Origin of the sequence: Iodobacter sp. BJB302, from assembly GCF_002735645.1 — a bacterium.
Classification (GTDB): domain Bacteria; phylum Pseudomonadota; class Gammaproteobacteria; order Burkholderiales; family Chitinibacteraceae; genus Iodobacter.
On sequence record NZ_PDZG01000027.1, the window covers coordinates 1 to 55,714 of the forward strand.

General features: G+C 49.2%; 46 protein-coding genes and 2 tRNA genes. 27 read left to right on the plus strand and 21 right to left on the minus strand.

The window, feature by feature from the left end:
• Nucleotides 1-331: 331 nt before the first annotated feature.
• The 4 genes from CSQ88_RS10340 to CSQ88_RS10355 form a co-directional block, all read right to left on the minus strand.
• Entirely contained in the window at nucleotides 332-2,626 is a 2,295-nt protein-coding gene (locus tag CSQ88_RS10340) for an ATP-binding protein (protein ID WP_180273625.1), read from the minus strand.
• Nucleotides 2,627-2,839: 213 nt separating this feature from the next.
• Entirely contained in the window at nucleotides 2,840-3,544 is a 705-nt protein-coding gene (locus CSQ88_RS10345) for an ABC transporter substrate-binding protein (RefSeq protein WP_099398071.1), read from the minus strand.
• 70 nt (nucleotides 3,545-3,614) lie between these two features.
• Nucleotides 3,615-4,391: an ABC transporter substrate-binding protein gene (locus tag CSQ88_RS10350; protein WP_099398029.1), complete on the minus strand. Its 777-nt coding sequence runs from the start codon at nucleotides 4,389-4,391 to the stop codon at nucleotides 3,615-3,617.
• Nucleotides 4,392-4,626: 235 nt separating this feature from the next.
• Nucleotides 4,627-5,565: an NADP-dependent oxidoreductase gene (locus tag CSQ88_RS10355; protein WP_099398030.1), complete on the minus strand. Its 939-nt coding sequence runs from the start codon at nucleotides 5,563-5,565 to the stop codon at nucleotides 4,627-4,629.
• A 122-nt stretch (nucleotides 5,566-5,687) separates the two neighbouring features.
• Here CSQ88_RS10355 and CSQ88_RS10360 point away from each other — a divergent pair, with 122 nt between their 5' ends.
• The gene (locus CSQ88_RS10360) at nucleotides 5,688-6,611 is read left to right on the plus strand and encodes a LysR family transcriptional regulator (RefSeq protein WP_099398031.1); all 924 of its coding nucleotides are present in this window, start codon (nucleotides 5,688-5,690) and stop codon (nucleotides 6,609-6,611) included.
• A 176-nt stretch (nucleotides 6,612-6,787) separates the two neighbouring features.
• On the opposite strand, the gene CSQ88_RS10365 is transcribed toward CSQ88_RS10360, so the two are convergent.
• Nucleotides 6,788-7,894, minus strand: coding sequence for an HD-GYP domain-containing protein (locus tag CSQ88_RS10365; protein ID WP_099398032.1), 1,107 nt, complete (start codon nucleotides 7,892-7,894; stop codon nucleotides 6,788-6,790).
• Between the two features lie 307 nt (nucleotides 7,895-8,201).
• Here CSQ88_RS10365 and CSQ88_RS10370 point away from each other — a divergent pair, with 307 nt between their 5' ends.
• Nucleotides 8,202-8,951: a pseudouridine synthase gene (locus CSQ88_RS10370; protein WP_233702851.1), complete on the plus strand. Its 750-nt coding sequence runs from the start codon at nucleotides 8,202-8,204 to the stop codon at nucleotides 8,949-8,951.
• A gap of 268 nt (nucleotides 8,952-9,219) precedes the next feature.
• The gene (locus CSQ88_RS10375; RefSeq protein WP_099398033.1) at nucleotides 9,220-9,756 is read left to right on the plus strand and encodes a TIGR00645 family protein; all 537 of its coding nucleotides are present in this window, start codon (nucleotides 9,220-9,222) and stop codon (nucleotides 9,754-9,756) included.
• Nucleotides 9,757-9,906: 150 nt separating this feature from the next.
• On the opposite strand, the gene recC is transcribed toward CSQ88_RS10375, so the two are convergent.
• Nucleotides 9,907-13,233: an exodeoxyribonuclease V subunit gamma gene (gene recC, locus CSQ88_RS10380; RefSeq protein WP_099398034.1), complete on the minus strand. Its 3,327-nt coding sequence runs from the start codon at nucleotides 13,231-13,233 to the stop codon at nucleotides 9,907-9,909.
• 216 nt (nucleotides 13,234-13,449) lie between these two features.
• On the opposite strand from recC, the gene CSQ88_RS10385 reads away from it, so the two are divergent.
• Genes CSQ88_RS10385 through CSQ88_RS10395 form a run of 3 tightly spaced genes read left to right on the plus strand, consistent with a single transcriptional unit; the run spans nucleotide 13,450 to nucleotide 16,394 of the window.
• Nucleotides 13,450-14,787: an AAA family ATPase gene (locus tag CSQ88_RS10385; protein ID WP_099398073.1), complete on the plus strand. Its 1,338-nt coding sequence runs from the start codon at nucleotides 13,450-13,452 to the stop codon at nucleotides 14,785-14,787.
• Entirely contained in the window at nucleotides 14,771-15,406 is a 636-nt protein-coding gene (locus CSQ88_RS10390) for a TIGR02646 family protein (protein WP_099398035.1), read from the plus strand. The genes CSQ88_RS10385 and CSQ88_RS10390 overlap by 17 nt, the downstream gene beginning before the upstream one ends.
• Complete coding sequence (locus tag CSQ88_RS10395; RefSeq protein WP_099398036.1) at nucleotides 15,399-16,394, plus strand: type II secretion system F family protein; 996 nt, start codon at nucleotides 15,399-15,401, stop codon at nucleotides 16,392-16,394. The genes CSQ88_RS10390 and CSQ88_RS10395 overlap by 8 nt, the downstream gene beginning before the upstream one ends.
• Nucleotides 16,395-16,534: 140 nt before the next feature.
• Here CSQ88_RS10395 and CSQ88_RS10400 read toward each other — a convergent pair whose 3' ends face one another.
• The gene (locus CSQ88_RS10400; RefSeq protein ID WP_099398037.1) at nucleotides 16,535-17,971 is read right to left on the minus strand and encodes a PLP-dependent aminotransferase family protein; all 1,437 of its coding nucleotides are present in this window, start codon (nucleotides 17,969-17,971) and stop codon (nucleotides 16,535-16,537) included.
• 94 nt (nucleotides 17,972-18,065) lie between these two features.
• Here CSQ88_RS10400 and CSQ88_RS10405 point away from each other — a divergent pair, with 94 nt between their 5' ends.
• From CSQ88_RS10405 to CSQ88_RS10420, 4 genes are all read left to right on the plus strand, one after another.
• Nucleotides 18,066-18,767: a pyridoxamine 5'-phosphate oxidase family protein gene (locus CSQ88_RS10405; RefSeq protein WP_099398038.1), complete on the plus strand. Its 702-nt coding sequence runs from the start codon at nucleotides 18,066-18,068 to the stop codon at nucleotides 18,765-18,767.
• A gap of 184 nt (nucleotides 18,768-18,951) precedes the next feature.
• Nucleotides 18,952-19,044: transfer RNA gene (locus tag CSQ88_RS10410), tRNA-Ser, on the plus strand.
• 297 nt (nucleotides 19,045-19,341) lie between these two features.
• Nucleotides 19,342-21,135 (plus strand): putative nucleotidyltransferase substrate binding domain-containing protein, encoded by a 1,794-nt coding sequence (locus tag CSQ88_RS10415; RefSeq protein ID WP_099398039.1) that lies wholly within the window; start codon nucleotides 19,342-19,344, stop codon nucleotides 21,133-21,135.
• An 8-nt stretch (nucleotides 21,136-21,143) separates the two neighbouring features.
• Nucleotides 21,144-21,755: a 3'-5' exonuclease gene (locus tag CSQ88_RS10420; RefSeq protein ID WP_257212554.1), complete on the plus strand. Its 612-nt coding sequence runs from the start codon at nucleotides 21,144-21,146 to the stop codon at nucleotides 21,753-21,755.
• Here the strand turns inward: CSQ88_RS10420 and CSQ88_RS10425 are convergent.
• Nucleotides 21,752-22,426: a methyltransferase gene (locus CSQ88_RS10425; protein WP_099398041.1), complete on the minus strand. Its 675-nt coding sequence runs from the start codon at nucleotides 22,424-22,426 to the stop codon at nucleotides 21,752-21,754. The two genes, CSQ88_RS10420 and CSQ88_RS10425, sit on opposite strands and share 4 nt — an antisense overlap.
• A 396-nt stretch (nucleotides 22,427-22,822) precedes the next feature.
• Here CSQ88_RS10425 and CSQ88_RS10430 point away from each other — a divergent pair, with 396 nt between their 5' ends.
• Nucleotides 22,823-24,850 (plus strand): methyl-accepting chemotaxis protein, encoded by a 2,028-nt coding sequence (locus tag CSQ88_RS10430; protein WP_099398042.1) that lies wholly within the window; start codon nucleotides 22,823-22,825, stop codon nucleotides 24,848-24,850.
• A gap of 184 nt (nucleotides 24,851-25,034) precedes the next feature.
• Nucleotides 25,035-25,640 (plus strand): peroxiredoxin, encoded by a 606-nt coding sequence (locus CSQ88_RS10435; protein WP_099398043.1) that lies wholly within the window; start codon nucleotides 25,035-25,037, stop codon nucleotides 25,638-25,640.
• A gap of 78 nt (nucleotides 25,641-25,718) precedes the next feature.
• Here the strand turns inward: CSQ88_RS10435 and CSQ88_RS10440 are convergent, their stop codons facing one another.
• From CSQ88_RS10440 to CSQ88_RS10450, 3 genes are all read right to left on the minus strand, one after another.
• Nucleotides 25,719-26,849, minus strand: coding sequence for a methyl-accepting chemotaxis protein (locus CSQ88_RS10440; RefSeq protein ID WP_257212555.1), 1,131 nt, complete (start codon nucleotides 26,847-26,849; stop codon nucleotides 25,719-25,721).
• Between the two features lie 316 nt (nucleotides 26,850-27,165).
• On the minus strand, nucleotides 27,166-28,203 hold the full coding sequence (locus CSQ88_RS10445) for an NADP(H)-dependent aldo-keto reductase (RefSeq protein ID WP_099398045.1): 1,038 nt from the start codon (nucleotides 28,201-28,203) through the stop codon (nucleotides 27,166-27,168).
• Nucleotides 28,204-28,344: 141 nt separating this feature from the next.
• Complete coding sequence (locus CSQ88_RS10450; protein WP_099398046.1) at nucleotides 28,345-29,259, minus strand: TraB/GumN family protein; 915 nt, start codon at nucleotides 29,257-29,259, stop codon at nucleotides 28,345-28,347.
• A 278-nt stretch (nucleotides 29,260-29,537) separates the two neighbouring features.
• On the opposite strand from CSQ88_RS10450, the gene CSQ88_RS10455 reads away from it, so the two are divergent.
• Together CSQ88_RS10455 and CSQ88_RS10460 are read left to right on the plus strand one after the other, a co-directional pair.
• A complete protein-coding gene (locus tag CSQ88_RS10455) occupies nucleotides 29,538-30,056 on the plus strand; it encodes a DinB family protein (protein WP_099398074.1) in 519 nt (172 codons plus the stop codon).
• Nucleotides 30,057-30,183: 127 nt separating this feature from the next.
• Entirely contained in the window at nucleotides 30,184-30,672 is a 489-nt protein-coding gene (locus tag CSQ88_RS10460; RefSeq protein WP_099398047.1) for an SAM-dependent methyltransferase, read from the plus strand.
• 58 nt (nucleotides 30,673-30,730) lie between these two features.
• Here the strand turns inward: CSQ88_RS10460 and CSQ88_RS10465 are convergent, their stop codons facing one another.
• A complete protein-coding gene (locus CSQ88_RS10465; RefSeq protein ID WP_099398048.1) occupies nucleotides 30,731-31,288 on the minus strand; it encodes a hypothetical protein in 558 nt (185 codons plus the stop codon).
• A 198-nt stretch (nucleotides 31,289-31,486) separates the two neighbouring features.
• On the opposite strand from CSQ88_RS10465, the gene CSQ88_RS10470 reads away from it, so the two are divergent.
• Complete coding sequence (locus tag CSQ88_RS10470; RefSeq protein ID WP_099398049.1) at nucleotides 31,487-31,981, plus strand: DUF1203 domain-containing protein; 495 nt, start codon at nucleotides 31,487-31,489, stop codon at nucleotides 31,979-31,981.
• Nucleotides 31,982-32,120: 139 nt separating this feature from the next.
• On the opposite strand, the gene CSQ88_RS10475 is transcribed toward CSQ88_RS10470, so the two are convergent.
• Nucleotides 32,121-33,752, minus strand: coding sequence for a methyl-accepting chemotaxis protein (locus tag CSQ88_RS10475; RefSeq protein ID WP_180273626.1), 1,632 nt, complete (start codon nucleotides 33,750-33,752; stop codon nucleotides 32,121-32,123).
• A gap of 221 nt (nucleotides 33,753-33,973) precedes the next feature.
• Between CSQ88_RS10475 and putA the strand changes: the two genes are divergently transcribed.
• The 8 genes from putA to CSQ88_RS10520 all read left to right on the plus strand — a co-directional run bounded on the left by putA (nucleotide 33,974) and on the right by CSQ88_RS10520 (nucleotide 41,668).
• A complete protein-coding gene (putA, locus tag CSQ88_RS10480) occupies nucleotides 33,974-37,858 on the plus strand; it encodes a trifunctional transcriptional regulator/proline dehydrogenase/L-glutamate gamma-semialdehyde dehydrogenase (protein ID WP_099398051.1) in 3,885 nt (1,294 codons plus the stop codon).
• Between the two features lie 422 nt (nucleotides 37,859-38,280).
• A complete protein-coding gene (locus tag CSQ88_RS10490) occupies nucleotides 38,281-38,916 on the plus strand; it encodes a YceH family protein (protein ID WP_099398053.1) in 636 nt (211 codons plus the stop codon).
• Between the two features lie 218 nt (nucleotides 38,917-39,134).
• Nucleotides 39,135-39,332: a hypothetical protein gene (locus CSQ88_RS10495; protein WP_099398054.1), complete on the plus strand. Its 198-nt coding sequence runs from the start codon at nucleotides 39,135-39,137 to the stop codon at nucleotides 39,330-39,332.
• Between the two features lie 54 nt (nucleotides 39,333-39,386).
• Entirely contained in the window at nucleotides 39,387-39,932 is a 546-nt protein-coding gene (locus CSQ88_RS10500) for a YaeQ family protein (RefSeq protein ID WP_099398055.1), read from the plus strand.
• A gap of 66 nt (nucleotides 39,933-39,998) precedes the next feature.
• Nucleotides 39,999-40,307 carry a nucleotide pyrophosphohydrolase gene (locus CSQ88_RS10505; protein WP_099398056.1) on the plus strand — a complete coding sequence of 103 codons (309 nt, stop codon included), beginning with the start codon at nucleotides 39,999-40,001 and terminating at the stop codon, nucleotides 40,305-40,307.
• Nucleotides 40,308-40,312: 5 nt separating this feature from the next.
• A complete protein-coding gene (locus CSQ88_RS10510; RefSeq protein ID WP_218963066.1) occupies nucleotides 40,313-40,855 on the plus strand; it encodes a DUF1415 domain-containing protein in 543 nt (180 codons plus the stop codon).
• 105 nt (nucleotides 40,856-40,960) lie between these two features.
• Nucleotides 40,961-41,449 (plus strand): hypothetical protein, encoded by a 489-nt coding sequence (locus CSQ88_RS10515; RefSeq protein ID WP_099398058.1) that lies wholly within the window; start codon nucleotides 40,961-40,963, stop codon nucleotides 41,447-41,449.
• A gap of 144 nt (nucleotides 41,450-41,593) precedes the next feature.
• A tRNA-Arg gene (locus tag CSQ88_RS10520) sits at nucleotides 41,594-41,668 on the plus strand.
• A 106-nt stretch (nucleotides 41,669-41,774) separates the two neighbouring features.
• Here CSQ88_RS10520 and CSQ88_RS10525 read toward each other — a convergent pair.
• The 6 genes from CSQ88_RS10525 to CSQ88_RS10550 all read right to left on the minus strand — a co-directional run bounded on the left by CSQ88_RS10525 (nucleotide 41,775) and on the right by CSQ88_RS10550 (nucleotide 50,574).
• Nucleotides 41,775-43,661 (minus strand): methyl-accepting chemotaxis protein, encoded by a 1,887-nt coding sequence (locus tag CSQ88_RS10525; protein WP_099398059.1) that lies wholly within the window; start codon nucleotides 43,659-43,661, stop codon nucleotides 41,775-41,777.
• Between the two features lie 183 nt (nucleotides 43,662-43,844).
• Nucleotides 43,845-46,046, minus strand: a complete 2,202-nt coding sequence (locus CSQ88_RS10530) for a bifunctional (p)ppGpp synthetase/guanosine-3',5'-bis(diphosphate) 3'-pyrophosphohydrolase (RefSeq protein WP_099398060.1) — start codon at nucleotides 46,044-46,046, stop codon at nucleotides 43,845-43,847.
• A gap of 247 nt (nucleotides 46,047-46,293) precedes the next feature.
• A complete protein-coding gene (locus CSQ88_RS22970) occupies nucleotides 46,294-47,805 on the minus strand; it encodes a methyl-accepting chemotaxis protein (RefSeq protein ID WP_099398061.1) in 1,512 nt (503 codons plus the stop codon).
• A gap of 171 nt (nucleotides 47,806-47,976) precedes the next feature.
• Complete coding sequence (gene rsgA / locus CSQ88_RS10540; RefSeq protein WP_099398062.1) at nucleotides 47,977-48,855, minus strand: ribosome small subunit-dependent GTPase A; 879 nt, start codon at nucleotides 48,853-48,855, stop codon at nucleotides 47,977-47,979.
• 113 nt (nucleotides 48,856-48,968) lie between these two features.
• Entirely contained in the window at nucleotides 48,969-49,286 is a 318-nt protein-coding gene (locus CSQ88_RS10545) for a 4a-hydroxytetrahydrobiopterin dehydratase (RefSeq protein WP_099398063.1), read from the minus strand.
• 40 nt (nucleotides 49,287-49,326) lie between these two features.
• Nucleotides 49,327-50,574 (minus strand): M48 family metallopeptidase, encoded by a 1,248-nt coding sequence (locus CSQ88_RS10550; protein WP_099398064.1) that lies wholly within the window; start codon nucleotides 50,572-50,574, stop codon nucleotides 49,327-49,329.
• Between the two features lie 43 nt (nucleotides 50,575-50,617).
• On the opposite strand from CSQ88_RS10550, the gene orn reads away from it, so the two are divergent.
• The 4 genes from orn to hslO all read left to right on the plus strand — a co-directional run bounded on the left by orn (nucleotide 50,618) and on the right by hslO (nucleotide 53,484).
• A complete protein-coding gene (orn, locus tag CSQ88_RS10555) occupies nucleotides 50,618-51,190 on the plus strand; it encodes an oligoribonuclease (RefSeq protein WP_099398065.1) in 573 nt (190 codons plus the stop codon).
• A gap of 247 nt (nucleotides 51,191-51,437) precedes the next feature.
• Nucleotides 51,438-51,917 carry a CinA family protein gene (locus CSQ88_RS10560; protein WP_099398066.1) on the plus strand — a complete coding sequence of 160 codons (480 nt, stop codon included), beginning with the start codon at nucleotides 51,438-51,440 and terminating at the stop codon, nucleotides 51,915-51,917.
• Between the two features lie 34 nt (nucleotides 51,918-51,951).
• Nucleotides 51,952-52,548, plus strand: coding sequence for an MFS transporter (locus CSQ88_RS10565; RefSeq protein WP_099398067.1), 597 nt, complete (start codon nucleotides 51,952-51,954; stop codon nucleotides 52,546-52,548).
• Nucleotides 52,549-52,614: 66 nt separating this feature from the next.
• Complete coding sequence (gene hslO / locus CSQ88_RS10570; protein ID WP_099398068.1) at nucleotides 52,615-53,484, plus strand: Hsp33 family molecular chaperone HslO; 870 nt, start codon at nucleotides 52,615-52,617, stop codon at nucleotides 53,482-53,484.
• Nucleotides 53,485-53,560: 76 nt separating this feature from the next.
• Here the strand turns inward: hslO and CSQ88_RS10575 are convergent, their stop codons facing one another.
• Together CSQ88_RS10575 and CSQ88_RS10580 are read right to left on the minus strand one after the other, a co-directional pair.
• Entirely contained in the window at nucleotides 53,561-54,208 is a 648-nt protein-coding gene (locus CSQ88_RS10575; RefSeq protein ID WP_099398069.1) for an OmpA family protein, read from the minus strand.
• Nucleotides 54,205-55,584 (minus strand): hypothetical protein, encoded by a 1,380-nt coding sequence (locus tag CSQ88_RS10580; protein WP_099398070.1) that lies wholly within the window; start codon nucleotides 55,582-55,584, stop codon nucleotides 54,205-54,207. The genes CSQ88_RS10575 and CSQ88_RS10580 overlap by 4 nt, the downstream gene beginning before the upstream one ends.
• Between the last annotated feature and the right edge of the window lie 130 nt (nucleotides 55,585-55,714).

Genomic DNA, 55,714 nt, shown 5'->3' on the forward strand with positions numbered 1-55,714 from the left:
ATACCGTTTCAATCGTCGAGCAGACCTGTGCGCTCTGATTCCTCGATTACTCAAAGCCGTGATGCAGGCTAAACCTTGTCCAAGAGGGGTATTTCAAGCCTTAATTGAGCAAGAGACATAATCAGGTAAAACATTGCTGTCGTCGTCTACACACAATATGGTGGTCATGGGGCAGTCTCAAATGACAAGTGTTGATGCTTTGTGGCTTGTTTAAGCCCTGTCTTGCTTGTTATTGCTGACTTTTTATATGTAAATAACTTACGGTTTTTTTGCTTTGTAGTTCAAAAAGAGCCATTTGAATGATATTTACTGCGGCTGAGCAGATGCTTGGTTAATGATGCTGATAGGGAAGGAATATCGAGAAGGTGCTGCCTTGCCCTTCCAGACTTTCTACTTCGATACGCCCCTGATGTTTTGCCACGATTTTTTTCACGATATCAAGGCCAAGCCCGCTGCCTTCTCCAGCTGGTTTGGTGGTGAAAAAAACATCAAATATTCTGGAGCGAATATTTTCAGCAATGCCGCAGCCGTTATCCGAAATGGCGACGATGGCTTCATGTCCCTTCCTGCTGATTGCTATGGTCAGTACGCCAGAAAATTGCATGGCTTGCAGTGCATTATGAATAAGGTTAGTCCACACCTGATTAAGCTCATCAGGAAAGCAAATAATGGGGTCGATATCCTGATAGTCTCGGATAAGCTCAATATTTTGTTTGATTTGATTCTGATAAATGGTGAGGACGGTTTCTAAGCCCTCTTTTAAATCAGATTCAATGCTCACGCCCTCATGATCAAAGCGGGAAAAAGATTTAAGGGCAAAAATAATTTTACTGACTCGTTCCACTGCCGTATTGATATTGTCGGTATTGCTGATAATGCTGGCGATACTGTAGGCGGTGTCAAAGATAAGCGGGCTGTCCGGGTGAAGCAGTAAAGGTAAACAGTCTGCAAACGTGTCTTCAGCATGCAATTGCACCAAAATGCCCGCCATATACCTGGCATCAGCAACACCAGCGCTTTCCAGCAGGGGATGCAGCTGGCGCACTTTATTTCTTTCTTCTCTGGGGCTCAGCATGCGCTGGGGTTTGTAGCCGATCAGCTGCATAAAGCGCTGCTGATTATCCTGATCCAAAAGCTGAAAAAGCTTAGGCAGGTTTTCCAGCGCATGGTTGAGCGAGTCGGCGATGTTTTTGCCGCTGGATTTCACTGCGCCAATAGGCGTATTGATCTCATGTGCCACGCCCGCGATCAGTTGGCCCAGCGCTGCCATTTTTTCGGATTGAATCAGTTGGCCCTGCGCCTGGCGCAGGTTTTCAAGAGCGTCCGCCGTTTGAGCTCTGGATGCTTCAGTGGCCGCATAAGCCGTTGCATTGGCAAGAGCAATGGCTGCATAGATGGCGATAGAGCGCAGCAGCTCCAGCTCTCTTTTTTGAAAAGCATTGGCCTTATGGCTTCGGATAGAAACAACGCCTATGCGCTGTCTGTTTACAATGAGGGGGCGCAGTACAACAGAGCGCATAGGAGATACCGGGCAAATGCCGTTTGGAACAGGTGCTTTTTCTATCAGCGATTCATCCGCAATAATCAGCTCATGTTCGCCTTTAAATGCCTTCACAGAAAGTGAATCCGGATGATCCAGCATCACAAAATAAGGCGGGGCAAGCTGGCCGTCTTCGATATAGTAAATCTGGTTTAAGCGGTCTCCTTCCGGAGTAAGCAGGGCAACGCTAAAGGCATCAAGGGGCAGCAGTGCCTGCAGGTGCAGATAGAGTGCCTGGCAGATTGCATTCGGATTAAGGCTGGTGGTGAGCTCCCTGCCAATATCGCCTAATTGCCGCAGCGTTTCTGCGGAGCTTGCCAGTGCTTTATTAACCTCAGATAACTCCGCAGTGCGCTCTGATACCCGATCAGCCAGGTGATCGCGGTGTTCAGCCAGCTCGCGCTCGTACAGCTGCTTTTGCTGCAAGTAATCAGACAAACTGTTTTGCAAATGATTGATGCCTGATACAAGCATGGACAGCTCATCTTGGCGGGCCGGAGAGCGAGGCATCACAAGGGGCTGGTCTAAATTGGCGGGGCTTAACTGGGCAAGGTGGCGGGCAATCCGCTGCACATGCACGGTAACGGAGCGGTTAAAAATCAGCATAATAAAGCCGGCAAGCAGCAGGGACTGGATAATCTGCGTGATGACGATGGCCACTACTTCACTGCGCAGCCGTGACCAGAGAACGCGCTCATCCCCTAAAAGAGCTAATTTGCCAACCTTTTGGTTGGGTGAATTAAAAAAGGACTGGTAGCTTAAAGTAATTTCCTGAGAAGGCGCGATGCCCGATTTTTTCCAGCCGGGCTGGTTAAAAGAGAAGGTTTCTGCTGCCAGCTGTTCCGGCATGATGGTGATTTCAATTTGGCCAACGGATGCAATTTTAGAGGCGCTGGTTAAATGCGTGTGCAGGGCATCCCGGTCCATTTCCCAAATGGCTTTACTTAATGTGTGCTGATAAACCTGTGCAATCAGATTGAGCTCTGAGTTCATCGCAGCCAGATTAATCTGCCATGCCGACCATGTTTTGACCGCCACTGCCGCAAGCGTAAAGACAAAACAAAACACCAGAGTGGCCAGCACCATTCGGCTTCCGAGGGACAGACCAGATTGCGTTTTAGGAGGCATGGTTTTATATAGTTTGAGTGAAAGGTTTTTTTATGTTGAGTAAATGATTCAGCAGGGGCTGATTAAACTGTCTCTGGTTTATTGATCAGAAAAAGCTGATTAATATGCAACCTTTCCTTTTTATGATGTTTAATTGCTTATTAAAGTTGATAAAGACCACGTAGCACAAATTTAATTTATCTCGGATGAATTCCATTTTTTTTTAATCGTATCAAACGTGCCATTTTTTTTAATATTTTCCATGCCTTGCCTGAACCGATTAACTAATTTATCTGATGTTTTCTGGCCAAAGGCCATAAAGTAGCCATTTTCGCTCAGATCCAGTTTATAGACTTTTACGAGTGTTTTTGCCGGGTCATCGCCTGACTGGCGAACCAAATGATAGGCTGCCATTTCATTCATTACCCACAAATCAATCCGGCCAAGTTTTAGTTTTTCATAATTAAGCTGATATTTCACACTGGATTGCAGATTTTTTCCTTTAATAAAACCCTGTGATTCTAAAAATTGTTCACCAACATCGGTATTTACACTGCCTGTCTGATATTTTTTTGCATCTGCCAGTTGCCTGATTTTAATATCATGGCCAGTATATGCAAACAGGTAATCGCTTGCAGGTGCGATTGGTCCAATCCATTTAAATAATTTTTCTCTTTGCTGTGTCCGGCCTATAGAATAGATCAGTACATTTTCATTATTTATTGCACTTTCGTAAGCTCTGGCCCAAGGCATGGATTGAAATTTACCCTCAATTTTTATGTCTTTAAGAATGGCCTGAACTATTTCGGTGCTGAATCCGGTTAAAACTCCTTTCTCTGTGTAGTTATAAGGGGCGAGCTCCTCTGTTACAATCCGGATTGTTTCGGCACCCGCCATGGCCCCGTGCGCTATCACCAGCAGCAAGATAAAAAAATGGTGCAGCCCTGGCAAAATTTTCTCCTTTCTATTATTTAAGCCCGCTGAAATTATGTGTTTCCATTATTTTTTTTAACTGGCCTTCTGCTTTGATTTTTTCAAAAGCGGCTTGTGTCTGTTTAACCAGTTTATCGGATGTCTTTTTACTATAAGCGATATATATCCCGCTGTTTAATTTATTCAGTGTAAACAGGCTGTCTAATTGATTACAATCAAACTGATGTTGTTTGCAGAGTGTGGCGATATCGCCTTCAAATAAAGCAATCAGATCAACCTGATGATTTAATAGTTTTCTGAATGCATCTGATTGCTGGGCGGATATGCTTAAGCGGGTAAATCCATTTTCCTGCAAATACTGCTGGCGAACATCATCTCTGACTACTGCAATGGAGTAGCGTTTAGCATCTTCCAGCTTTTTAATACTGATATCGCTTCTTTCTTTAAGCCTGACTAAAAAACACTGCGATTTGAATAACTCGCCTACCCATTTAAAATCTGTTTCTCTGTTGGGTGTGCGGGCAATTAAGTAGATAAGTACATTGGCTTTTTTTAAGGCCATATCATATGACCTTGCCCATGGGTAAATGCTGATACTGTAATCTGTAAGCCCTGCGTTTTTAAGGCTTAATTCCACAACCTCGGTTGCCGGGCCTGCTACTTTTCCATCTTTAATATAAGAAAAAGAGGTCATTTCCGTGACTGCATTAATCCGCTCTGCGAGGCAAAGCGCAGAATAGCTTGTAATTAATAAAGTCAGTATGGGTAAGGTTTTCATGCGTTTAAATTTCAGCCGTTCAGAGAGTGTCATTTAAATAACATTGATAGCAGAATAGATCCGGCATGCCGGGCAAATTAAACAATCTTCAGCTCTGAACGGGGGAATGTAAGTTAAACGTTAAACATTAAGAGGGGATTGTGCCGCGGCGGCTGAGCTGCGGTTTTTACTGAAGCTATGCCAGCGGGCGTTGGCCCCTATGAAGGGGGAATAGGGGTATACGGGAAAAAAAGGCTGCATATCGCACGGGATATGCAGCCTTTTCTGCTTAGATAACTTGCAGCACAATTTTGCCACGGGCACGGCCGCTTTCGCTGCGCTCATGGGCGAGGGCGGCCCCGGCTAATGGGAACACACTGTCTATCACTACTTTGATGTGCCCGGCATCCAGCAACGCCGCAATCTCGCTTAATTGAGCTGCATTGGGCTGTACAAAGCAAAAATTAGCACTCACTTGGTGTTTTTGTGCGGTAGCTTCATCGGGCTGATCACAAATTGAAACAAGGCGGCCACCAGCTTTTAGTGTTTGCCAGCTTTGGGCCAGAATATCGCCCCCCATGGTATCAAACACCAGATCCAGATCGCGTAAATCTGCGAAATTGGCTTGTGTGTAATCGATAATATGGTCGGCACCGTGTGAGCTGACCAATCCGGCGTTTTTACCGGAAGTCGTGGTATATACCTCAGCGCCGCGCCACTTTGCTAATTGAATGGCGAACAGCCCCACACCACCGGCACCCGCATGGATGAGCACTTTCTCACCAGCTTGTAATTGGCCAATCTGAAAGATCGCTTGCCATGCAGTGAGTGCAGCTAAAGGCACGGCTGCGGCTTGTTGCCAATCCAAGCTTTGTGGTTTTTTGGCAATTTCACTGGCCCTGATGGCAACAAACTCGGCATAAGCGCCGTTACGGGCAATATCAGGCCGGGAATAAACGGCATCGCCGATCTGCCAGCCTGTAACTTGCTCGCCCAGGGCAACAATTTCACCTGCCACATCCCAGCCTAAAGTGAGCGGCATTTCATAAGCCAGCATGGATTGCAAATAGCCTTCACGGATTTTCCAATCTACCGGATTAACACCCGCTGCATATACTTTAATCAGCACATCATCAGCGGCGATCTCAGGTATGGGTGAGTTTTCCAGCTGTAATACATCGCGCTGGCCGTAGCGGTGCTGGCGAATGGCTTGCATGCTTGCTTTCATTTTTATTCTTCCGGTGGGTAAGTGAATAAGGCTAGTTTAGCGATGAATCGCTGGATTGATTAGTGCTGACAAAAGCATTACATTGTTGCCAAAATAGCAACAATTGTTCAAAGGAACCATTTATGCCACTTTCTCTGGATACTTTGCCTGGCCTCGTTTTGTTTTCCTGCGTGGTTCGCCATGGCAGTCTGACGGGGGCGGCACAGGAGCTGGGACTGAATCGCTCGTCTGTGAGTAAGCAACTTGCACGGTTTGAAGCACAGCTTGGCGCAAAATTATTACAAAGAACAACCCGCAAGCTGGCGCTCACCGAATTAGGCGAGCGGGTATGGCAGGAGGCGCAAACCATTGCTGCGGCTTTGGAAAATGTGGATGCCATTACCGAGGATTACCGGCAAAACGTGCGCGGGCGGCTGAAAGTAAGCTGTTCGTCGTCTTTAGCCAGGGTGCATTTAGTCCCTTTGCTGCCCATATTTAACCAGCGCTATCCAGAAGTAGATTTACTTCTGCAACTGGAAGACCGCTTTGTGGATTTAACCACCGAGCAAGTCGATATCGCCATTCGGGTGGGGCATTTGCCTGATTCATCCCTGGTGGCGCGTAAGCTGGGTGAATTGCAGTGGCAGCTGGTAGCCAGCCCAGGCTATCTGGCAAAGCACGGCGCGCCACAAACACCCGCAGATCTTGCCGGGCACGCCTGTCTTTTTTACCAGAATGGGCTGCGTGTGATGAATCTATGGACGTTTACCGGGCCCAAAGGCGAGGAGCAGGTGCGGGTGAAGGGGGCCTTGGCGATGAATGATGCCTGCGCCCTGGTTGATGCGGCCATCAATGGGCTGGGCATATTATTGATTGATCGCGCACTACTCTCTTTACCACTTGCCAGTGGCCAATTGCTGTCGCTGCTGCCCGATTACCAGCTGGCCGCCGGCTTACCAGTCTATGCGGTTTATCCGGCACGCGAGTGGCTGCCGGCTAAAGCCGCCGCCTTTGTTGAGTTTATTCTTCAGGAGTTTGCACCTAGGCTGGCAACGCCCCGGTTATGAGAATGAAATGAGTTATACCCTGAGCCAAAAGACCTGCAGGTACAGAGCACACAGAGGAAGCCCTGATTACCTCAGGTTTTTCTCTGCGTGCTTTGTGTGCTTAAGGCGCTCTGTGCCTGCAGGTTTATGGTTTTTTGGGGAAGGGTTTCGCAGCAGCATGTAGCCCAAGGCGCTTCTTATAAGCCGCCGTTTTCCATCATATTGCGGATCACCCGGTTAAATGGCTCGATCCAATCAGGATCAAACTGCTGATCAGACGCGTTGACTTCGGCAATGGCCCGCAGCACTGATTTGTTCTGGCCGCGATGGCTGTGTTTAAGCATAACGGCTTCAAAGGCATCCACCAGCGCCAGAATCTTGGCGCCAGGCACAATATCGTTGCCGCTGAGTTTATTGGGGTAACCGTTGCCTTCAATGCTTTCGTGGTGCTGCAAACACATAGTGGAAGCGTCTTGCCAGCCATCCATTCTGGCTAAGAGGCCTGCAGCCCAGGCGGGGTGATCAACTAATTGTGCCCGCTCGATGTCGGACATTCTCTCTACTTTCAGCCAGAGCGATTCGGGCAAAAACATCATGCCGATATCGTGCATATAGACGGCTGCTTCAAGCTGGGTGCTGGAGACCACGCCGCCTGCAGCTTTATTAGTGGCTAAGGCCAATTGTAAATTGCGTGCGGTACGGCCACGAAACAGCGGCGAGCGCATTTCCAGTTGCAGCGCCATATTGCGAAAAAATCGCAAATCCTGGCTGCGTTCTTCATTTGAGCGTTCTACTTCGGCACGGGTACGGTCTGGCAATGTCACTGCGGCATGTTTAAAACCGGTCACGGCTTCGATCAGCCGGGAACAGGCAGGATCAAGCTCTTCGGCCTGCAAGGTGGAAAGCCCGTCAAGGCCACGGGCTAAAGTTGGAAGATGCAGGCTGCTGGCCGATGAATTATTGCTGAGCGATTCAACCGCTTGCTCAAGCCTGTCTAAAGTTAGCAGCAAAACCTCAGATAAGACTTCGGTGAGCTGCAGCTCGCCCGCGCGCATTCTGGAAAGCAGGGTTTCTATGCCGTGCACCAAGGGCACAACAAACTCTACGCGGCACAGCCCGGCATCGCCTTTTATATTGTGAAATGCACGGAACAAATCAGAAATTAAAATCATCTTGCCGGGATCACGCTTCAGCTCGGCAATAATCTGCTCGATCCTTGGTGCATGATCTGCAAGGCTTTCCCGAAAATCCTGGAAAGTATTGATATCGTGAATTTTCGGTGTGAGTAAGCTGTCGTAGTTCATAGGGACACCTTCGGGTGGATTTGGTTTAAGCATAAGTCGTGCTGGCTGCAGAAGATATTCAATTTTCAGATTAAATGCGCGGAGTGGCAGTAATAGCTTGTCTTCGTTGGGTAATATTCGCCGCATATAATGTAATTTATGCAACGACGCAATTATTCTCTGAAATTAGAATGATGGCTGCTGAAACGTAATGTGTACATTGAATCGAATTCGATGTTGTTTCATCTCTCTCCTCTGTATGTATTTACGCCACCGACCCGGTGGCGTTTTTTTTTGCCCGTAGCGGGTACAATGGCAGATTGCTCTTATGAAAAGTATTACGACCATGACTGAATCCATCCGCTTATCCAAACGCATGACCGAACTGGGCATGTGCTCACGCCGCGAGGCCGACGAATTTATTGAACAAGGCTGGGTAAAAGTCGATGGTGTAGTAGTCAATACGCTTGGCAGCCGTGTTTTGCCTGAGCAAAAAATCACTTTAGAGCGCCAGGCTACTGTGTTTCAGGCTGAGCGCGCCACCATTCTGATGCATAAGCCTGTGGGCTATGTATCCGGCCCTGCCGAGCCCGGCGAGCGCCCGGCATGGACGCTGATCAAGGCTGAAACCCGTTTTATTGGTGATAAATCCGGCATTGTTTTCCTGAAAAAACATATGCACAACCTGGCGCCTGCCGGGCGTCTGGACGTGGATTCATCGGGCCTGCTTGTATTAACGCAAGATGGCCGTATCGCTAAAAAGCTGATGTCTGATGCGGATGTAGAGCGCGAATACGTGGTGCAGGTTGAAGGCTTTTTGTCTGATGAAGGCATGAAGCAGTTAAATAACGGCTTAAGCCTTGATGATGAGCGTTTAAAACCAACAAAAGTCAGCTGGCAAAGTGAAGATGCATTGCGCTTTGTTTTGCGTGAAAACCGCCCGCGCCAGATTCGCCGGATGTGCGAGCTGGTTGGCTTAAAAGTAATCAATATCCGCCGCCTGCGTATTGGCCGCGTATCGCTGTCTGATTTACCGGTTGGTCAGTGGCGCTATTTGCGTATGGAAGAGCGGTTTTAATAGGCGCTGTGCCTGAGCGATTGCTGCCCGTGATTTAAAAACACAAACCCTTGTCTCTCAGTTGAGCAAGGGTTTGTGTTTTTTCAAGGCAGAATTTTTGATTATCTTATTGTCATGCTTATGCGCGAAAATCTTATAAGACTTTTTGCTGGCTAAGAACTTTTTTTGATGCAGGCAATCTGAAGACGGGCTGGGTGATTGAGCAAGATACTTGCCAAGCAGTCGCATCAGCATAGACAATTCAATTTCAATCTCATTTAAGAAGTGTATGCAAGCCTCCGACCATAACAGCGCTCACTCTAATATTTTAGGCAAAATCATTTTTGGCAGCCGCTGGTTGCAGCTGCCTATCTATCTTGGTTTGATTATCGTGCAGGGGGTTTACGCGTATAAATTTCTGTCTGCACTCTTTACGATGATGACGAATCTGACCACGCTGACAGAAACCCAAATTATGCTCTCGGTACTGGGCCTGATTGATGTGGTGATGATTGCCAATTTACTCTTGATGGTGACCGTGGGCGGCTATGAAACATTTGTATCCCGCTTGCGCATCAGCACGCATCCTGATCAGCCGGAATGGCTGGATCATGTAAACGCCACGGTGCTGAAAGTTAAATTATCGATGGCGATTATCAGCATTTCGTCGATTCACCTGCTGCAGACGTTTATCAATGCCGACAAAATGAACCCAGTTACCATGCAATGGCAGGTGATTATTCATTTGTCTTTCCTTGTTTCTGCTGCTGCTTTGGCATACACGGATAAGCTCTTGCATTCGGTTGCTCCGCAACACCATAAGTAATCGGATAAGCGAAGCTTTATCCCGCTGAATTGAAAAAGCCTCCTTGGTTTAAAAGGAGGCTTTTTTATTTAACAGATGTTTTCCCAATGAAATTTTCGTGTGCCGTGTGCTTCATGGTGGCTCTGTTACATCGCTGAATCAGGGGCCGGTTTAAGCCTCTTCTCTGTGCTGATACATCGTCAGCAGCAGTGCCTTGGCCATCTCTGCAAACCCCTCATCGGCGAGCAGGCTTTGCCCGCGCCAGGCCATTTCGTACCATGTTTCTGTTTCTTCGCCTGCAAAGCCGCGCAGGCTATTACCGTGCCATCCCTCGAAGGCGGCCTTTTCGGCGGCGCTTTCAGTGCCGTCTTCCTGGCTAAGTGCTTCGGCATATTTGGCGCTGCTGCGGGTGGCAAAGGGCAGGCGGCTGGAGAGGCCTTGCCAGTAGTAATGCAGCCATTTTGCAAGCTCTGCACCGGCGTTTTCCACCGGCCCAAAGCACCAGTGGCCTTTCTGGCTGACGATGCGGGTTTCTTGTTGCACGCCTTCAGGCGCGGCGTGGCAGAGGGCGAGGTGTTTCAGCCAGCAGGCGATCAGCTCGATGGGCGAGCTGTGGTCCGTCCAGACGGCTACCTGCCCGTTGGGGCGCAGCTGGTGCAGTGCGCCGCTGAGCTGCATATCATCCGCAAATTTAAACAGAAAAGAATGGGGTGCTAGCGTGGCATCGCTGAGTAATGGCTCGGCGGCGTTATAGAGCTTACGCAGCGTGGCGGATTGCTTGGCGGCGCTCATATCGCCAAAACCACCGTGCGGCAGCAGGCCGGCGGCGCGCCCGGTGGCGATGGAATCACTGCTCCAGCCCTGCTCGAGGGATTGCCAGATCACCTGGTTTAGCTCGCTTTTAGCAGAAAAAGACAGGCTGAATGGCTCGTTGCTTTCAAACTCCACCGCCTCGTCGGCCAGCCGGATGCCGATGCGGTTTCTGAGTAAATAGCGGGTGGGGTTGCGCCAAAAGGCCAGCAAATCATTGAAGGCGACGTTTTTAAATTCTGCATCGGGCAGGGGCAAGCTTTCTGCCAATACTGAGAGCGGCAGGCCCTGTGGCTGGCCGATGGCGGTGGCGGCGGCAAACCAGAGCGGGGAATAGGCGGGGAGTCGCTCTTCCTTAAAATAGCGAGGGCTAAAGGGCTGCAGCGGGTGTTCGGTAATCAGATGCTTGAGCAGGCGCTCACGCTCGATGCGCCGCCATTTCAGCGCCTCGTTACCTAGGGCGGGCTGCGGCGGGGCATCGTCCAGTACAAAGCTGCGGCCCACGGCGTCGAGTAAATCCGATACCACCACCGATGGCGGAATCACGCCGTTATCCTGAATGCCCCGACCCACATAGCTTAGATACAGCACATCGCTGGCCGAAAGCAGGGTTTCAAGGAATAAATAGCGATCATCGGCGCGGCGGGAGCGATCGCCATATTGCGGATTGTGCGCCATCAAATCAAAACCAGGTGGGCGTGACTCGCGCGGGAAAGCGCCGTCATTAAAGCCCAAGAGGGCAATCACTCTAAAGGGCAGGCAACGCATCGGCACCATGGCGCAAAACGTCACCGCGCCGGTTAAAAATCCACCACTTGGAATCTTGCCGGACAGCGCGCCATTGAGCCAGCTGCGCGGCACGGATAAATCTACCGGCGCATCGTAGTTTGCAGCGCGGCTTTGCTCAGCAAATTCAATAATTTGCTCGCGCAGCTCAGCCAGAATCAGCGCCTCATCGTCATCCGGCGCAAACAGCGCTTCTATCATCTCTATTAATTTTTTATGCCACACCTCGGGCGTGTGTTCCCCTGATAGCGATGCGGCTTGCTCAAACAGTGTCTCGGCAAAAGCCGCCAGGCCAGCCGCCAGCTGCGCCTGATTTCCCGCCACGCCAGAGCCGGGCAATGTGCCAGCAAACAGCGGTGCGGCAGCGCCCGCCACGCCAGCGGGCAGGGCGATGCTCAGCAGCAGTCTGTTCAGCCCAAAGCGCCAGGTGTGCTCAAAAGTGTTGGGCAAACCCAGCTCGGCCTTATGCCCGCCATCTCTGCCCCAGTGGATGCCCAGCTCGCTGATCCAGCGGTGGATGGTGGGTAGTTCGGAAGCCGGGATGTCAAAGCGGCGGGCAATGGCGGGAATATCCAGCAGTGCCATCATCCAATCGCTGGCAAAGCGGCATTGTGGCAGGGGGAGTAGCTCCAGTAGGGCTTGCGCCAGTGGTGCGGCATCTTTCAGGCTGCGGTCAGCAATGGCAAAGGGCACATGCGGCGCGGCCAGCGCAGATGCGCTGCCCTTGTCTAAATGGCGACCGAACACGGCCTCAATATAGGGAATGTAATGCTCGATATCGGGCATCAACACCACAATATCGGCCGGGGTGAGCGTGGCGTCGGCCTCGAATAGCGCCAGTAGCTGATCGTGCAGCACCTCAACTTCGCGCATGGCTGAATGGCAGATATGCACTTGCAGGGATTTATCGTCTGCCGCCACGCGCTGCGCGGTTTCCGGGCTGCGGGCGACCAGCTCAAGCACATCGCTTTTCAGCGTTTGCAACATGGTGTCGTGGTTGCCAGGAAAAGGCGTGAAGTATTCAACGATTTCTGGCTCGGCAATCAGCTGATTAAAAAACTCCCGCCCCTGCTTGCCCCACACCGCCAGCAGCGGATTACCGACTTCCAGATACAGGTCTTCAGGATCAAAGCCATCAGAAAGCCGGGCGATTTCCGCCGCATCCCGAATCTCGCCCCAAGGCTCGCCGCAAGGGTTGAGCGCATGGATAAACACCTCGCAGCGCTTGGATAGCGCGCGCAAAATCTCCATATATACCGGCGGCAGGCTGGATATGCCAAACAGCGAAACACGGCTGGGTAAATCCAGCGGGCGCGGGTCGACCAGCCGCGCATGGGTGGCCGCCAGCAGCGCGCCACGATGGCCGCCATCCACACGAATATCCAGCTCATCTTTAGATAAGTAGCGCCACAGCGCCGCCTGCCAGGCCTCATCATCCCCCAGCCCCAGGCTCTGATTTTTTTCCCAAGCCAGCAGCCAGTCGGGGCGATAAACCAAATACTGATCGAATACATCGGCAATGCGCGTAGCGAGTTCAAAACGCCGAAAATCCCCGCCCTCACGCAGATAATTAAGCAGCACCGGCGCATTGGGCTGCGAATCCAGCCAGGCCAGCACCCGCCAGCCCATAATCTCGCGCGAAAACGGCGATTTCTTCGGCAGATTGCCACCCAGCGTGCGCTGCATTAAATCCCAGAAAAAAGAAGCCAGCAGCGGATAGCCCATCTGCGCCGTCATACCTTGTTTTTCTGCCAAACGAAAATTCAACCACCGCCCCATCCCCTTGGACTGCACCACAATCTTTTCCTGCTCGAAAGGGGATGCCAAAGGAGAAGTCTCTAACTGATGCGCCAGCGCCGCCAGAAGAACATCGATGCGATTGGATTGGAATAGATGCAGCACGGGAAAGTCTTATTCAATGGGCTTAGGGGAGAGGGTAGCGGAAAGTGGGTGGGAATGCAGCAGGTGCTGGGGAAATTTGCGAATGAAATGATATAAAGTACAAGGCTTTAGATTAGAATACTGTAGGTTTCTGATTTTTTACCTCTTCGATTTATTTATTTTGGCGTAAATTGTTACACAAAATTATATTTAATTTGCATGGGATTTTTAGGGCTTATGGAAATATTACAATTTAAATTAACTAATGTTGGACGATTTTCCAATATTGAGCTTCCATTGGCCCCTACAGATGAAAAAAAATCTAAGGTTACTGTCTTAGTTGGAAATAATGGTGCAGGTAAAACATTTTTATTAAAATCGCTCGCTACCTCTTTGAGTTGGTTTGTTGCCCGTGTTCGCTCAGAAAAAGGTAATGGAAGTCCTATTCAAGAGGATGATATAAAAAATGGCCAAAATGCAGCAGCGATTAAAATAAGCTTAAAACATAATGCATATTTGCATCGATGGATTATTGCAAAAACACGTACGGGCCGAAAGAATGAGCAAAGTAGCCAGTTAAATGATGCAACAAAATTAGCTGAGCATTTTCGGTCTGAATTAAGTAAAGATGAACAAACTTCATTACCTTTGATTGTTTTTTATCCTGTTGAACGTGTTGTTTTAGATATTCCATTGAAAATCCGTGATAAGCACTCTTTTCAGCAGTTGGATGGGTACGACAATGCTTTGAATCAAGGAGTTGATTTCCGACGTTTTTTTGAGTGGTTCAGGGAACGTGAAGACGCTGAAAACGAAACGGGCATTCCTATCGAGGCAGTTGAGAAATTATATAAATCATTTATTAATGATCCTAAGGCTTTGCTTGGTCTTCAGGAGATGCATGCCTTAATGCGTGATAGGCAGCTAAGCGCAGTAAGAGCTGCAATTAGTGCCTTTATGCCAGGATTTAGTAATTTACGAGTCCGACGTAAACCTCGCTTGTATATGTCAGTTGATAAACATGGTGAATCGCTGAATGTCGGGCAGTTATCACAAGGGGAGAAATCACTCATGGCGCTGGTGGGAGATATTGCCCGGCGCTTGGCAATGATGAATCCCTCATTAGAGAATCCTTTGCATGGCGACGGCATTATTCTTATTGATGAAGTGGATTTGCACTTACACCCTAAATGGCAGCGTACACTCATCGCGCGTTTAACCTCAACCTTCCCCAATTGCCAGTTTATTCTGACAACGCATTCACCATTGGTGATTAGTGATAGCAAAGATGTGCTTTGTTATTTACTGGATGATGGTGAGATATCTGTTGTTGATGATTTATACGGTTTAGATGCCAATTCAGTTTTGCTACAGGTAATGGATACCGATATCCGTAATGTTGATGTTGATATGCGCTTGCGTGCCTTACTGAATACCATTCAGGATGGTGAACTCGATAAGGCCAAAGATTTGCTTGCAGAGCTGAGCAAAGATTTACCGGAAAATAATATTGAATTAATTAAGGCTCGCTTATTGCTGCGTAAACAGGAGTTGCGGCATGCGCAAGATCGTTAAATCTACTGCGCCTGCTGGTTTAACACGCTGGAAACGTGATCACCCTAAAGGGAAGTATGCTGGGACTGATCATAGTGTTAGGCAGGAAATTAGAGCGGCTTCTTTAAAAGAGCAATATTACTTATGTGCTTATTGTTGCCAAGGTATCACTGAAAAAAATTGTCATAATGAACATGTTGAGGCGCAGGATCTTGCACCGAAACTAACTTTAGATTTTGATAATATTGTTGCGAGTTGTAATGCAAAACATCAGTGTGGTGGAGGGCATGGCTCTCAAGCCTTATTGCTTACCCCATTAATGGATGAGTGTGAAAAAGAGTTAAAATTTTATATTAGTGGAGAAGTTGAAGGTTTAACTGAAAGAGCCAAAGATGCAATTCGTATTTTAAATCTTGGTGATTCAACTTCAACAAATCGGCAACTTATTGAAAAGCGCAAGCAACTCATTGATGGTTTTATTTGGGCTAATATAGGTGATCCGAATGATGGGTTTGAAGATGATGAGTTGATTTCGATGCTTATTGAAGATTGCCAAATACCCAAAGATGGCAAGCTAGAAGCCTTTGCCCCTGTTTTTAAAAATATCATGAGTGCATGGATAACTAAACCCTATGCCTAAACCCAAACTCCCCCGATTAACTGACGCTATCCGTGCCGATTTGTTTACCCATCTGGCAACGATGGAAAAAGCGGGCTTGCCGGTGGCGCAGGCTTTTTTATCCTTGCGGCTGGCAAAAGCGGTTCAGCCCAGGGTGGATGAGGCGCGTAAGTGGCTGGGGCGGGGCAAGGATGTGGCGGCGGCGGGGCGGATGGCTGGCTTGTTTAGCGATCTGGAAGCAGATTTGCTGCACGCGGCGATCAGCGCGGGCAGCCCTGCGCATACTTACTTTCGCCTAGCTGAGCGCTATACGCTGAAGGCTAAATTAAGCAAGCAGATGCGCTCCAAAATGATGCTGCCCATCGTGGTGTTTGTGCTGGCTTTGCTGGTGCAGCCGCTGCCCGATCTGGTGTTGGGCGCGCTTAGCCCTGCTGCTTATTTATGGCGCTGCCTGCGGCCGATGCTGTTTTTTATCAGCCTCTATGGTTTATTCAGAGGGGTTTCGGATTGGCTGGAAGTCGCGCAGCCGTCGCGTTTAAGGCTGCAACTTGAAACGCTGCTGATCAAAATACCACTGTTTGGGGCTATGCATGTGCGGCGCAATGCGCGGGATTTTTTTGAAAGCCTAGCGCTGATGCTGGAAGCGGGCCTGCCCATGTTTGATGCCCTGCCCAAGGCGAACCGGGCGATTCATAACCAGCTGATCCGCAGCGAATACAGCCGCATTCTGTCCAAAATGCAGCGCGGGGATAGCCTTGCCAAAGCGCTGGAGCAGCAGTCTTTCTTAGGGGAGGAGCGGGTGATCGGCTTTGTGCAAACCGGGGAAGCCAGCGGCACTTTGCCAGAAATGCTGCTGCGGCATGTGAATATGGAAAGTGCTTCCATTGCTGATTTCCAAAGCAAAGTCGCCGAGTGGTTTCCAAGAATCATGTACGGCCTGCTGATGCTGTGGATGGCCTATGACATGGTGATTGGAAGTGGCGCGCCGCAGATGCCTGCTGATTTGTAGATTGCATATTGTTCAAAAAATGATGTAACACAACACAAACCCAAATCTTGAATCACGGAGGACACAGAGTTTCACAGAGAAAAACTACATCTAAATCAACGTGCCGAAGGCACTAAAAAGCAGATTACGGCTTAACTCACCTATTTTGCACTGCAAATAATATCCGCAAGTTGTTTGATCTTCTCATCCATACGCTCACAAGGCACCTGTGCATAGCCAAGAATAAAGCCGTTGACGGGGCTTTGATTGCCTGTGGTGTAGCTGCTTAATGCGCGGGCCACCAGGCCTTGTTTTAAGGCGGCTTCGCTAATGGCCTGATCAGAAAAAGCATGATCCAGCGCGATGGATAAATGCATGCCTGAAGAACCTCCATAAATCGTAATTAAGCCACCTAGGTGCTTATTGAGTGCCTCGCTCATGGCATCCCGCCTTGCTGCGTAGAGTTTGCGCATCGCGCGTAAATGGCTGCTAAAGCCGCCGCTGTTAATAAATTCGGCTAGTGCTGATTGCTCTGTCTGGCGGCCCCGAGGCTGGCACTGGCTGAGCATATTTTCGACCATCGCTGCTAAATGGGCAGGCACCACCATAAAGCCCGTGCGTAAGGCGGGAAACATACTTTTGCTGAAGGTGCCCAGATAAACAACAGGTGCATTGGGCATCAGCCCTTGCATTGCGGGCAGGGGCTGGCCATCGCGGCGAAATTCGCTGTCGTAATCGTCTTCGATGATTAAGCTGCCGTGTTTTTGGGCCTGCTGCAGCAGCATTAAACGCCGCTCAAGGCTAAGCACGCTGCCAAGTGGGTATTGGTGCGATGGCGTCAGGTAAATCAGCCTGGGCGGGGCGGTCTGCCAGTCTTTTTCTTGTGGCGCAATGCCATCCTGATCAAGTGCGATGCCAATAATATTAAGCTCGGCTGTGGTAAAAGCATTGGCTGCACCGGTATAGCCGGGGCTTTCTATCCACGCCGTATCGCTTGCATCGGCAAAGAGCCTGGCGCATAAATCGAGGCTGTTTTGGGTGCCATCGGTAATGAAAACCTGGCTTGCATCGCAGACTACGCCCCGGCCAGCCCGCAGGTGAGCGGCAATCGCTTCTCGCAAAACATCCTCTCCGGCCGCATGGCCATAGGCGAGTTTTTTTGGCGTGCTTTTTTGCCAGCTGCGTGCCAGGGCGCGTTGCCAGCGGGCGATGGGAAAATCCGCCAGTGATGGCACGCCGGGAGTAAATGCTTGCAGTGTTTCATCGGAAAAGCGTGCCGCAAATGGCTGGCAGCGCCGGGATAATAAGCTGACTGATGAGTTTGCAGGCGGGGTTTGGCTGCTGTCCAGCTTTAAAGGGGCGACTTTGCTACCGCTTCGGTCTGCAAGCAAAAAGCCTTCTGCTGCTAACTGCTCATAGGCATAAATCACCGAATTACGCGCCATGCTCAATTCTTGCGCCAGCTGCCTTGATGAGGGTAAGCGTGCGGCGGGGGAGAGCGTTCCTGCCAGAATAGCCGCTCTGAGTGCCTCATACAGGCCATGCTGGCGCGAGCGGCCTGTGGTCTGATCAGGTTTAAGCAGGAGTGAGTAATCCATTGCTGGCTCTAAATTTTTTGTAGGTATTGGATCTTATCCTGGGGCCAGTGCTTGAGATAGTCTGTATGCATATCAACCCCACACAGAGCACATCATGTCCAGCTATCCAAGCCGCCGCACCCGTATCCGCCGTGCTCCAGAACTAGCCAAATACGATCAAGACACGCTGTATCAGATTATTGATGCGGCCTATTTGTGCCATATCGCTTTTTATGATGGCACGAGCACGCACTGCATCCCAACGGCCTGCTGGCGCAGCGGCGGGCATTTGTATATTCATGGCTCCAACGGCGGGCGGCTGATGAAGCTGTTGTCCAAAGGGGTAGAAGCATCCGTTGCAATTACCCATCTTGATGGCCTGGTGCTGGCCCGTTCGGCATTTAATCATTCGATGAATTATCGCTCTGCAGTGATTTATGGCCAGTTTGAGCAGGTGATCGCTGAGGCGGATAAATCGGCGGCATTAGACGCACTGATGGATAAGATTGCCATTGGCCGAAAAGATGAAGTGCGGCCCGGTAATTTAAAAGAAATCGCTGCAACCATCGTGCTGCGCGTTTCATTAACTGAAGCCGCTGCCAAGGTGAGATGTGGCGGGCCGCTTGATGATGAAAAAGATATGCAAATTGGCGCATGGGCAGGGGTTTTACCTTTAGAGCAAGTTCAGACTACGCCTGTGCCCGATGGAAAGTATTCAGTGATACCGGCATATGTGCGCGAGTGGGGAGGCAGCTGGCCAGCAATCTGCAGTGCGGCATTGGCGGGTTTGGGGCTGGGGTCATCGCATTCTGAGTGAGCTTTGCTGGCTGCCTGATAAAAGCACTGGGAAACAGCAGTTTTTCAGATGTGCTTTGAGGGGCTTACCCGGGCCTATCTTTAACGCTTGGGGTATTGATTATGCCAAGTGAATATAATCGGGTGTGGTTGAAAGTTTTTATTGACTTGGGTGTAAGTAGCTGAGTATGATTCGCAGTCTTGATGGAGAGTTGGCCGAGTGGTCGAAGGCACTCCCCTGCTAAGGGAGCATACGGGCAAAACCTGTATCGAGGGTTCGAATCCCTTGCTCTCCGCCAAGTGTTTCTTACTTGGCAGAGTCGAGTAGTAATAATGGGAACTAAGCGAGTTTAAATACGCTTCAAACACCCCAGAAAAAACAGCCCTTGTTGATCAAGGGTTTTTTTTCGTCTGAAGGATGGCAATAGCCCACCATCATCAGCTTTGTCCTTCAGTATTTCCCTTCCCGTAACGCCGAATCCCCGGTGCATTAAAATTTGGGTTTTACCGGATAACATCAGATCCAAATCAATAAGCAAGCAGATCTGACTGCCTTTCCCTCGCCCTTAAATCTAAAATCAGTTATTGGGGGATTTATGACGACATCTTTTGATTTTAATCGTGCGCCGTTTAATAGCCTGAATACCGCAGAGCGGGATCGTGTGGCTGCAGCGCTGGATGTGGCTTATTACGCGGCCGGATCGGTGATCCAGCAGCAGGGTGAGGTGGTGGATGCCTTGCTGGTGGTGATGAAAGGGCTAGTCAGGGAGGCGGGCGAGTCCGGCTTTTATGGCTGCTTTGATGTGCTTGATAGCAAATCGCTGCTTAGTGGCAATGCCTGCTGCACTTTGCATGCGCAAGAAGACACGCTGCTTTGGCATATCCGGCGTGATGTGGCTATGAAAATCAGCGATGCCAACAGCCAGTTTGCGGCGTTTTTTTACGCCGATGTGGCGCGTAAACTGGCCGCGCTCAGCCAGCCCGTGCAAGAGCTGCAGCCCAGGGTAGCTGATGCGGTCTTGCATACGCCTTGCTGGCTGGCAGAAAACGCCACGGTGATGGATGCGGCGCGGCTGATGAAACGCGCGCACAGCCGGGCGGTGCTGGTGCGGGAAGCTGAGGGCGTGGGAATTTTTACTCAAAGCGATTTACGCAATGTGGTGGTGGATGGGCTGGATGCCAATCATGAAGCTATTTACCGTCACCTTAAGCGCCCGCTGATTTGCGTAAAAGCCGAAGATGATTTGCACCACGCCATGCTCTTGATGATGCGTCACTCGGTGCAAAGGCTGGTGGTGCTGGAGGGCGACGAGGTTTGCGGCGTGCTGGAGCAGGTGGAGCTGATGTCGGCGTTTTATAATAACGCCAATAATCCACGTGGCATTACCGCGCAAATTGGCCGTGCTAATCACCCTGATGCGCTTTTGGCTGCGGTGAAAAGTACGCAGCAATTAATACGCACACTGCACGGCAATGGCATGAAAATCACCTTGCTGGCCGAGCTGGTCGGGGAAATTCGTCAGCGATTATTTAGCCGCTTGTTTACCCTGCTGGCCCCGCCAGAGATGCTGCCGCATGTGTGCCTGCTGGTTTTAGGCTCGGAAGGGCGGGGCGAGCAAATCTTAAATACCGATCAGGATAATGCGCTGATTATTGAAGATGGCTATCAGCATCCGGATCTGGAGCGCGTGTGTAGTGAATTTAATCAGCAGCTGATCACCTTTGGCTACCCGCCTTGCCCTGGCATGGTGATGGTTTCAAATCCCCAATGGCGGCAAAGTGTGGCGGGCTATAAGCGGCAGATTAATGCATGGACCAGCAGCGCCAGCAGTGAAAATGTGATGCATATGGCGATCTGGCTGGATGCACGGCCAGTCTGCGGGCAGCTGGCTTTGTTTGAGGGCTTGCGCCAGTATTTGCAACAGGATTTGGGGGATAACGCGGCGTTTTTATCGCGCTTTGCTTTACCTATAGAGCAATTCTCTCCGCCGATTAATCTGTTTTCCAGGCTGATTGCCACAGCCGGGCCGGATAAGGATGCGCTGGATATTAAAAAGGGCGGCATTTTCCCTGTGGTGCATGGCCTGCGCAGCCTTGCGCTGCAATATGGGATAGACGAGTGTAATAGCTATCAACGTATTCAGCGTTTAAGCGATACCGGTCATTTAAACGAGAGCTTTGGCCGTGATTTAGCCGAATCTCTGGCGTTTTTGCAGGGCCTGCAGCTGAAAGCGGGGCTGCTGAATCAGGCCATGGATAAGCCAGTTGATCATCTGATCGATCCTGCTGCTTTAACCACCTTAGAGCGCGAGTTATTAAAAGATACGCTGTCGGTGGTGAAGCAATTTCGCCAGCTGATCAGCCATCATTTCAAGCTGGGCATGTTATGAGTGGCCTGATGGATTATTGGCAACGCTGGCGCAGATCGCGCAGCCAGGCGCTGGCAAATCCGGCGTTTGCCTGTTTGTGGGATGAGGCCCCGGCAGGGGAATACGTGAGCCTTGATTGCGAAATGAGCTGCCTTGATCCAGGGCAGGCAGAGATTTTAAGCATCGCCGCAATCAGAATAAAAGGCTCGCGGATTATCGTCTCAGAGCATCTTAAATTATTGGTAAAACCTGCTGGGCAGATTGATCCGGCCAGCATTGCCGTGCATGGTTTGCGCCATCAGGATGTGCAAGAGGGCATGGCGATAGAGGAGGCTCTGGCGGCCTTGCTGCACTTTATCGGGCCGCGGCCCTTGGTGGGTTATTATTTGGAATTTGATTTGGCGGTGCTCAATCGTCTGCTCAAACCCATGCTGGGTGTGGCTTTACCTAATGCCAGCATCGAGGTGTCCGGCTTATTTTATGATCAAATGGTAACGGCGCATCGCCCTGATGTGGATCTGAGCCTGAGCCATATTCTGCAAACGCTAAACCTGCCCGACTTGCCCCGGCATGATCCGCTGAACGATGCGCTTCTGGCGGCGATGGTGTTTTTAAAATTGCATCGCCAGCCCGCTGTTTAATCCCCGCGTATATATCTCAATAGCCTTCCCTTATAGGCACTGCCATCGTGCAAAGGGGTATTGATCAGCGTTTCATAAAGCTGAAAGCCGTGCCGGGCCATCTGGCGGTTGAAGGCGCTGCGGTTGCCTCGGTTGGGATCAATTATCAGCACCTCGGCACACGCAGCAGCATGCAAATCAATAAAGAGCGCAAGGGCTGCAGGCTGGTTGCGCTCGTACAGAATATCGCTGCCAATGATGAGATCAAACTTTCCTAATTCAGGATTGGCCCTGTCCCAGTTGCCGGTGCTGTATTTGAGCGCAGGCAGGGTATTGAGCTGCAGATTGGCATTCAGAAACGTTTCGGTTAAGGGGTGGCAATCGCTGGCGGTGATATCGCCATGTCTGCGGTGCACCACCATACTTGCCAGTGCCAGGCCACAGCCAATTTCCAGAATCCGTCTTTCCCCAAGGGTATAAACCTGCATTAAATCAGCCAGTTTTTGGGCTGATGGCCAAACCAGACCAAAGAGTGGCCAGCTGGCTGCAGAGATGCCTGCATCTTCGGCTTTGCCTTCGGGGTCGAAATACTGCTGAATATCGAGCAAAGAGCGGATATTTAAATTTAAACCGCCGGCAACGGCAATATCCTGAGTTTTGACTTGATAGCCAAGAGGGGCGAGATGGGGCATGGGGGCCTTTTGCAGGTGCGGCGGAGGATGCTTTTCGAACCGACGCAACGCTTCAATAAGAAGGGTTTTGCAAGAAGGATTAGTATTCGGCGGGGCAGGTACATAGTTAGGGGAATCTGATGCTAACACTCATTGGCTATTGCAGTACTGCATTCTGGCATTAAAGGTATTAGGGACATTATGGGGTGGTGCATTGTTTGTATATTGCTTACATTGCACTGTATTTGTTCATTTTCTTAGTAAGCAGCTGCTTGGAATCGTGCGTATTCCTGATGTTGTTTTTCTGTATTTTATGCGCTGTTTTTTATAAGTTTGATGCGGAAATACTCATACATCCGGGATTAAATGCGGCTACTCTTACGTCTCAATCCTTCTCCTTTTTAAAGGGTGACGCCCATGGAAAAGCTTGGTTTTCGAGCCAAAATAATGCTGACAGTGCTGGGCTCTTTACTTGTTATTTTAGGATCGATGCTGTTTGTGCTGGCCTGGAATACGCGGCAGGAAATGAGTGCCGAGTCCTTGAGCAGCGCAGAGAATATGGCAAAGCGCTATGCCTTATTTGCGCAAACCGAGCTGGAAAAACCACTGGGGCCCTTGCAGACACTGGTCAGCGGATTGGAAAGCAGCAAGCAGCATGGCCTGTTGCAGCGTAATCAAACCAACAGCCTGCTGCTGCAGGCATTAAAAGACAATGCCGATCTGTATGATCTGTGGCTGATTTATGAGCATGGTAAATTTGATGGCAAAGATGCCGAATTTACTAAAGATAAAACAGCTTATCCTTCCGGGGCTTATGCACCATGGGCTTTACGCAAGGGCGAAAAAACAGAGCTGATGGAATACGCCTACAGCGAGGGAATGGATGAGGCGGCTATCCGCAAATGGGAAGAGGCTTATTACGGCGGCGCCTATTACACCGCGCCTAAAGCTTCTGGCAGGCAAACAGTTATAGAGCCCTATGTGGATAGTGATACCAAAGTCTTAATGATGTCATTTGCTTTGCCTTTGCAGTATCAGGGCCAGTTTTTAGGGGTGGCGGGCAGCGATATTCCCATGGGTGATTTACAAAAAACACTGAGTCAGGTCAAAGTGTTTGAAAGCGGTTTTATCAGCTTAATCAGTGCGGGGGGCCTTTATGGCAGCCACCCGGATTCTGCGCTATTAGCCAAGCCTGTTAATAGCAGTGAAATACCTGCCAATGTATTGGCAGAAGTTCAGACGGGTAAATCTTTGCATATTGAAAATGGCGGGTTTATTCGCTTTTTTATGCCAATTAAAATGGGAAAAAGCGGCACAGTCTGGAGCCTCGTAATTAATGTGCCCATTTCCGAGTTTTATGCGCGCTCTGATCGCTTATTGCGAATGTCATTTTTAATTGGCGGGCTGGGTTTAATTTTATTGTCGCTTATTCTGTCTGCCACGCTCAGCTATTTAACTCAGCCTATTTTGCGGTTAAATCAGGCCATGATGCAATTGTCGGCAGGGGATGCTGATTTAAGCCATCGCCTGGAGGTCAGCAGCGGCGATGAAATAGGCCGTACTTCGCAGGCCTTTAATCTGTTTGTAGCGTCTTTGGCCGACATGATCAGCATGGTGAAGCTGCAAGTTAAAGAGCTGAACGCACAAATTGCCCAGCTGGCCGGCCACGCGGATACGGTAGCACAGGGCTCAACAATGCAGGCTCAGGCGGCAGAGCAAACGGCAGGCGCGATTGAAGAAGTTTCAGTAGGGATTAATTTAATTGCCGAAAATGCCCTTGCCACAGAAACCATGAGCCACGTTGCTGAAACCAATGCGCGCCAGGCCGAATTTGGTGTGCGGGCCACCTCGGGTGAAATCGCTAAAATTGAGGCCGTAGTGAAGGCGCAATCCGTGTTGATGAATGGTTTAAGAGCGCGCTCAACAGAGATTTCAAATGTGGTTGGAGTGATTCGTGGCATAGCAGATCAAACCAATTTACTGGCTTTAAATGCAGCCATTGAAGCTGCCAGAGCAGGAGAGCAGGGCCGTGGCTTTGCCGTGGTGGCCGATGAAGTCAGAAAGCTGGCAGAGAACACCAGCAATGCCACGCTGGATATCGGCAAAATGATTACGCTGATTCAGGATGAAACGATGCAGGCGGCGCAGGGCATGGAGCTGGCTTTGCAGCAGGTGGAAGAAGGTGTTGAGTTATCCAGGGAGGCGGCAGATCAGATTGCTGAAATCACTGCGGGCACAAATAAAATGTCGGAAAGCGTTCATCACATTGCCAAAACAACGGCGCTGCAATCCAAGGCCACCGAGGATATCTCGCACAATGTGGATAAAATCAACACTATGGTGCACGATAATAACCAGGCATTGCAGCAGGTGCGTGATGCAGCCAGAAACTTAAGCGATCTTTCTTCTGATTTACAAAAAGCAGTGGATCGCTTTAAGGTTTAAGTGGATTATACGCTTTCATCATCATGTTTTTTTGCTCAAAAGAAGCATGCCGGTTCTGGCGTATTCATAAATGCTTCATTGAGAAAAGCTATGATGAAGATGAACTTTGTTGATTGGACAGAGTCCGACTAATTACCCCAGAATACAGCGGGTTTAATTTTTTAAAACAATTAGGAGCATCAGCATGGCCGTACTCGTTGGTAAAAGCGCACCAGATTTCACCGCAGCAGCCGTTCTCGGTAATGGCGAGATCACAGAAAGCTACAACTTTAAGGCAGCAACCGCTGGTAAATACGCCGTGGTGTTCTTCTATCCACTCGATTTCACTTTCGTTTGCCCATCCGAGCTGATCGCTTTTGATCACCGTCTGGAAGAATTCAAAGCACGTAATGTAGAAGTAATCGGCGTGTCGATCGACAGCCAGTTTACTCACGCTGCATGGCGTAACACTCCGGTAGAAAAAGGCGGTATTGGCCAGGTTGGTTACACCTTGGTTGCCGATATCAAGCACGAAATTTGCCAAGCATTTGATGTTGAATTAGCGGATGCAGGCGTGGCACTGCGCGGCTCTTTCCTGATCGATAAATCAGGCGTTGTTCAACACCAGGTAGTAAACAATCTGCCACTGGGCCGTGATATCAGCGAAATGCTGCGCGTGGTTGATGCACTACAATTCACAGAAGAGCACGGTGAAGTTTGCCCGGCTGGCTGGAACAAAGGTAAAGCAGGGATGAAGGCAGATGCTGCCGGCGTTGCTGACTACCTGGCTAAAAATGCTAAAGATCTGTAATAACTAAAAAGTTTTGTTATTTAGTCTAGAAAAATCCCCCGCAGGCTTGAACGCCTGCGGGGGATTTTTTTTTGAAGCTTATGGCTGTTGTGAAGTAATGACTTCCAGCCGCTGGGCAATATCCCTCACCGAGCTGGCTTGCTGCTCGGAGGCACTGGAAATTTCACCGATCAGATTACGCATCGCACCTACATCCTGCACGATCCGGACTAAGGCTTTTTCTGCGCTTATGGCTTTTTCTTCGCCCGTTGTCACATCTTTTTCTCCCGAATTCATGGTGCCTACTGCACGCTCGATTTCAATTTGAATAGAGCGAATCAGCTCACCAATTTCGGCGGTGGCTTTGGCTGTGCGCTCGGATAATTTTCGCACTTCATCGGCAACTACCGCAAAGCCCCGGCCTGTATCGCCTGCTCTTGCGGCCTCAATGGCGGCGTTCAGCGCAAGTAAATTGGTCTGATCGGCGATATCTTTAATCACGCCTACAATCACACCAATTTTATCGGATTGGGTATTGAGCTGACCAATCACACCGGCGGTGGTGCGAACTAAGGTGGCCACATCGCGCATGCCGCGTACGGCTCCTTCCACTACGACTTGCCCTTCATTCGCGCTTTCAAATGCGCTATTGCCACGGGTACTGGCTTCGGCCGTGGTATGGGCCACTTCATCAATACTGGTGCTGACTTCTTCCATTGTGGCGGCAATATAAGAAACCTGCTCATGCAGCTCATCAGCCTTACTGGCAACGTTTTTTTGCAGCTCTTCGTGTTTTACTTTGCTGGTGATATCTTCCCAGCAGGCTAGGTAGCATTTCACTTTGCTTGGGTCGGCCGCATCCCAGATGGGGTAGGCCTTGGTACGCAAAGTAATGCTGCCTAAAGGAATATCAGCTACGTGGGTTGCATTTTTTGCTCCGCTGCCCAAGTCTTGCAAAATACGCCTGACCCGTTCCGGATTATGGTGAAAGCGGTGAATAGAGCCACCATGTGCCGTGGATGGATCTGCCCCCCGTAAAACTTGCGTCATTTCCTGACGATATTTTTCAAAAACGGCTTTGGCAGTTTGATTAACATAAAACACATTGTTTTCATGGCTGGTATCGCAGAGCAAGATCATATTATCCACATGATCAAGAATTGCTTTCATCGTATCGAGTTGCACATCTGCTGTGTTTTTTGTTTCTGTTTTTTGAGTAAAACCAAACATAAGATGACCCTCTTGAGAGACAGATTGAAAGCAGATGCTTGTCATCTTTATAGAGTGGTTTTGATTAAAATCAATTGCTGTTAATTCAAATGTGCCGGGGGCGGTTATATCTGGATGAATGGTCTGTTTTTTCAGAATGATGATTTAAAAGATCTTATTTAAGGCTGGGTAGTTTCTGAAATAGACGCGAGGGTTGGAAATCATTAGCGTTTTGATACAGCAGAGATTAAAATTTTGCTAAGTAAATTGGGCCTGTTGCGGATATGGCTGGCAATAGGCCCAATTTTTCTGACAGTAAACTAAAGAATTAATGTGTTTAATTTGCAGGATTAGGGCTTTTTTTATGAATCGCTTCAATTGCTGCATCTAATTCTGGCGTAATCACTACATCGAGGCTGCCGATGTTTTCTTTCAGCTGGGCCATGGTGGTGGCGCCAATAATATTGCTGGCCACATACCAGCGGCTGCTGACCCATGCCAGCGCCATTTGTGCAGGCGATAAGCCATGCTCGCGGGCGAGCTTTACATAGGCTTCAATTGCGCCAGGTACTGCTGGTTTTAAATAACGTGCACCAAAATTGCTAAAGCGCGTCATCCGGCCAGCTGCCTGCGGGGTGTCAAAATACTTACCTGAAAGCAAACCAAACGCCAGCGGGCTATAGGCCAGAAGGCCCACATCCTGACGATGGCAGGTTTCAACCAGGCCATTTTCGAAATTGCGGTTAATTAAATTAAATACATTCTGAATGGTGGCAATACGCGGCAAAGACTGTGTTTGTGCTACGTGGCAGGCCTCCATCACGCCCCACGGGGTTTCATTCGACAGCCCGATATGGCGCACTTTACCGGCCTGTACCAGCTCATTAAGTGCCGAAAGCTGCTCGGCAAAATCCGGCGTATGGGCAGGCTCTTGCTTTGGGTCGTAATAGCTTTGGCCAAACATCGGCACATGGCGGGCAGGCCAGTGCAATTGGTAAAGATCGATGTAATCAGTTTGCAGGCGTTTTAAGCTGGCATCGCAGGCTGCATGAATCTGCTCCCGGTTTAATTGTGGCCCGCCGCGTATCCACTCCATACCGCGATTAGGGCCGGAAATCTTGCTGGCCAGAATAATCTTGTCGCGGCTTTGCTTAGCCAGCCAGCTGCCTACATAGCTTTCAGTTAAGCCCTGAGTCTCGGGCTTACCTGGTACGGGGTACATTTCGGCCGTATCAATAAAGTTGATCCCTGCCTCAATGGCATAATCCAGCTGCTCATGCGCATCGGCTTCGCTGTTTTGCTCGCCAAAGGTCATGGTGCCAAGGCAGAGGGCAGAGATATTTAAATCGGTTTTGGGTAAAAGGTGATATTTCATCGGGCTGGTCTCGTAAGGCGTTTGCGGTGCACTGTGCTGAGTGTCTGATCTGCGGGAGTGTAAGCATTGGCACAAGTCATGGCACCCCTTCAGCGCCATGAAATGTGCAGATACTTATCGTGCGGCAGGCTGGTGTACAGCTTACTTCACCGGGCTTACCCGGTAGCCTTGATCACGCAGGCTTTGAATCAGGCCGGTTTTGCCTGGCAGATGCAGGGCACCTACGGCAATAAAGGCATTGCCTTCTTTTAGCTTGTCACCAAGACGCTCGGCCATGCGCGGGTTGCGGGCTTCGAGTAATTGATTCCGCCATTGGCTGAGCCACGCCTGATCTACCATTTTAAAATCGTCTTGTGCGGCATACTCAGCAAGGCCATTGATATCTTGCTTTAGATATAAATCCAGAATCTTCTGATAGCTTTTTTCAAGCTCGGCCTGCTGATCCAGCACGGCGTAAAGCAGCTCGATTTGTCTGTTTTCCGGAATCGTTTCAAAAAGGCTCAGCTGCTCATCCAGCGTTTCCAAGCCTGAATAATCCTTTTGTCCTTCAATTGCCATTTTGGCGAATAAAAGATCAAGCGGCATCTGCCCCGGCTGGCGTACCGGCGTCATCAGCAGCATGGCAGCGCCCCATGGCCTTAGCTTGGCGGTAGCGACTTCCGGATAGCCGCGCGCTTCAAGCGCGGGTAAAAGCTTCTGGTAATGTTCTTTATCGATAATTTGCGCAAGCGATGGCTCTGGCGTCAGCATGCGCTTACCCATTTCCATCATCATGCCAAAATCGAGGCGAATTTCTGTCACCACTTTTTTGGAAGTCTCAAAAGCCGCTTCGGTTTTAGGGCTCAGCTGAGTCACGCGCGGATCGCCCACATGGGCGGTGCCGTAAAGCCATGAAGCGGGTGTTCCTTTTTTCTCGATTTTCCACAGCAGGCTGTTGCTGTTTTCTACTTTATTGCTGGCTGAAGCCGCTTTACTGACGGCAGCATGGGAGAGGGGAGCAAGCAGGGTTGAGGCGACGGTGACGGCAATAATCAGAGGGCGAAATCGAGCAAGCATCCAAGTCTCCAGCAATTTTTATGTTTGGATTGCCAGTATAAAGCGAAGCGGCGACAGATGCCTTAGTGAAGCGCAGAGTCCTGCGATTTCTTTAGCTTTACCAGGGGTAAATTGATTACATTCAGAAAGGCTGATCGCTATTTTTTTGTCATTATTCTTTTGGTATGCTGACAGTTGTTTCACAGCATGAAATCATTCAGCTCACAGAAAGTCATTGTGCATGGATTTGTTTTGCACTGGCTGAAGGCTGCCACCGTTGTCATCACATTAGGGTAAGCATGCAAGCAAATAATACTTTACTAAAAGCGTTCAAGTACAAGGCATGGGCAAATGCTGAGCTTCTTTCCTGCGGTGAGCAGCAGCTTCATTTGCTATCGGATGATGATTCCATTTTCTTTGCCCGTATCCTGAATCACACTACCGTGGTGGACAGTCTTTTTATTAGCCGCATATCGGGCAGCCCAGAGCTGTATACCAATAACAATACCCCTGAAACGCCTTCACTTTCTGAGCTAAAAGAGCGGATGCAGCAAAATGATGCCTGGCTGGTGGGGTTTACAGAAGCGGTTAGCCAGAATGAGCTGGGCAGACAGATTTGCTTTCAATTTACAGATGGGGATCAGGGGCAGCTTTCTGTTGAGGAAATTCTGCTGCACCTGTTAACCCATGGCAGCAACCATCGGGGCATGGCCGCCCGGGTTTTGGCGGCTCAGGGACTTGAGCGCCCTAAAGATACCTTTACCCGTTATCTGCACCAAGTTGAGCCTTGGCGGCGGGATAGGCTTGAAAATTCGTAAGCGGAAAAGATTTTGCTAAATATGAGCGGCAGGGTTCACATTCATCAGCGACAACAACAGATTGCAAATCAACGCATTCTTTTGGCTCTGGTGCTTGCCGCTTACACCTTACAGAAGGCAGAGCGGCATGAAACAGCTAGTAGAAGCAGTCGGTATCGTTGAAGCAGTGCGCCCCCATGCTGAAGACGATTTTTGGGGAGGGGAAGAGTCTTGCATCTCGCTGCTTGAGCCCTTTACTGCCGAAGCGTTACAGGGCCTGGCAGACTTCTCACATATTGAGGTGTTATTTCTTTTTCACGAAGTGGAGCCGTCTAAAATCGTTTTTGGCGCCCGTCACCCAAGAAATAATAAGGAATGGCCTGCCGTGGGCATCTTTGCCCAGCGAGGTAAAAATCGCCCCAATCGCATTGGCAGCACGATTTGCCCTCTTGTGCGTGTGGAAGGGACAAGGCTGATTGTTACTGAGCTTGACGCAATTAATGGCACGCCGGTGCTCGATATCAAGCCCGTTATGATTGAGTTTTTGCCCCGCAAAGAAGTGCTCCAGCCTGTCTGGTCGCATGAACTTATGCGGGCGTATTGGCTGAAGAAAGACCCTCAAGGTAGTTTGGGCTAAAGCTTCATTAGCCCAATAGTTCTCTGCAATACTCTGTGTTTCACGCTTCGTGCTTGGCTTAATCTATCCCAATTAAAGTCTTTACCGCATCCACATACTGATCAGCATGGGTGCGTGCTTTGCTGGACTGGCGCAGGGCCATATTCCAGCGGGCAATAACTACTTTGCAGTTACTTTCATTGCATTGCTGTATTTCTTCAATTAAGGATCTGGCCATAATACCGAGGCAATGCCCGGCGCTTTCTACCATCAGCTTTTTGGCCTGCTCAAGCAAAAGAGGGTCGATGCTGAGCGTATTGCCCGGGGCGGGCGCCAGAGTGGCAACAGGTGCGGTGGCTTTTGCCACAGGCACTTCTGCTGGTTTGATATTTAATTTTTCAGGCGGGGCAGGGTCTTTTAGTTGAATAAAACCAAGGCCGAGCAATTCTTCCAGCCTTGCTGAAAGCTCAAATTCAGCCAACAGCACGGCCAGCTCGCTGCTGGATTTTGTGCCGTCAATTAAGATCAGCAAACGGCGCTGTCTGGCCGGAAGGCCCGAGCTGCGCTCAGCAATCTCTTTTTGACCCCGGGGCGTTTTGACATAAATGCGATCAAGCAGCTCACTTGAAATACTCATGGATAACTCCCCAATGTCATATGGCAGCCAGAATACCAGCGGGGTATTACAGTTTTTAGAAGGTTTAGAAAAAAGACGTAAGTGTGTACAAAGCACGCTTACTTTAAGCTGCTGTATTTTTAGTAGAAGAGCAAGAAACGGGTCGCTCGCTCTGTTTGGGCTTTGTATGCTTTGTGCTTGATTTTATGAGGAGCAGAAATGATAAATTTCCAGGTTCAGGCACTGGCAAGAGAGCTGTTTCAGCCGTTTTTTACAATGGATGATGCTCAGCTCGCCAGCCATGGCGCAAGGCGCGTCATCGCCGATAAACCCCTGGGTTACCCTTGCCGGGTAAGCCTGCGCGATGCTGCTGTGGGGGAGGGCTTAATATTACTGCCCTTTAAGCATCACCAAGTGGACTCACCTTATCAGGCAAGCGGGCCCATTTTTGTACGCGAAAAGAGCGAAGCTGCTGCTCTGGCAATGAACCAATTGCCTGAGGAAATGGAGTCAAGGCAGATGTCGGTGCGTGCTTACGATGCTGAAGGAATGATTAAAACGGCAGAGGTGGTGGAAGGCGCTCAGCTGGCTTTGCGTTTACAACAGCTATTGCAAGTGCAAAGCATTGCTTATCTGCACTTACATTATGCGGGCTATGGTTGTTATGCCTGTAAAGTGGAGAGGGTGCAGGAGCGTTTACTCCAGATGAGTTAAGCGATTTTCTATCGGCAACCAGCAAAAAAATCTGTCAGGCCAGAGCGTTTTTATCGGGGGGCCGGGTGTTCAGCCGGGCCCCCGATAAAGGAATGTGGGAATGGCGACGTTTTGCCGGGACCACATATCAGGCAAGTGCTTACAGCTTAAATCGCTCCACTATCCCTTGTAAATTTGCTGCCAATTCAGACAAATCTGTCAGGGTGACACGGGTGTTTTTCAGTGCGATGTCGGTTTCTGTAACCTGATGGTTGATCTTTTCGGCTACTTGGGCGATTTGTTCTGTGGCCATCGATTGCTCGCGGGTGGCGGTGGATATTTCGAAGATTTTGCCCGATACCGATTGCATTTCTGTTTGCATATTGCCGATGCGTTCGGCGATGACCTGGGCGAGTTCCTGATTGCCGCTTACCATCTCTTTGGTGGCTTGCATTTTGCCTACGGCGTGTTCGGTTTTCTCACTGATCGATCCCAGCATGTGCTCGATTTCTTCGGTGGCGCGGGCGGTGCGCTCTGCGAGCTTTCGCACTTCATCGGCCACTACCGCAAAGCCTCGGCCCGTTTCGCCCGCACGAGCGGCTTCAATGGCGGCGTTCAGTGCCAGTAAATTGGTTTGGCCGGCGATGTCTTTAATGGTGACAGTGATCAGGCTGATTTGCTGCGATTGCTGCGACAGCTCGTGCATGGTGCTGCTGAGTTCACCAACTGTTTCGGCCATTTTATTGGTGTCGTCCCGCATGGTGTTCACCGCTTCGGCACTGGCGCTGGCGCCTGAATCGGCTTCACGCACGGTGTCTTCAACCTGCTGGGTGCTGTCAGCAATATGAGCAATACTAACGGTGACTTCTTCAATATTGGCGGCAGATGCTGAGGCCATATCGGCTTGTTTATGCGATTCTTGCGATAGTTTTTGCGCCATTTGTTCGATATCGGCCACGCCACCAGTGAGCTTGCCGGCCTGAGTGCGAACCTGAGCAATGATTTTATGTAAATCGCTCAAAAATTGATTAAATGCGCTGGCAATTTGGGCCGTTTCATCGCGGCTGCTGCTGTCTAAGCGTACGGTCAGATCGGCGTTGCCGCTGCTTAAGTTTTGCATCGCAATTTTTAAGCGATTAAGCGGCCGGGTGACTAAATTGGCCAGCCACAGCGATGCCAGTGTGGAGAGCAAAATGGCAACCACGCCTAAAATAACCGATTTAAGCAAAATGCTGTTCAGGGTTTCTTTCACTGAAGATAAATTGGCATCGGCCGCGGCAACAATGGTTTCACCTTTGCTATTGGTGAAGGGCAGAAAAATGGTGCGAAAGCTGCCAAATTTGCTGTCGTATTCATCAAACGTTCGCTGTTTGCTGCTGATGGCGGCTTGTAATTGCTTGCTGGTTGAATCTGATGGGGTGAGGTAAACCTCGGCATCGGGTTTGTTTTCTTCTTCCGGTGATAAGGACGAGAGCACGTAATAGGTTTTGTTATCCCGCTGGATATAGCCATAAATAAACGGCAGGCCCAGCTCTTTGCTGTAGCGGGTAAGCCGCTCTGAAAGCTGGCGCATCTGGTGCAGATCGGCTTGCTCGCGAGGTTTTAGCTCTGAATGAAAACCCTCGCCTAATACATAGCGGTAGCCAGTGGCTGCGGCGGTAAGCTGGCCATCGATGGCTTGTAGTGCATGGCTGCGTGCTTGTTGATAGCTGAAGTAGGTAAAGAGCGCGACAGTGATTGTCGTTAAGATAATCATGACGGCCTGAATTTTGTTTTTGAGTGTGTAAAACATTTGCATTTTCCTCTATCCAGCTTGTTTATTTTGCTTCTTTTAATTTGGCGGATGGTATTACAAATGACTCAATCAGATTGAAGAATCTATGGCACAGTGTGAAAGGTGCTCCTTATTTTTAAATGGTGCAACCGATTGGGTGCAACCCTAGGGATAGTCCTGACATTTTAAGGTGCAACTCAACTTATAATATGCCATCTTGATCAAACAGAATGCGAAAAATGGCCAGCACAACTCTAGGTATAAAGGTAGACGATGATTTGCGGGCGCGGATTAAAACTGCGGCCCAGCAATTAGACAGGACGCCTCATTGGCTGATTAAGCAATCGATTTTTGCTTATTTGCAACAGGTAGAGCAGGGGGCCCGTCCGCTGGAGCTGGCGCAGGATGGCGAAGCGCTGCCCGTGCTGGATGATGCCGAAGGTGTTGAAAGCAATCTTCCTTTTCTGGAGCTGGCCCAGAGCATTGCGGTGCAAAGTGTTTTGCGCTCTGCCATTACCTCGGCATATCGCCGCCCGGAAGCTGAATGCCTGCCGGTGCTGGTTGAGCAAGCCAAAATGCCAACAGAGCAAATGGCCGGGCAAACTCAGGCGCTGGCGCATAAATTGGTGGCGGCATTACGCGCCAAGCGTACCGGCGGCGGCGTTGAAGGCCTGATTCACGAGTTCTCTTTATCCAGCCAGGAAGGCGTGGCGCTGATGTGCCTAGCCGAAGCCTTGCTGCGTATTCCTGATCGCGCCACGCGTGATGTATTGATCCGCGATAAAGTCAGCAAGGGCGATTGGCATGCTCATCTGGGGCAATCGCCATCGCTGTTTGTGAATGCCGCCAGCTGGGGGCTGATGCTGACAGGCAAGCTGGTTGCCACCAATAGCGAGGCAGGCTTGTCTGCCGCGCTGACCCGCATGATTGGTAAGGGTGGTGAGCCATTGATCCGCAAGGGCGTGGATATGGCAATGCGCCTGATGGGCGAGCAGTTTGTAACCGGCGAAACCATCGCCGAAGCGCTGGCCAACAGCCGCAAATTTGAAGCACGCGGCTTCAGATATTCTTACGATATGCTGGGTGAAGCGGCTACCACAGCCGAAGACGCTAAGCGTTATTACGCCGCTTACGAGCAGGCGATTCATGCCATTGGTAAGGCATCAGCCGGGCGCGGTATTTACGAAGGCCCGGGGATTTCGATCAAGCTTTCTGCCCTGCACCCGCGTTATTCACGCGCGCAGCAAGACCGTGTTACCGCAGAATTATTGCCTAGTGTGATTGCGCTTGCCCGCCTCGCCCGCAGCTATGATATTGGTTTAAATATTGATGCCGAAGAAGCAGATCGCTTAGAAATCTCGCTCGATTTACTGGAAGCCATGTGCTTTGACGAAAAGCTGACAGGCTGGAACGGGATTGGTTTTGTGATCCAGGCTTACCAAAAACGTGCGCCGCATGTGATTGATTATGTGATTGATCTGGCCCGCCGCAGTGGCCATCGCCTGATGATCCGTCTGGTAAAAGGCGCGTACTGGGATAGCGAAATCAAGCGTGCGCAATTGGATGGCCTGGAAGATTATCCGGTATACACCCGTAAGGTTTATACCGATGTGGCTTACCTTGCCTGCGCTAAAAAACTGCTGGCTACGCCCGATGCGGTCTACCCGCAGTTTGCCACGCATAATGCGCAAACGCTTTCTGCGATTTATCACCTTGCCGGGCAAAATTATTATCCTGGCCAGTATGAATTCCAGTGCCTGCACGGCATGGGCGAGCCTTTATACGAGGAAGTCACTGCGCGTGAAAAACTGGGCCGTCCTTGCCGCGTGTATGCGCCTGTGGGTAGCCATGAAACGCTGCTGGCCTATCTGGTGCGCCGCCTCTTGGAGAACGGTGCTAACAGCTCGTTTGTAAATCGTATTGCCGACGAAAATGTGGCCATCGAAGAATTGATTGTTGATCCGATTGCTCAGGCTCTTGCGGTGGTGCCGCACTTTGCTCCGCACGATAAAATCCCTTTGCCACGACTCTTATTCGGTGCAAATCGCTTAAATTCCAGCGGTTTGGATTTATCCAATGAGCATCGCCTGGCTTCACTCTCTGCGGCTCTGCTGGCTGGTGCCAATACCGAATGGCTGGCTGCCCCGATGCTGGGCATGACAGGCGAGCTGGATGCTTCCCGTAAGCAGGCAGTTAAAAACCCGGCCGATCATCAGGATGTGGTTGGCCATGTGATCGAAGCCGATGTGGCTGAGGTGGCAGAGGCCTTTATGCATGCCGCAAATATCGGCCCGATCTGGCAGGCAACAGCGGTTGCAGAGCGTGCAGCCTGCCTGAACCGCGCCGCGCAATTGCTTGAATCCGGCATGCAGCCGCTCCTGGGCCTGATTGTGCGTGAAGCAGGTAAATCGCTGCCCAATGCGATTGCTGAAGTGCGCGAAGCGGTGGATTTCTTACGCTATTACGCCGTGCAGATTGAGCAGGATTTTGCCAACGACAGCCATCGTCCGCTTGGCCCTGTGGTTTGTATCAGCCCGTGGAATTTCCCGCTGGCCATCTTTATTGGCCAGGTAGCCGCAGCTTTGGCTGCGGGTAACCCGGTGCTGGCTAAGCCTGCCGAGCAAACCCCGCTGATCGCCGCCGAAGCAGTACGTATCCTGCGCGCGGCCGGTGTGCCTGCCGGTGCGGTGCAACTCTTGCCTGGCCGTGGTGAAACCGTAGGCAGCGCCTTAATTAACGATGCGCGCTGCAGTGGTGTGATGTTTACCGGCTCTACCCAGGTGGCGCGTTTAATCGCCAGCAATCTGGCTAAACGTCTTGATAAAGATGGCCGTACTATTCCGCTGATTGCCGAAACAGGCGGGCAGAACTGCATGATTGTCGATTCATCGGCACTGGCAGAGCAGGTGGTGGGTGATGTACTGATGTCGGCCTTTGATTCGGCCGGCCAGCGCTGCTCGGCGCTGCGCGTGCTGTGCTTGCAGGAAGAAGCTGCGGATCACATCTTGCATATGCTGAAAGGCGCTATGCAGGAGCTGAATATTGGCAAGCCGGATTCTCTGTCCGTGGATGTAGGCCCGGTGATTGATCTTGAAGCGCAGCAAAATATCGCCAGCCATATCGCCGCATTCAAGAGCCGTGGTGCTGAGGTGTCAGAGCTGCCGCTGCCTGCGGTCTGCCAGCAGGGCACCTTTATTGCGCCAACGCTGATCGAAATCAATAGCCTGTCTGAGCTGAAGCAAGAAGTCTTCGGCCCGGTACTGCATGTGATTCGCTATCGCCGTGAAGCGCTGGATCAGCTGATTGATGATATCAATGGCACCGGCTTTGGCCTGACTTTTGGTGTGCATACCCGTATCGACGAAACCATCGCCCATGTGGTGGAAAAAGTGCAGGCGGGGAATATCTATGTAAACCGCAATGTGATCGGTGCCGTGGTTGGGGTGCAACCTTTTGGTGGTGAAGGTTTATCCGGGACAGGCCCTAAGGCCGGTGGCCCGCTGTATCTGCCACGCCTTCTTTCCCGCCGCCCGGCGCAAACCCTGCCAGGGGATCAGGCGGCGCTTGCTCCGCTGCTGGCTTATCACGATTATTTGCAATCTCGTCAGGAAGACGATGCAGCTGCACGTTGCAGCCGCTATCTGGCCGGATCTGGCTTAGGTGCAAATATCGATTTGCCAGGTCCTACCGGCGAGCGCAACCGTTACCTGCTGCATCCGCGTGGCCCGGTGCTGTGTATTGCCGCAACTGAGCTTGGCGCAAAAGCGCAATTTGCTGCGGCTTTAGCAAGTGGTAATCCTGCCGTGTTTATTGCGCATCCTGCGGTAAAAACGATGGTTGAAGGCCTGCCCAAAGCGTTGTCTGGCGGCGTCTTCATGAAGGCTTCGATTGCCGAAGTGGGCGTGGTTGGAGCCGTCTTGTTTGAAGGCGACAGTGATGCGCTTGCTGAGGTCAACCGCCAGGTTGCAGAAATCGCCGGGCCTATCCTGCAAGTACAAGGCTTATCCAGCGAAGCCCTTGCTGCTGGCGAAGACTTCGATCTGGCCCGTCTTCTGGCTGAGCGCTCTATCAGTGTAAATACCGCAGCCGCAGGCGGTAATGCCAGTTTGATGAGTATTAGTTAAGGGGGAGTTGTGTGTATTAAGTAGTTTGCTTCAGCAAACAATGAAAAAACGTAATGACCACACTCATGGCACAGGGCTTTTACCCCCCTGAAAACACGCTTCGCTCCGAACAAGGGGGGCGTCGTCAATTCGTGTTTGAACGAAGCGAGTTGACACAACGCCACTGTCCGCAGCGAGGAGATTTCGTGTTTTGAGGCTGTGGCTTGGCTTCGTTTCTTGGCCGCGCAAGAAAGGAAGGTCCAGCGGGAATCCCGCAGCAAAATCAATGTGCCGAAGGCACTAAAAAGGTCTTTTTGATTTCGGTTAGCATGTATGGGGTGAAGCTCCCGGGCTTCATTCCATACATTTTTGCAATTGAATTTAGTAAGCTTCGCATCATTTAAGCGCATAATAAACCCATCTGCCTGATCTGCCGGTGATCTATGACTTTCCTCCTTTCCCTGCTTGAAACCCGTATTCTGGGTGTGTTAATCGAAAAGCAAATTACTGTTCCTGATACCTATCCTTTATCTTTAAATTCCCTTGTTTCAGGTTGTAATCAGAAATCCAGCCGTGATCCTGTCATGTCAATTAATGACACCGAAGCGGATGAGGCGTTGGTGCACTTAAAAGAGCTGAAACTGGTTGAGTCTTCGCACTTGGGCGGGCGTATTGCGCGTTATTCGCAGTGCTTTGCCGCCGTGTTTCAAGTGCCCTCGCAATCGGTAGCCATTTTAACGGTGCTGATGTTGCGTGGCCCGCAAACAGCAGGCGAGCTGCGTCTGGCGTGTGAGCGTTTGCATAAGTTTTCGGATATTTCAGCGGTAGAAGCTTTTTTAGAAGAGCTTGCATCCCGTAGCAGCGGGGCTTTAGTCGTAAAACTGCCTCGCCAGCCAGGGGCAAGAGAGTGCCGCTGGGCGCATTTATTATCCGGCGAGCCGGTGATCATTGAGGCTGCGCCAAGTGCCAAAGGCAGTGCCGATTCAGCCTTGCAGGCTAAAGTGGATCTTTTAGAAATCGAACTCTTTGAATTAAAAGAAAAAGTGGCCAGAATTTGCGCTGAATTAGGCGTGGAATAACAGGCGTTGCTGATGTTTGACTGGCAATTGCGATCAGCCTTTAATCAAACGTCAGGCCCATGCTGGCTTGCCATGCGGCAAAGAATGCCGCCTGGCAGGGGTATTAAAGTCTTCTTATATGCTGCCGATGATCTGGCTATGCGGCTTGCAAGCTTTCGGAACTTTGGCACGATGCTTGCATAGTCTTTTGATAACGCTTGATCATCAGGATGTTTATCATGAGCACTTTTGTTATCCACCCTATCTGGCCGGTCAGTGAACCCGAAGCAATGGAATACGGCCTTTTCCGTGTGACCCGCCATGGCGAGCTGGAGCTGCTTCGCAGTGCCTGTCTGGAAAGTCTGACCGATGTGCATCACAAGATGCTGCATTTGGCTGAGCATGCTAAAAACCCCAGGCAGTGCAGGGCGGATTGAGCTTTCACATTTAGGGTAAGATGCGGGCTTATTTTATTTTTCTCGTGATCCGCTATGGCCCTGAAGGCAACTATTTTTAAATCTGATCTGCAAATTGCAGATATGGATCGTCATTACTACGCTACCCATTCTTTAGTGATTGCCCGTCATCCTTCTGAAAATGATGAACGCATGATGGTGCGTCTTTTAGCCTTTGCTTTGCATGCCAGCGAAACGCTTGCGTTTACTAAAGGCTTAAGCGATACCGATGAGCCGGATATCTGGCAAAAAGATTTTACTGGTGCAATTGAATTGTGGATTGAATTAGGCCAGCCGGATGAAAAGCGAATTCGCCAAGCCTGTGGTAAAGCGCAAAAAGTAGCGGTGTTTACTTATAGCGGCAATAGTGCGGATGTTTGGTGGAAAGGCATCGCCAGCAAATTAGAGCGTTTGGATAATCTGCAAGTGATTAATGTGCCGGTAGAAATGACCCAAACATTAGCCACCTTGGCTAATCGCAATATGCAATTGCAATGCACGATTCAGGATGGTCAGGTTTGGCTGGCAGATAACAGCCAGTCAATTGAAACACATTTCACTATTTTAAAAGCATTTAAATAAGGCTGGGTGAGGCAGTTTTATACCCACGCGCCATTGATGATCACATCTCAATAAGAGCCGCCATTTATGGATTTAAACCAGCTTATGCTCGATGTCCGCCAGTTTGCACAAGCGCGCGATTGGGAGCGTTATCACACGCCTAAAAATTTATGCATGGCGATGTCGGTAGAAATGGCCGAGTTAGTAGAACACTTTCAATGGGCAACACCAGAGGAATCTCAGCAATTAGATGCAGCTAAGCGTGAAGCGGTAGAGCAGGAAATGGCCGATGTATTGCTTTATATGATCAGGCTGGCCGATGTGCTGAATGTAGATTTAGAACGCGCCATTCGGGCAAAAATGGTTTTAAATGCCGTTAAATATCCACCTTTGTAAATATGATGAATCTATCCAACGATCAAATTATTCAGGATACCGAGCGCTGGCTGGAAAAAGCCGTGATTGGTTTAAATCTTTGCCCCTTTGCTAAAGCGGTGCATGTTAAAAAGCAGCTTCGCTATGCAGTAAGTGATGCTCGTAATATTGATGTGCTGATTGAGACATTAATTAAAGAGCTGGAGCTGCTGGCAGAAACAGATCCGGCAAAAATTGAAATGACGCTGCTGATTCATCCCTATGTACTGGGGGATTTTCTGGCTTATAACGATTTTCTTGAAATTGCAGATTCAGTGCTTGAAGAGTTAAATCTGGATGGCATTTTTCAAATCGCCAGTTTTCATCCGCAGTACCAGTTTGAAGGTAGCCAGCCGGATGATATCGCCAATTACACTAATCGCAGTCCCTATCCTACTTTGCACTTACTGCGTGAAGACAGTATCTCTAAGGCGGTTGAGGCTTTTCCAGATGCGGATGTTATTGTTGATCGTAATATTGCCACTCTGCGCAGCATGGGGCATGAGGGTTGGAAAAAGCTCTGGATGTAGGGGCTGAGGCAGATATGGAGCAAATACGCAGCATTTACATTAAAGATTAAATGAACTTTGGCGCTGTGGGTCATCCTAATAAGGATTGATTGCCAAGGATGATTTATGCTGCCCCGTTTTGCCATTTTGATCGTGGCCATTTTACTGAGTGCTTGCCAGGAAAAAAGTACGCCGCCTGCAAAAGCGCTTGCTAGGAACGAAGCCAGTACGCCTGATCTGTTTTTTAAGAAAAATCAGGCAGAGTGGGACAGCCTTTTGCAGTTTATCGGCCAGAATCCGCAGGATATCAATTTGTGGGAAAGACCGCCTCTGAAGCACGCGCTGCGCCTCTTGCTTGGCCCGCAGCTCAATGTGTTTAAACAATATATGGAAAAATGCAGCCCTGTATTGCAGGATAAAGTGCTTTATATCACGGGCAGTATGCAGGATGAAAGCAAGGGGCAGGCCTATCTGTTGATTGATATTGAAAACAGAAAGCTGGAAGTGGAGCTGATTAGCAATGGAAAACTGGAGGTTCTTTCAACACCGGGTGAGGCTATCCGGTTGCCGGATGATTTAAAGCCGCTGACAGATAATCTAAGTATTCAAATGTAAGTTTGCTTAAAGGTAGTAAGCGATAACGGCCGCAGCGTTTATGTTTTCTGATCTCTGTGTCGCGGCCTCTGTACCGGGTAAATTTTGCATAAGCATTTACTCCTGTCAGATGACAGGTATAATACGCCCGCTGCAGCAATCATGGTCCTCGTAGTACAACGGATAGTACAAGTGCCTCCTAAGCGCTAGATACAGGTTCGATTCCTGTCGGGGATACCAGCGCAAACACATCAACCCGCTTTACGCGGGTTTTTTTGTGGGCGGCGTTTGGGCTATGCCTTGCCGCCATCAACAGCCTCGTTAAGGGCTGCTGATGGCTCAGGGCTTAAAGCTTGAAGCGGCCAAACTGCTCGGTCAGGTAGGCGGCCAGCTCGTTTAAATCATGCACGGTTTTGGTGGCTTGCTGCAGATTAGAATCAGACTGCTGCATTTGATTGGTGATATTTTCTGCGCTTTGCGCCATGGCGGTGGTGGCGTTTTGTTGCTCCAGCGTAGCGTGGGCAATTTCACCAATCTTGGCCATCACTTCATCCATGTTTTCGCGAATCGTGCCAATTTTGGCTGCGGCTTCTTCGGACAAGTTCACGCCGCTTTGCACTGCGGTAATGGTGGTTTGCATATTATTAACTGCAATGCCTGTCTCACCCCGAATTCCGTCAATCATGCCGGTAATTTCAATGGTGGCCGAAGAGGTGCGTTCCGCGAGTTTTCGTACTTCATCTGCCACAACCGCAAAGCCGCGTCCTTGCTCGCCAGCCCTTGCTGCTTCGATTGCCGCATTAAGAGCAAGCAAATTGGTTTGGTCGGCAATTTCTTTAATGACCCGAATAATGCCGCTGATATCCTGAGCTCTTTGATTAAGCCTGTCGAGCAGGCTGGATAAATCACCAACTTCTCTGGCCGATTTGCCTACTTCATTTGCGACTTCTTTTACTGTAGAGGCCGATTGCCCTGATAAAGCACCAGTACTGGTGACCAATTGATTGGCATCTCTGGAATTGTCTGCAATATGCGAAATGCTGACGGTGATTTCTTCAATTGTTGCGGCGTTGGAGGCCGACAAATCGGAAAGCCTCTGTGAGTCATTTGCCAGATCATTCAATACCGAATTAATAGAACCAATACCCGTGGTTAAATTAACTGTTTCCTTGCGAATATCGACAAACATGGTGCGTAATTGTTCGGTAAAGCGATTAAAGGCTTGTGCGGTAGCTGCGATTTCATCGCTGCCTTCAATTTCTATTTTGCTCGTTAAATCACCTCCGCCCTGGGCAATTTCCTGCATGGCAATGCGGACTTTATCCAGACTCTTGAGCATTTTGCTGATCAGAAAGCCGGCAACAGGGATGACAATGATTAAGAGGATGACTAAAGCAGCAATGGCTTGCCACACTAGTTGATTCAGCGGCTCCAGAATGGTGTGTTTATCAATGACAAGGATAAGGTCTATATCCGTTCCCTCAACAGGCTGAACAAATACGTATTTATCTTCGCTACCAATGCTGATTTCTGCCAGCTCACGGCTATTGGCAATCGTGGCCATATTGCCACTGTTAAGATCACTGGAAATTTCAGTGGTGGGTTTGTTTAGTTTATCTTTGTCTGCATGGGCCAGAATTAGCCCGGTTTTATCAGCAAGCACAGCATAGCCATTACCTGTGAGTTTTATATTTAAAACATCTTTTACCACCCCTGCAAGGGATATATCCACTGCAGCAACGCCTTTAAACCCGGCATCGCCTTTTACCGGGGATGCAAAAGATAAAATAAGCTGTTTGCTTTCTGCATCGATATAAGGCGGGGTGAGAATCGTTTTTCCTGCCGCCATCGCTTGCTTATACCAAGGCCTTGATGTCGGATCAAAATCAGCAGGCATATTGACGGCATGGCCGCTGATGAATTTTTTATCTGGAGTGCCGACATAGGCTAAATCAAATTTAGCACTTTTTTCGGTTTGATATAAAGCCGGCACCGGATCTGTGGCTTTTGATAGTGCATCTGCGAGGCCTGAAACTATATTTTGTTTTTCTTCTACCCAATTACGCAGCACGACATTATAGCCTGTGCTAATCCCGATTATTTCATTATGCAAACTGACATTAATCATTTCGTGCCGCATTTTCAAATAGCTGCCATACGTAAGTATGGTGCCAGAAATAAGCGTGAGTAGCGAAATAAATGCGATCAGTTTTACTTTAAGCGATTGGTTCATGATCGGGCTCTTTTATGCAAATAACATGATTTATACAGAAATAGCAAAAGGCGACAGCGATTGAATTGCGTCCCATCCTGATCCGCAATAAAAAAGCAAGCCCTGCTTTAGGTATTTACATGGTAAGTATTGCATATAAAAGAGTAAGTGCCAGGATTAATTAGTCTTTGCTGATCTAAGGTATTACCCGCGTATAACGCGAATCACTTCATTCACATCTTGCAATTTAATTAAGATTCTTTGTAATTGTTCTGCATCCCGGATTTCCAAAGTAAATCTCATTAATACCCGCTGATCTTTGTTTTGCGTATTCACGGCAGTCACATTGATTCGCTCTCTTGCCATGATGTCGCTTAAATCGCGCAGTAAAGTTCCGCGGTTATGCGCTTCAACTAATAAATCTGTGGCAAATACATGGCCGCGCTGTATTCCCCAGTCAGCATTAATTAAACGCTCTGGCGCGGCGCTGGCCAGGCGTTTTAATGTGCTGCAATCACTACGGTGAATAGAGATGCCCCGGCCTTTAGTTACAAAACCCATGACATGATCAGGCGGCACGGGTTTGCAGCATTTGGCCAGCAGGGTCATTAGCTTATCTACGCCCTCAATCAGAATGCCCTCGCCATTGCCATTTGCTCTTGCTGCTTTGATAAAGTCGTTAGGCTGCTCAGAGATGGGCTCGATGGGGGCAAGGCTTTCTCTGAAGGCCTGATTAAGCTCACGCTGAGAAATCTCGCCTTGGCCAAGCGCCGCAAACAGCTCTTCGATATGCTTGCAGCCTAATTTAACGGCGATATTGTCCTGATTGGCATCTCTGGCTGCGCAGCGTGCGGCTTCTTTATCGTAAATTGAGCGGCCTGCTTCAATGGCGATATCCTGGTGCTGCTGGCGTATCCAGTGGCGAATTTTGCTGGCGGCACGGTGGCTCTTTACATAGCCTTGATGCAGCCAGTCAAGGCTTGGGCCGCCTTCTTTGGCTGATAGTATTTCTACCCGCTGGCCGTTCTCCAGTGCGGTGTAAAGCGGCACAATCTGGCCGTTTACTTTTGCACCACGGCAGCGATGCCCAAGATCGGTGTGTACGTGGTAGGCAAAATCGACCGGCGTGCTGCCCTTGGGTAGGGTGATCACGCGTCCTGCCGGGGTGAGTATATAAATAGTGTCGTCAAACAGCTCGGCTTTGAAGGTCTCGGCAAATTGCGTTTCGCTGGCCATATCTTCACGCCAGTCCAGGAGCTGGCGCAGCCAGGCAATTTTTTCTTCGTAGCGTGCATCGCCCTGGCCGCCTTCTTTATAGCGCCAGTGCGCGGCCACGCCGTATTCGGCGTGTTCGTGCATTTCTATAGTGCGGATCTGCACTTCAACCGCTTTATCATTTTCACCGATCACAGCGGTGTGCAGGCTGCGATAAAAATTGCCTTTGGGGTGGGCAATATAATCGTCAAACTCGCCTGGAATAGGCTGCCAGAGGTTATGCACAATACCAAGCGCGGTATAGCAGTCTTTTAAATCAGGCACCAGAATACGCACGGCGCGGATATCGTAAAGCTCAGAGAAATCGAGCTTCTTTTTCTGCATCTTTTTCCAGATACTGAAAATATGCTTGGGCCGCCCCATCAGATCGGCTTTTACACCCGCGTTATTCAGCTCAATTCTGAGTGTGCTTAAGACCTCATCAATAAATTTTTCCCGGTCAACCCGGCGCTCATCCAGCAGTTTGGCGATTTTTTTATAGGTATCGGGGTGCAAGTAGCGAAAGCCCAGATCTTCCAGCTCCCATTTGATTTGCCATACGCCTAAGCGATTGGCCAAGGGGGCAAACAGATCCAGCGTTTCCTGGGCAATACGGCGGCGTACATCGTCCGGAGCCTGAGCCAGTTCGTGCATGGTTTGGGTACGCCAGGCCAGCTTGATCAGCACAGCGCGGATGTCTTCCACCATGGCGATCAGCATTTTGCGTACGGCCTCAATCTGCTGTGCGGCATCTGCCGCTTTGCCACCGGCAGGATGGGCTAGGCTGCGTAATTGGCTGACCTTACTTGCACCATCAAGCAGCCGCGTGACATCAGGGCCAAAGTGGGTATTGATCAGCTCCATAGGCTGATTCAGCTGGGTAGGCAGGGCAAATAAAAGGGTGGCGATGACGGAATTGGCATCAAGGCGTAAATCCGCCACGATAGAGGCGCTGGCTACGGCGTGCTGAAAAAGCGAGCTGCCGGTATCGGTATGAATGCGCTGGCCGTACTGCTCAAAGACCCAGTCCAGTGCTTGTCGTAAGCGTACGATATCTGTTGGCGGGTAGCGCTCTGTTAAGGCACTGAGCCAGCGATCAGGATCTGCCGCTTCTGCAATAGATTGGGCAAGCGGGCGGGTAACGGCAACCATATCGAATCACTACGAAAAATTAGAAGCTAATTTTGCCTACTTTGCGTGGCTAGTCATAGAGTGAACTGTGTTTATTGTAAATAATTTCTTGTTTTTATATAAGAAGACTGCTGTTTTTTACTTACAAGAAACAAATCGCAGATTAAATGTGCCGGTATTGTTCTGATGCCCGGCGCTTTGTTGAGGGCATATTATCTGTAAACCGAAAAAGGCTTGGCCGTTTTCCTGGGTTTAATTGAAGGAATGCTCAGAGTTTAAAAAATTGAATTTTATCCTGCACAAGCTGAGTTTGAGTGCCGATATCAGAGGATGTTGCGCCCAACTCCTCAGCAAGCGCGGCATTGATGCTGGATATGCTGTTAAATTGGCTCATGGTTTCACTCATTTGCTCAATTGCACCGGATTGCTTGGCCGCAGATTCGGAGATTTGCGAGATAAGATCGGCTGTACGCTGAATTGAGTTTTCAATCTGATCCAGCGCTTGGATGGCGGCATCTGATTTATCGATACTTTCTTTTGCCAGCGCTTCAATATCAGAGGCTGCAATCTGGCTTCTGAGCGCCAGCTTTTGTACTTCTGTGGCGACAACAGCAAATCCTTTGCCGTGTTCACCCGCTCTGGCGGCTTCAATTGCGGCATTCAGTGCCAGCAAATTAGTTTGGTAGGCAATGTCGTCAACAATACTGACTTTTTTTGCGATTTTACGCATCACACTGACTGTTTCTCTCACGATGTGTGCGCCATTTTTAGAGGCTGCAACCGCGTCTTTAGATTGCGTAACAGACTGCTGGCTGTTGTTAAGCGTGTGGCGTGTGGTATCGGTGAGCAGATTTAAAGTGCTGGTATTTTCCTCAATGCCGCTTGCCAGCTCACTACTGGAGTCCCGAAGCTGTTGTGCGGTTGCGTTAATCTGAGCAGAGAGGGTAGAGAGCGTTGCAACGCAGTTTTGAGTTTCTGAAATAACCAGCTTTAAATGCATCCCCATGGCCTTAATGCCTGCCAGCAGGCCCGTTGCATCTTGTGGATTAAGTGCGGTAACGACTTGTAAATTGCCAGCTGCGATGTGGGTCATCACAATTGCCATGGCAGGCTCGGCTTCTAATATGCGGATCACTTTCCGGTAGGTGGAGGCCACAATTAAGGTAATGATGATCAGGGTGATGATTAGCAAGCCCAGTGCCAGCTTACTGCTTTTTTTGCTGGTTTCAGTGGCGGCTGTTTCTTCCTGCTGCTGGTAAGCCAGCGCAAGCGGAACGACGGCATCGATGGCTTTGCGGTGAGTGACATAGAGTGCTTGTAATTTGAGCGCCGTTTCTTTTAAAGAAAGGCTGTCATAGTTTTCTATTGCGGGCAGCAGCTGCTGATTTAAAAGGCTCAAGTATTGCCGGGCCGGGGGATAAGCCGCGTCACGCATGGCGCTGATAATGGAAGCGGGAAATGCGCTGTTTTGCCAGTATTTTTGCCGCTCTTCAAAATTGGCGACCGCTTTTTGCAGATCCTGAATCAGCAGGGCGCGCTGAGCGCCGTCGTTGCTGTTAATTAATTGCTGGGCCAGTAAATGTGTTTCTACCAGATTGGCAGGCGGGGGGAGCACATCGGCAATTAAATCTTTGCTGGTGATAATGCGCTGATAGCGTGGCCCATTGATCAGTACTTCAGCAGAAATACGCCAGATAATGGCTGTTTGTGTAAGCAACAATAAGATAATAAGCAAAAGCAGGCTGATAAATTGCCTGCGAACGGTTATTGCTTTGCTCATTAATCATCCCTCGCATATAAAATAAGAAACCAAGCCGCTTGCAGAGTAAATCGCATTCTGCAAAATAAAATATGGATACGGGATATTTTGAGCTTAATTTCTTATTTAGCTTAGCTTAGCTTAGCTTAGGCTGTGCATTTCTCAAACATACATAAAGTGCTGCTGCTTTATTTAATAGCGGCTGCCAGAGCTTAATTCATCTTGTAAGCGATGAAGCAGAGCAAGCCTTTGCGGGCTGATCGTGCCTTCTTCCACCCCCGCACGCATACCGCAATCGGGTTCTTGGCGGTGGCGGCAGTTATGAAAACGGCAGGTGCCAATGCGCTCTCTGAACTCCGGGAAATATGCGGGTAAATCCTGGGCCGTAATATGTGCCAGGCCAAATGACTGCAGGCCGGGCGAATCGATCAGCGCTGATTCGGCATCCAGATGATAAAAAGTAGCATTCGTGGTGGTGTGTTTACCAGAATCCAGCGCAACCGAGATTTCATTGACCCGGGCATTGGCATCGGGCAGAAGGGCATTGGTAATGGTGGATTTACCCATTCCTGACTGCCCTACCAGCACAGAAATATGCCCGACTAATGAATCACGCAATGGCGCGATATTATCCAGCGCTGAAATCTCTACCAGCTTGTAGCCCAGGTTTACAAAGTATTCCAGGCGCTCTCTGGCGGCCGCTGCTGAGGGTAAATCGCATTTATTTAAGCAAATCAGTGTTTGAATGCCACCGGCTTCGGCGGCAATGGCACAGCGGCTGATCAGCTCGGTTGAAAAGCTGGGCTCTGAAGCCACCACAATAATCAGCTGGGTGACATTGGCGGCAATCAGCTTGCTTTTCCATGCATCCGAGCGGTATAGCAGGGTTTTGCGTTCTAAAACACGTTCAATAACGGCTTGTTCATCATTTAAAATTTGAATATCGACTAAGTCGCCACAGGAGTAATCCGTTTTTTTACCACGGGTGCTGGCCCGAAGGCGCTTGCCACCCGCGCATTCAATAATATAAGACTTGCCGTGGCTAGCGACGATACGGGCTGTTTCGGTCATGTAGTTGCTTTTTAAAGTGAGGGCGTTCCAGGAGGGCAACGCAGATAAATCATTCAGGCAAATGCCATCAATACGAGTAAATACCGGGGCCGAGCGCTGGCCCCGGAAAAAGCTTAGCTTTTCTTATGCAGTGCGTCTGAGCGTGCGGCACAGATAAAATCATTACGGCTGACACCATTGGCGCTATGGGTATTCCAGCGCACGCGGCAGCGGCTGTAGCTGACATCCAGATCCGGGTGGTGATCTTGCTGATTGGCCATCCAAGCGACTGCGTTTACAAAGCCCATGGTTTCATAAAAGTTTTTAAAGCGAAACGTTTTCTCAAGATAGGCTTCGGTAACGATCCAATCCTGCAAATCGGTAGAGAGCATTTCTGCTTCAACTTCACTGAGTTTAGCGGCATCGTCCTGGCAATTTTCTGTGCTTAGCATTTTTATTCTCTCTCTGAGGGGATCAATATTAGCAATTAGTCTAATTCAGTTTTTTCAAAGCTGCGATCCGTAATGCTGCAGGCGGGTGACTATCGTAAAACATGCTGTGCAAAGGATCGGGCGTCAGCGTGGCGGCATTATCGCGATAAAGCTTTACCAGCGCATTAATCAGATCATGGGCTGATTCTTGTTTGGCGGCGTAGGCGTCCGCTTCATACTCGTGTTTGCGCGAAGACATTGAGCTGACCGGGGCAAAAATAAAGGTAAACACCGGCATCACTAAAAAGAACAGCAGCAGTGCTGTTGCCGTGGATTGGCTGCTGACGCCAAGCCCCTGATAAAACCATAACTCTTGTTTTAATTGGCCTAAAACCCACAGCATGCCCAGCATCAGGCCAAAGGTCCAAATCATGCGTTTGGCAATATGGCGATGCTTAAAGTGGCCTAATTCATGCGCTAGGACTGCGGCTACTTCACTGGCATTTAAATGCTTGAGCAGGGTATCAAAAAACACAATTCGCTTGGCTTTACCAAGGCCGGTGAAATAAGCATTACCATGGCTGGAGCGTTTAGAGCCATCCATCACAAAAATACCATTGGTTTTAAAACCGCAGCGGCTTAACAGCGATTCGATACGCTCTTTTAAATCCGGATCAGACAGCGGCTCAAATTTATTAAAAATAGGCGCAATAAAAGTTGGAAAAGCCCACATTAATAAGAGTGAAAAGCCCACCCATACGGCCCAAACCCATAGCCACCAATATGTGCCCATTTGCTCCATCAGCCATAACACGCCAGCTAAAAGTGGCAGGCCAATGACGGTGGCCACAGCGGTGGTTTTAAGCGTGTCGGCAATAAATAATTGGGCGCTCATATTATTAAAGCCAAAGCCAGCTTCAATTTTAAATGTGGAAATCAGAGTAAATGGCAGAGTGATTAAGCTATGAATCAGCGTAATGCCCATAATCAGGGCTACGCCCGCCCAAAGCGATGAGGTAAACCAGCCTGATATCAGCTGGTTCAACCATTCAATCCCGCCGCCCAAAGTAAATGCACCCAAAAGCATGGCTTCAAACAGAGTAACGATCATGCCAAAACGTGTTTTTGCCACAGTGTAATCGGCGGCGCGCTGATGCGAGGCTTGGGTGATCTCTGCGCTAAACTCAGCAGGAACGCTGCCTCTGTGGCGTTTTACATGGTTGATATGGCGCATTGCCAGCCAGAGTTGCAATATTACGCTGGCCGTTAAGGCAAACAGAAAGAGGAGGGAGAACTGATTTGCGTTCATTTACGGGTAAAATAGCATTTTTGTGTGTTGAATAGGGCCAAGTATGCCACAAGACAAGAACCACCTCATCTGGGTTGATATGGAGATGACTGGGCTTGATCCCGAGAAAGAGCGCGTGATCGAAATTGCCGTCATTATTACCGATAGCAATCTGAATATGATTGCTGAAGGCCCCGTGTTTGTGGTGCATCAGGACAATAGTATTTTAGATGCAATGGATGATTGGAATAAAAACACTCACGGCAAATCGGGCTTAATCGATAAAGTAAAAGCATCGACCTTTACGGAGGCCGACGTCGAAGCGCAACTCATCGCCTTCTTGGAAGAATATGTACCTAAGGGCGCATCACCACTCTGTGGTAATTCGGTCCATCAAGATCGCCGCTTCTTGGTGAAATACCTGCCTGAGCTGGAAGAATTCTTCCACTACCGCAATCTGGATGTTTCTACCCTTAAAGAGCTGTGCAAACGCTGGCAGCCAGAAGTTGCCAAACAATTTAAAAAGCGTGGCGCGCATACGGCATTAGCAGATATCCAGGAATCGATTGATGAGCTGAAGTTCTACCGCGAAAACTTTATTCGTGAGCCAGCGGTGGCGGTTGCAGCCGGGGTTTAAAAAAGCGGGCCGGGCAGGGTTTTCCCATCGCCCTGGCCGCAACTCCTGAACTGCAGAGCAAACAATCTTATCTGTGAATCTCTGTATTTTCTGTGGATTCAGGTGTTGCTTTCTCAGTATTCAGCTGAAGCATTTTGATGATCAGTGACTGTGATGCCCCCGCGCAGCGGCGTTTTATTTTCAGCCGCGCGGGCATCATATCCTGCCTGTCTTCAGAGTTTGTTTGAAATATAAAGGTGTCACCCCCATGTTGGTACTAGCAACACAACTCGGACGCTTGCTGCTGGCGCGTGGCCAGAGTGTTACAACTGCAGAATCCTGCACTGGCGGCCTGATTGCCGGCGAAATCACCGATGTGGCAGGCAGCTCGGCGTGGTTTGAGCGCGGTTTTATTACTTACTCCAACGAAGCCAAAATGGATATGCTCGCCGTTCCGCCGGATTTTATCGCAAGGCTTGGTGCCGTGAGTGAGCCTGTTGTTGCAGCCATGGTGCAGGGGGCGTGTCATTTGGCGGGAGCTGAATGGGGTGTTGCTGTGAGTGGTGTGGCAGGCCCCGCAGGGGGCAGCGCTGATAAGCCGGTGGGTACCGTTTGCTTTGCCTTTGCAGGGCCGGCAGGGATTATCACCGAGCAGGAATTATTTGATGGCGACAGAGCCGCAGTGCGCATGCAAACCGTACGTCATGCCCTGATTCGCCTGATTGAGTTGATTGAAGAGCAAGATTGAAACGACTCTGAAAAAAAGAAATGAAGGAAAATAAATGACCACGGTAGTTGTCGTTAAAAAAGGCGATCAAATCGCCATTGCGGCGGATAGCCAGTCTACGTTTGGCGACACTCGCCTTGGTGCGGGTGACGATGCATGTTGGAATAAAATTTTTGCCGCGCACGATGGTTATTTTTCGATTGCAGGCAGTGCTGCACATGATTTGGTTTTGCAGGCCGCGCTTAAAAAAGTAAAAAACTTAGACTTTAGCGATAGGCCCGCCATTTTTGAAAGCTTTAGAAAACTGCACCCCAAGCTTAAAGACGATTTCTTTTTAAAAGTAGACGAAGAAGAAGACGATCCTTACGAATCCAGCCAAATGACCGTGCTGATGGCTAACCCGCACGGCATTTTTGCTGTATACAGCCTGCGTGAAGTTTATGAATACCAGCGTTTCTGGGGCATAGGCAGCGGCCGCGATTATGCGATTGGCGCGATGAATGCCGTTTACGATAATCCGGATTTAAGCGCTGCCGATATCGCACGTATTGGCGTTGAGGCTGGTTGTGCTTTTGATGTCAGCTCATCGATGCCGATGACCAGCTATTCGGTAAACCGGGTACAAACTGCCACTGCAAAAACGGGCAAATAATAAATATATTGTGGTTCGGTAGCCTCTTGACTGGCGAATTGCAGCTTTTTAGGTAGAGAGTAAAACATGAAAGATTCACTAGAGCGTTTTTTGTTTGATGGCTTGCCAGTACGCGGCGAAATCGTGCAATTGGACGCCACTTACAAAGAAGTACTCACCCGCCACCCTTACCCGCCGGTCTTGCAAAAACGCATCGGCGAGCTACTAGCCGCCGCCGCCTTGCTCACCGCCACCATCAAGCTAGATGGCACTTTGGTCATGCAATTACGTGGCAATGGCCCGCTTAAAATGCTGGTGGTGGAATGCACCAGCGAAATGACCATGCGTGCTACAGCACGCTGGGAAGGGCTGATTGCCAACGACGCCACGCTGGCCGAGCTGATCGGCCAAGGCCAGTTCTCCATCATGATTGATCCGCAAGACGGCGAAACCTACCAAGGCATTGTGGGCTTTGAAAAAGGCCAAAGCGTGGCCGAAATCATCGAAACCTATATGCAGCGCTCCGAGCAGCTCGATACCAAGCTATGGCTGGCTGCAGATGGCGAAACCGCCGGTGGCTTGCTCATTCAAAAGCTGCCAGATGGCCACGGCGACGCCGATGGTTGGGACCGCGTCAACGCGCTATCGCAAACCATTCAAGATGAAGAGCTGCTCAACTTACCGCTGCGCGAAACGCTTTACCGGCTATATAACGAAGAAAAAGTCCGCATCTTCGATCCTGTTAGCCCAAGCTTTGCCTGCACCTGCTCCAGAGAGCGCGTCGGCGGCATGCTGAAAATGATAGGCAAAGAAGAAATCGAAGGCCTGCTTGCCGAACACGGCCATGTGGATGTGGGCTGCGAATTTTGCAACGAAAAATACCAGTTCGACCAAGTAGACGTTACCCAGCTCTTTATTGGCCACGGGATTACAGAGGTGAATCCGCAGTTGCATTGATATTTGTAATATTTAGCCATAAAAAAACCGCCCCAATGCTGCTGATTGGGCGGTTTTTATATTTTATTACTGGGTTTTAAGGTTCAAGCCCTTTAAAGGAAAAGTTAATTTCTACTCGGCGATTCTTTGCATCACTATGTGGAATCCCTTTTAAGGGTTGAGAGTCCCCATATCCAGCAACAATAATCTCTTTTGCTTTTTCTTCTGCTAGTTTACCAATGAGTAATTTGCGAGCTTCACGTGCACGTGCGGCAGAAAGGGTAAAGTTGTCATCGTATACAGTGCAAAAACGGGAAAAATCTGTGACAGGTTTGGACACGGGGATATTGTCTGTATGCCCATTAATAAAAACCTGTGCCCCTTTTACTTCTGTTAAATATTTAGCAATTTTTTCCTCCACACTGGCAATGGCTGTTTTTGCCTCGGCAGTAATACATGCACTACCTCGTTCAAATACATTATCTTTAAGTGTAATTCTGCCTGCATCAATATCAAAAGAGACTAAATCTGCAGCCCCTTGTTTATTAAGTGAAGATTTTAAGTCAGTCAAAATGGCAGAAACTTTACTTTTTTGCGTAACTGAGCTTTCTTCCATTTCTTTTTTATGCTTTAGATCCGCATAGGTCTTTTGCAATACAGACATAACAAGCAAAAGCATAACAACAGCCATTACACCCGCCATTAAATCAGAGATTGATACCCATTCATTTGGCTTGTCTTTCATTTGATTAATTCCGGAATGCTTCTATTGCTATTGTTTTTTATTGAAAGGATTACCCCGTGCTCAAGTTTATCTATTGCACTTAATATTTTACTGAGGGCCAGTTTTGCATTTTCAGTATTTTTTTCACTTTTTAAGTGCTCTACAAATTCTTGAATTTTATTAACTGTTACATCAGATTTTTCAGTTATGTCTGAATAGCGAGAGTTTAAAGAAGATACTTTTTGATTACTGTCAGATACGGCTTTTAAGCCTGACTTAATGCTATCTTGTAGTTTTAATACTAATTGGGTCATTGCTTCTATATTTTCATTTAAACTAATGCTTGTAGTTTCAAATTCTCCGGCAGCTTTTTCTTGTATTTTTTGTGACTTACCAATGGAGTTCTCAACAGAGCTCATTGTTTCGCCAACGCTATTTGACAGACTATTTACTGCATCTGCAATTCCTGTAGTGGCTTGGTTAAGATTTCCTGACATCTCGCCCATATTTCTACTAAAACTATTACTCATGTCTGAAATAGTATCACCTAGATCTTTCTTTAGGGTCTGCAATACATCTTTAACTCCATCGTCAAAATTGCTAATGACTGATTGTAGTTTGCCTGCAGAGTCACCTACCTTAGCCGCGGCTTTAGCCATGTCTGATGAAGACTCTTTCATAGAGCCTAAATTTTCTAAATTTTTAACTACAAAATCTTGCAGAGTATTGCGTGTTGCTAAACTATGTTGTGCGATAGTTTCATTTTTATCTAATTGTAATTTTAGTAATGATGTGATTGCACTTAGAGCAGCTTTGCTTTGTTGTAAAACTTCACGGCTAGCAATCGCTTCTACTTGGAACGAATCGGATAAATGTTCTCCTAGCTGCTGGATTGCACTTATAAATTGCGCTTGTTCATTTTGTTTATTAGCCGTTTCATTGAGGCGTTTAGAATCTAATTCACCTTTTACTTTTCTGATACACCAACGTAGGCGTTGCTCTTCAAAGTCATTTTTTGAAAACCAAACTTTTAATGTAAGAAATGAAATAATTCCCCAGGTTGAGGTTTTAAATTTTGTACCTAAACCTTGCATCATCTCCATTAAATGACTCATAGATTCATCCATGCCAGCTGCTGAGCTAGCACTTAGAATACTTGATGCTTTATTTAGAGCAATTCCTAGGCCTAAAAATGTACCTAATAAGCCGAGGATAAGTAAAATTCCTGGCATTGCTTCAGATAGCTTTTCCCATTTTGTTGCTACGGCATGGCTAATATCACTTACTGAGCCGTGCTCTGCATCAAGGTCATCAGAACTATCATTTATAGTTCCCCCATTCCAATTGTTTTCCCAATTTTCTGCTTTTGCAGTTTTGTTGACTTGATAGATGGTCATTCCCGGTAATTGTCAAGATAGTTGAGATGTTTTTACGATTTAAGCGACCTGTAATTCCTCGCTTGTTTTAGGCTCAATAGCCCGGTCGGGGTTCAATTGCACTTCATCTTGCCAGCTCCAGTTCCGAGTC

What these genes read in the sequence shown, in the direction of transcription:
- CSQ88_RS10490 (WP_099398053.1), top strand. Translation starts at nt 38,281, where the DNA reads ATGACTTTCCTCCTTTCCCTGCTTGAAACCCGTATTCTGGGTGTGTTA.
- CSQ88_RS10545 (WP_099398063.1), bottom strand. Translation starts at nt 49,286, where the DNA reads ATGCTAAGCACAGAAAATTGCCAGGACGATGCCGCTAAACTCAGTGAA.
- CSQ88_RS10450 (WP_099398046.1), bottom strand. Translation starts at nt 29,259, where the DNA reads ATGCTTGCTCGATTTCGCCCTCTGATTATTGCCGTCACCGTCGCCTCA.
- CSQ88_RS10465 (WP_099398048.1), bottom strand. Translation starts at nt 31,288, where the DNA reads ATGAGTATTTCAAGTGAGCTGCTTGATCGCATTTATGTCAAAACGCCC.
- CSQ88_RS10455 (WP_099398074.1), top strand. Translation starts at nt 29,538, where the DNA reads ATGCAAGCAAATAATACTTTACTAAAAGCGTTCAAGTACAAGGCATGG.
- CSQ88_RS10430 (WP_099398042.1), top strand. Translation starts at nt 22,823, where the DNA reads ATGGAAAAGCTTGGTTTTCGAGCCAAAATAATGCTGACAGTGCTGGGC.
- CSQ88_RS10350 (WP_099398029.1), bottom strand. Translation starts at nt 4,391, where the DNA reads ATGACACTCTCTGAACGGCTGAAATTTAAACGCATGAAAACCTTACCC.
- CSQ88_RS10400 (WP_099398037.1), bottom strand. Translation starts at nt 17,971, where the DNA reads ATGGATTACTCACTCCTGCTTAAACCTGATCAGACCACAGGCCGCTCG.
- CSQ88_RS10510 (WP_218963066.1), top strand. Translation starts at nt 40,313, where the DNA reads ATGAATCTATCCAACGATCAAATTATTCAGGATACCGAGCGCTGGCTG.
- CSQ88_RS10425 (WP_099398041.1), bottom strand. Translation starts at nt 22,426, where the DNA reads ATGCCCCATCTCGCCCCTCTTGGCTATCAAGTCAAAACTCAGGATATT.
- CSQ88_RS10515 (WP_099398058.1), top strand. Translation starts at nt 40,961, where the DNA reads ATGCTGCCCCGTTTTGCCATTTTGATCGTGGCCATTTTACTGAGTGCT.
- CSQ88_RS10390 (WP_099398035.1), top strand. Translation starts at nt 14,771, where the DNA reads ATGCGCAAGATCGTTAAATCTACTGCGCCTGCTGGTTTAACACGCTGG.
- CSQ88_RS10505 (WP_099398056.1), top strand. Translation starts at nt 39,999, where the DNA reads ATGGATTTAAACCAGCTTATGCTCGATGTCCGCCAGTTTGCACAAGCG.
- CSQ88_RS10415 (WP_099398039.1), top strand. Translation starts at nt 19,342, where the DNA reads ATGACGACATCTTTTGATTTTAATCGTGCGCCGTTTAATAGCCTGAAT.
- CSQ88_RS10440 (WP_257212555.1), bottom strand. Translation starts at nt 26,849, where the DNA reads ATGTTTGGTTTTACTCAAAAAACAGAAACAAAAAACACAGCAGATGTG.
- CSQ88_RS10375 (WP_099398033.1), top strand. Translation starts at nt 9,220, where the DNA reads ATGCAAGCCTCCGACCATAACAGCGCTCACTCTAATATTTTAGGCAAA.
- CSQ88_RS10395 (WP_099398036.1), top strand. Translation starts at nt 15,399, where the DNA reads ATGCCTAAACCCAAACTCCCCCGATTAACTGACGCTATCCGTGCCGAT.
- CSQ88_RS10385 (WP_099398073.1), top strand. Translation starts at nt 13,450, where the DNA reads ATGGAAATATTACAATTTAAATTAACTAATGTTGGACGATTTTCCAAT.
- CSQ88_RS10565 (WP_099398067.1), top strand. Translation starts at nt 51,952, where the DNA reads ATGACCACGGTAGTTGTCGTTAAAAAAGGCGATCAAATCGCCATTGCG.
- CSQ88_RS10580 (WP_099398070.1), bottom strand. Translation starts at nt 55,584, where the DNA reads ATGACCATCTATCAAGTCAACAAAACTGCAAAAGCAGAAAATTGGGAA.
- CSQ88_RS10405 (WP_099398038.1), top strand. Translation starts at nt 18,066, where the DNA reads ATGTCCAGCTATCCAAGCCGCCGCACCCGTATCCGCCGTGCTCCAGAA.
- CSQ88_RS10365 (WP_099398032.1), bottom strand. Translation starts at nt 7,894, where the DNA reads ATGAACTACGACAGCTTACTCACACCGAAAATTCACGATATCAATACT.
- CSQ88_RS10360 (WP_099398031.1), top strand. Translation starts at nt 5,688, where the DNA reads ATGCCACTTTCTCTGGATACTTTGCCTGGCCTCGTTTTGTTTTCCTGC.
- CSQ88_RS10435 (WP_099398043.1), top strand. Translation starts at nt 25,035, where the DNA reads ATGGCCGTACTCGTTGGTAAAAGCGCACCAGATTTCACCGCAGCAGCC.
- CSQ88_RS10370 (WP_233702851.1), top strand. Translation starts at nt 8,202, where the DNA reads ATGAAAAGTATTACGACCATGACTGAATCCATCCGCTTATCCAAACGC.
- CSQ88_RS10550 (WP_099398064.1), bottom strand. Translation starts at nt 50,574, where the DNA reads ATGAACGCAAATCAGTTCTCCCTCCTCTTTCTGTTTGCCTTAACGGCC.
- CSQ88_RS10530 (WP_099398060.1), bottom strand. Translation starts at nt 46,046, where the DNA reads ATGGTTGCCGTTACCCGCCCGCTTGCCCAATCTATTGCAGAAGCGGCA.
- CSQ88_RS10470 (WP_099398049.1), top strand. Translation starts at nt 31,487, where the DNA reads ATGATAAATTTCCAGGTTCAGGCACTGGCAAGAGAGCTGTTTCAGCCG.
- CSQ88_RS10460 (WP_099398047.1), top strand. Translation starts at nt 30,184, where the DNA reads ATGAAACAGCTAGTAGAAGCAGTCGGTATCGTTGAAGCAGTGCGCCCC.
- CSQ88_RS10500 (WP_099398055.1), top strand. Translation starts at nt 39,387, where the DNA reads ATGGCCCTGAAGGCAACTATTTTTAAATCTGATCTGCAAATTGCAGAT.
- CSQ88_RS10345 (WP_099398071.1), bottom strand. Translation starts at nt 3,544, where the DNA reads ATGGCGGGTGCCGAAACAATCCGGATTGTAACAGAGGAGCTCGCCCCT.
- CSQ88_RS10560 (WP_099398066.1), top strand. Translation starts at nt 51,438, where the DNA reads ATGTTGGTACTAGCAACACAACTCGGACGCTTGCTGCTGGCGCGTGGC.
- CSQ88_RS10525 (WP_099398059.1), bottom strand. Translation starts at nt 43,661, where the DNA reads ATGAACCAATCGCTTAAAGTAAAACTGATCGCATTTATTTCGCTACTC.
- putA (WP_099398051.1), top strand. Translation starts at nt 33,974, where the DNA reads ATGGCCAGCACAACTCTAGGTATAAAGGTAGACGATGATTTGCGGGCG.
- CSQ88_RS22970 (WP_099398061.1), bottom strand. Translation starts at nt 47,805, where the DNA reads ATGAGCAAAGCAATAACCGTTCGCAGGCAATTTATCAGCCTGCTTTTG.
- CSQ88_RS10495 (WP_099398054.1), top strand. Translation starts at nt 39,135, where the DNA reads ATGAGCACTTTTGTTATCCACCCTATCTGGCCGGTCAGTGAACCCGAA.
- CSQ88_RS10420 (WP_257212554.1), top strand. Translation starts at nt 21,144, where the DNA reads ATGGATTATTGGCAACGCTGGCGCAGATCGCGCAGCCAGGCGCTGGCA.
- orn (WP_099398065.1), top strand. Translation starts at nt 50,618, where the DNA reads ATGCCACAAGACAAGAACCACCTCATCTGGGTTGATATGGAGATGACT.
- hslO (WP_099398068.1), top strand. Translation starts at nt 52,615, where the DNA reads ATGAAAGATTCACTAGAGCGTTTTTTGTTTGATGGCTTGCCAGTACGC.
- CSQ88_RS10445 (WP_099398045.1), bottom strand. Translation starts at nt 28,203, where the DNA reads ATGAAATATCACCTTTTACCCAAAACCGATTTAAATATCTCTGCCCTC.
- CSQ88_RS10340 (WP_180273625.1), bottom strand. Translation starts at nt 2,626, where the DNA reads ATGGTGCTGGCCACTCTGGTGTTTTGTTTTGTCTTTACGCTTGCGGCA.
- rsgA (WP_099398062.1), bottom strand. Translation starts at nt 48,855, where the DNA reads ATGACCGAAACAGCCCGTATCGTCGCTAGCCACGGCAAGTCTTATATT.
- CSQ88_RS10475 (WP_180273626.1), bottom strand. Translation starts at nt 33,752, where the DNA reads ATGTTTTACACACTCAAAAACAAAATTCAGGCCGTCATGATTATCTTA.
- CSQ88_RS10355 (WP_099398030.1), bottom strand. Translation starts at nt 5,565, where the DNA reads ATGAAAGCAAGCATGCAAGCCATTCGCCAGCACCGCTACGGCCAGCGC.
- CSQ88_RS10575 (WP_099398069.1), bottom strand. Translation starts at nt 54,208, where the DNA reads ATGAAAGACAAGCCAAATGAATGGGTATCAATCTCTGATTTAATGGCG.